Annotated in this window: 58 protein-coding genes and 2 pseudogenes (2 of these 60 cut by a window edge); 32 read left to right on the top strand and 28 right to left on the bottom strand. The window is 49.2% G+C overall.

Translation table 11 applies throughout. The features are described 5' to 3' along the window. The 3 genes from ACM5Q9_RS03040 to flhA form a co-directional block, all read left to right on the top strand. Positions 1-255, top strand: the end of a protein-coding gene (locus ACM5Q9_RS03040; protein ID WP_418143253.1) for a protein phosphatase CheZ. The gene continues 420 nt to the left of window position 1, outside the view; 255 of the gene's 675 nt are visible here — the last part of the coding sequence; the start codon falls outside the window, past its left edge; the stop codon is at positions 253-255. Between the two features lie 153 nt (positions 256-408). Continuing rightward, the gene (flhB, locus tag ACM5Q9_RS03045; protein WP_418143254.1) at positions 409-1578 is read left to right on the top strand and encodes a flagellar biosynthesis protein FlhB; all 1170 of its coding nucleotides are present in this window, start codon (positions 409-411) and stop codon (positions 1576-1578) included. Between the two features lie 36 nt (positions 1579-1614). After that, entirely contained in the window at positions 1615-3717 is a 2103-nt protein-coding gene (flhA, locus tag ACM5Q9_RS03050) for a flagellar biosynthesis protein FlhA (RefSeq protein ID WP_418143255.1), read from the top strand. 88 nt (positions 3718-3805) lie between these two features. Here flhA and flgN read toward each other — a convergent pair whose 3' ends face one another. The 3 genes from flgN to flgA all read right to left on the bottom strand — a co-directional run bounded on the left by flgN (position 3806) and on the right by flgA (position 5490). Beyond that, positions 3806-4318, bottom strand: coding sequence for a flagellar export chaperone FlgN (flgN, locus tag ACM5Q9_RS03055; RefSeq protein WP_418143256.1), 513 nt, complete (start codon positions 4316-4318; stop codon positions 3806-3808). 13 nt (positions 4319-4331) lie between these two features. Beyond that, entirely contained in the window at positions 4332-4625 is a 294-nt protein-coding gene (flgM, locus tag ACM5Q9_RS03060; protein WP_418143257.1) for a flagellar biosynthesis anti-sigma factor FlgM, read from the bottom strand. Positions 4626-4782: 157 nt separating this feature from the next. After that, positions 4783-5490 (bottom strand): flagellar basal body P-ring formation chaperone FlgA, encoded by a 708-nt coding sequence (flgA, locus tag ACM5Q9_RS03065; protein ID WP_418143629.1) that lies wholly within the window; start codon positions 5488-5490, stop codon positions 4783-4785. Positions 5491-5628: 138 nt separating this feature from the next. Here flgA and flgB point away from each other — a divergent pair, with 138 nt between their 5' ends. The 12 genes from flgB (at position 5629) to ACM5Q9_RS03125 (ending at position 17723) form a co-directional block, all read left to right on the top strand. Beyond that, positions 5629-6078 (top strand): flagellar basal body rod protein FlgB, encoded by a 450-nt coding sequence (gene flgB, locus ACM5Q9_RS03070; RefSeq protein ID WP_418143258.1) that lies wholly within the window; start codon positions 5629-5631, stop codon positions 6076-6078. A 15-nt stretch (positions 6079-6093) separates the two neighbouring features. Further along, positions 6094-6513, top strand: coding sequence for a flagellar basal body rod protein FlgC (gene flgC / locus ACM5Q9_RS03075; RefSeq protein WP_418143259.1), 420 nt, complete (start codon positions 6094-6096; stop codon positions 6511-6513). Between the two features lie 16 nt (positions 6514-6529). Continuing rightward, complete coding sequence (locus ACM5Q9_RS03080; protein ID WP_418143630.1) at positions 6530-7204, top strand: flagellar hook capping FlgD N-terminal domain-containing protein; 675 nt, start codon at positions 6530-6532, stop codon at positions 7202-7204. Between the two features lie 30 nt (positions 7205-7234). Next, positions 7235-8689 (top strand): flagellar hook protein FlgE, encoded by a 1455-nt coding sequence (locus ACM5Q9_RS03085; RefSeq protein WP_418143260.1) that lies wholly within the window; start codon positions 7235-7237, stop codon positions 8687-8689. An 18-nt stretch (positions 8690-8707) separates the two neighbouring features. Then, positions 8708-9478, top strand: a complete 771-nt coding sequence (locus ACM5Q9_RS03090) for a flagellar basal body rod protein FlgF (RefSeq protein WP_418143261.1) — start codon at positions 8708-8710, stop codon at positions 9476-9478. A 55-nt stretch (positions 9479-9533) separates the two neighbouring features. Beyond that, on the top strand, positions 9534-10319 hold the full coding sequence (gene flgG, locus ACM5Q9_RS03095; RefSeq protein WP_418143262.1) for a flagellar basal-body rod protein FlgG: 786 nt from the start codon (positions 9534-9536) through the stop codon (positions 10317-10319). Between the two features lie 34 nt (positions 10320-10353). Further along, entirely contained in the window at positions 10354-11046 is a 693-nt protein-coding gene (locus ACM5Q9_RS03100) for a flagellar basal body L-ring protein FlgH (protein WP_418143631.1), read from the top strand. A gap of 40 nt (positions 11047-11086) precedes the next feature. Beyond that, complete coding sequence (locus tag ACM5Q9_RS03105) at positions 11087-12202, top strand: flagellar basal body P-ring protein FlgI (RefSeq protein WP_418143263.1); 1116 nt, start codon at positions 11087-11089, stop codon at positions 12200-12202. A gap of 15 nt (positions 12203-12217) precedes the next feature. Continuing rightward, positions 12218-13273 carry a flagellar assembly peptidoglycan hydrolase FlgJ gene (gene flgJ / locus ACM5Q9_RS03110; RefSeq protein WP_418143264.1) on the top strand — a complete coding sequence of 352 codons (1056 nt, stop codon included), beginning with the start codon at positions 12218-12220 and terminating at the stop codon, positions 13271-13273. Positions 13274-13370: 97 nt separating this feature from the next. Beyond that, positions 13371-15023, top strand: a complete 1653-nt coding sequence (gene flgK, locus ACM5Q9_RS03115; RefSeq protein ID WP_418143265.1) for a flagellar hook-associated protein FlgK — start codon at positions 13371-13373, stop codon at positions 15021-15023. Positions 15024-15034: 11 nt separating this feature from the next. Then, positions 15035-16270, top strand: coding sequence for a flagellar hook-associated protein FlgL (gene flgL / locus ACM5Q9_RS03120; protein ID WP_418143266.1), 1236 nt, complete (start codon positions 15035-15037; stop codon positions 16268-16270). A gap of 16 nt (positions 16271-16286) precedes the next feature. After that, positions 16287-17723 (top strand): methyl-accepting chemotaxis protein, encoded by a 1437-nt coding sequence (locus ACM5Q9_RS03125; protein ID WP_418143267.1) that lies wholly within the window; start codon positions 16287-16289, stop codon positions 17721-17723. Here the strand turns inward: ACM5Q9_RS03125 and fliR are convergent, their stop codons facing one another. The 12 genes from fliR to fliF all read right to left on the bottom strand — a co-directional run bounded on the left by fliR (position 17724) and on the right by fliF (position 28952). Then, entirely contained in the window at positions 17724-18503 is a 780-nt protein-coding gene (gene fliR / locus ACM5Q9_RS03130) for a flagellar biosynthetic protein FliR (RefSeq protein WP_418143268.1), read from the bottom strand. Positions 18504-18542: 39 nt separating this feature from the next. Further along, complete coding sequence (fliQ, locus tag ACM5Q9_RS03135; RefSeq protein WP_418143269.1) at positions 18543-18812, bottom strand: flagellar biosynthesis protein FliQ; 270 nt, start codon at positions 18810-18812, stop codon at positions 18543-18545. Between the two features lie 33 nt (positions 18813-18845). Continuing rightward, positions 18846-19973 (bottom strand): flagellar type III secretion system pore protein FliP, encoded by a 1128-nt coding sequence (fliP, locus tag ACM5Q9_RS03140; RefSeq protein WP_418143270.1) that lies wholly within the window; start codon positions 19971-19973, stop codon positions 18846-18848. A 30-nt stretch (positions 19974-20003) separates the two neighbouring features. Then, a complete protein-coding gene (fliN, locus tag ACM5Q9_RS03145; RefSeq protein ID WP_418143271.1) occupies positions 20004-20435 on the bottom strand; it encodes a flagellar motor switch protein FliN in 432 nt (143 codons plus the stop codon). A 13-nt stretch (positions 20436-20448) separates the two neighbouring features. After that, complete coding sequence (gene fliM / locus ACM5Q9_RS03150; protein ID WP_418143272.1) at positions 20449-21552, bottom strand: flagellar motor switch protein FliM; 1104 nt, start codon at positions 21550-21552, stop codon at positions 20449-20451. 2 nt (positions 21553-21554) lie between these two features. Continuing rightward, a complete protein-coding gene (locus tag ACM5Q9_RS03155; protein ID WP_418143273.1) occupies positions 21555-22064 on the bottom strand; it encodes a flagellar basal body-associated FliL family protein in 510 nt (169 codons plus the stop codon). 144 nt (positions 22065-22208) lie between these two features. Beyond that, positions 22209-23618 carry a flagellar hook-length control protein FliK gene (locus ACM5Q9_RS03160; protein WP_418143274.1) on the bottom strand — a complete coding sequence of 470 codons (1410 nt, stop codon included), beginning with the start codon at positions 23616-23618 and terminating at the stop codon, positions 22209-22211. A gap of 32 nt (positions 23619-23650) precedes the next feature. Continuing rightward, the gene (fliJ, locus tag ACM5Q9_RS03165; RefSeq protein WP_418143275.1) at positions 23651-24097 is read right to left on the bottom strand and encodes a flagellar export protein FliJ; all 447 of its coding nucleotides are present in this window, start codon (positions 24095-24097) and stop codon (positions 23651-23653) included. Next, entirely contained in the window at positions 24094-25551 is a 1458-nt protein-coding gene (gene fliI, locus ACM5Q9_RS03170; protein ID WP_418143276.1) for a flagellar protein export ATPase FliI, read from the bottom strand. The genes fliJ and fliI overlap by 4 nt, the downstream gene beginning before the upstream one ends. 3 nt (positions 25552-25554) lie before the next feature. Further along, positions 25555-26346: a flagellar assembly protein FliH gene (locus ACM5Q9_RS03175; protein WP_418143277.1), complete on the bottom strand. Its 792-nt coding sequence runs from the start codon at positions 26344-26346 to the stop codon at positions 25555-25557. Continuing rightward, positions 26333-27316, bottom strand: a complete 984-nt coding sequence (fliG, locus tag ACM5Q9_RS03180) for a flagellar motor switch protein FliG (RefSeq protein ID WP_418143278.1) — start codon at positions 27314-27316, stop codon at positions 26333-26335. Before fliG ends, ACM5Q9_RS03175 begins: the two co-directional genes overlap by 14 nt. A gap of 1 nt (position 27317) precedes the next feature. Further along, entirely contained in the window at positions 27318-28952 is a 1635-nt protein-coding gene (gene fliF, locus ACM5Q9_RS03185) for a flagellar basal-body MS-ring/collar protein FliF (protein ID WP_418143279.1), read from the bottom strand. Between the two features lie 275 nt (positions 28953-29227). Between fliF and fliE the strand changes: the two genes are divergently transcribed. Next, positions 29228-29599 carry a flagellar hook-basal body complex protein FliE gene (fliE, locus tag ACM5Q9_RS03190; protein ID WP_418143280.1) on the top strand — a complete coding sequence of 124 codons (372 nt, stop codon included), beginning with the start codon at positions 29228-29230 and terminating at the stop codon, positions 29597-29599. Positions 29600-29703: 104 nt separating this feature from the next. Here the strand turns inward: fliE and ACM5Q9_RS03195 are convergent, their stop codons facing one another. From ACM5Q9_RS03195 to fliD, 5 genes are read right to left on the bottom strand one after another with little or no spacing between them, the layout of a single operon-like run. Next, positions 29704-29988, bottom strand: a complete 285-nt coding sequence (locus ACM5Q9_RS03195) for an EscU/YscU/HrcU family type III secretion system export apparatus switch protein (protein ID WP_418143281.1) — start codon at positions 29986-29988, stop codon at positions 29704-29706. Positions 29989-30033: 45 nt separating this feature from the next. Then, a complete protein-coding gene (locus ACM5Q9_RS03200) occupies positions 30034-31380 on the bottom strand; it encodes a flagellar hook-length control protein FliK (protein ID WP_418143282.1) in 1347 nt (448 codons plus the stop codon). Positions 31381-31389: 9 nt separating this feature from the next. Further along, entirely contained in the window at positions 31390-31794 is a 405-nt protein-coding gene (locus ACM5Q9_RS03205) for a flagellar protein FliT (protein ID WP_418143283.1), read from the bottom strand. 38 nt (positions 31795-31832) lie between these two features. Further along, positions 31833-32246, bottom strand: a complete 414-nt coding sequence (gene fliS, locus ACM5Q9_RS03210) for a flagellar export chaperone FliS (RefSeq protein ID WP_418143284.1) — start codon at positions 32244-32246, stop codon at positions 31833-31835. Positions 32247-32276: 30 nt separating this feature from the next. Then, entirely contained in the window at positions 32277-33641 is a 1365-nt protein-coding gene (gene fliD / locus ACM5Q9_RS03215) for a flagellar filament capping protein FliD (protein WP_418143285.1), read from the bottom strand. 375 nt (positions 33642-34016) lie between these two features. Here fliD and ACM5Q9_RS03220 point away from each other — a divergent pair, with 375 nt between their 5' ends. From ACM5Q9_RS03220 to ACM5Q9_RS03240, 5 genes and pseudogenes are all read left to right on the top strand, one after another. Beyond that, on the top strand, positions 34017-34775 hold the full coding sequence (locus ACM5Q9_RS03220; RefSeq protein ID WP_418143286.1) for an RNA polymerase sigma factor FliA: 759 nt from the start codon (positions 34017-34019) through the stop codon (positions 34773-34775). A gap of 144 nt (positions 34776-34919) precedes the next feature. Beyond that, complete coding sequence (locus ACM5Q9_RS03225; protein ID WP_418143287.1) at positions 34920-36206, top strand: FliC/FljB family flagellin; 1287 nt, start codon at positions 34920-34922, stop codon at positions 36204-36206. Between the two features lie 113 nt (positions 36207-36319). Next, the gene (locus tag ACM5Q9_RS03230) at positions 36320-37474 is read left to right on the top strand and encodes an HNH endonuclease (protein ID WP_418143288.1); all 1155 of its coding nucleotides are present in this window, start codon (positions 36320-36322) and stop codon (positions 37472-37474) included. Between the two features lie 360 nt (positions 37475-37834). Next, positions 37835-38086 (top strand): annotated as a pseudogene (locus ACM5Q9_RS03235) (transposase); the annotation flags it as partial. Between the two features lie 201 nt (positions 38087-38287). After that, positions 38288-38428 (top strand): integrase core domain-containing protein, encoded by a 141-nt coding sequence (locus tag ACM5Q9_RS03240; protein ID WP_418143632.1) that lies wholly within the window; start codon positions 38288-38290, stop codon positions 38426-38428. Between the two features lie 171 nt (positions 38429-38599). On the opposite strand, the gene ACM5Q9_RS03245 is transcribed toward ACM5Q9_RS03240, so the two are convergent. Both ACM5Q9_RS03245 and ACM5Q9_RS03250 read right to left on the bottom strand, forming a co-directional pair. After that, positions 38600-39211, bottom strand: coding sequence for a hypothetical protein (locus ACM5Q9_RS03245; RefSeq protein ID WP_418143289.1), 612 nt, complete (start codon positions 39209-39211; stop codon positions 38600-38602). 5 nt (positions 39212-39216) lie between these two features. Further along, a complete protein-coding gene (locus tag ACM5Q9_RS03250; protein ID WP_418143290.1) occupies positions 39217-39528 on the bottom strand; it encodes an HNH endonuclease in 312 nt (103 codons plus the stop codon). 663 nt (positions 39529-40191) lie between these two features. Between ACM5Q9_RS03250 and ACM5Q9_RS03255 the strand changes: the two genes are divergently transcribed. Both ACM5Q9_RS03255 and ACM5Q9_RS03260 read left to right on the top strand, forming a co-directional pair. Next, complete coding sequence (locus tag ACM5Q9_RS03255; RefSeq protein WP_418143291.1) at positions 40192-41877, top strand: hypothetical protein; 1686 nt, start codon at positions 40192-40194, stop codon at positions 41875-41877. After that, positions 41874-43382 (top strand): hypothetical protein, encoded by a 1509-nt coding sequence (locus ACM5Q9_RS03260; RefSeq protein ID WP_418143292.1) that lies wholly within the window; start codon positions 41874-41876, stop codon positions 43380-43382. Before ACM5Q9_RS03255 ends, ACM5Q9_RS03260 begins: the two co-directional genes overlap by 4 nt. A gap of 121 nt (positions 43383-43503) precedes the next feature. Here the strand turns inward: ACM5Q9_RS03260 and ACM5Q9_RS03265 are convergent, their stop codons facing one another. Continuing rightward, the gene (locus tag ACM5Q9_RS03265; protein WP_418143293.1) at positions 43504-43836 is read right to left on the bottom strand and encodes a helix-turn-helix domain-containing protein; all 333 of its coding nucleotides are present in this window, start codon (positions 43834-43836) and stop codon (positions 43504-43506) included. A gap of 154 nt (positions 43837-43990) precedes the next feature. Here ACM5Q9_RS03265 and ACM5Q9_RS03270 point away from each other — a divergent pair, with 154 nt between their 5' ends. The 7 genes and pseudogenes from ACM5Q9_RS03270 (at position 43991) to ACM5Q9_RS03300 (ending at position 47775) form a co-directional block, all read left to right on the top strand. Continuing rightward, on the top strand, positions 43991-44215 hold the full coding sequence (locus tag ACM5Q9_RS03270; RefSeq protein WP_418143294.1) for a hypothetical protein: 225 nt from the start codon (positions 43991-43993) through the stop codon (positions 44213-44215). Positions 44216-44442: 227 nt separating this feature from the next. Next, complete coding sequence (locus ACM5Q9_RS03275) at positions 44443-44904, top strand: hypothetical protein (RefSeq protein ID WP_418143295.1); 462 nt, start codon at positions 44443-44445, stop codon at positions 44902-44904. A 68-nt stretch (positions 44905-44972) separates the two neighbouring features. Then, the gene (locus ACM5Q9_RS03280; protein ID WP_418143296.1) at positions 44973-45440 is read left to right on the top strand and encodes an IrmA family protein; all 468 of its coding nucleotides are present in this window, start codon (positions 44973-44975) and stop codon (positions 45438-45440) included. Between the two features lie 14 nt (positions 45441-45454). Beyond that, positions 45455-45676: pseudogene (locus ACM5Q9_RS03285) on the top strand (IS3 family transposase); the annotation flags it as partial. A 245-nt stretch (positions 45677-45921) separates the two neighbouring features. After that, on the top strand, positions 45922-46197 hold the full coding sequence (locus ACM5Q9_RS03290) for a YkgJ family cysteine cluster protein (protein WP_418143297.1): 276 nt from the start codon (positions 45922-45924) through the stop codon (positions 46195-46197). Positions 46198-46352: 155 nt separating this feature from the next. Then, positions 46353-46982, top strand: a complete 630-nt coding sequence (locus ACM5Q9_RS03295) for a transferase hexapeptide repeat family protein (protein ID WP_418143298.1) — start codon at positions 46353-46355, stop codon at positions 46980-46982. Between the two features lie 382 nt (positions 46983-47364). Further along, entirely contained in the window at positions 47365-47775 is a 411-nt protein-coding gene (locus ACM5Q9_RS03300; RefSeq protein ID WP_418143299.1) for a hypothetical protein, read from the top strand. Positions 47776-47795: 20 nt separating this feature from the next. Here the strand turns inward: ACM5Q9_RS03300 and ACM5Q9_RS03305 are convergent, their stop codons facing one another. Continuing rightward, entirely contained in the window at positions 47796-47927 is a 132-nt protein-coding gene (locus ACM5Q9_RS03305) for a hypothetical protein (protein ID WP_418143300.1), read from the bottom strand. 122 nt (positions 47928-48049) lie between these two features. Between ACM5Q9_RS03305 and ACM5Q9_RS03310 the strand changes: the two genes are divergently transcribed. After that, on the top strand, positions 48050-51535 hold the full coding sequence (locus tag ACM5Q9_RS03310) for a TM0106 family RecB-like putative nuclease (RefSeq protein ID WP_418143301.1): 3486 nt from the start codon (positions 48050-48052) through the stop codon (positions 51533-51535). On the opposite strand, the gene ACM5Q9_RS03315 is transcribed toward ACM5Q9_RS03310, so the two are convergent. Beyond that, on the bottom strand, positions 51486-52676 hold the full coding sequence (locus ACM5Q9_RS03315; protein ID WP_418143302.1) for a 3-hydroxybenzoate 6-monooxygenase: 1191 nt from the start codon (positions 52674-52676) through the stop codon (positions 51486-51488). The genes ACM5Q9_RS03310 and ACM5Q9_RS03315 overlap by 50 nt on opposite strands. Continuing rightward, entirely contained in the window at positions 52673-53539 is an 867-nt protein-coding gene (locus tag ACM5Q9_RS03320; RefSeq protein WP_418143303.1) for a fumarylacetoacetate hydrolase family protein, read from the bottom strand. The genes ACM5Q9_RS03315 and ACM5Q9_RS03320 overlap by 4 nt, the downstream gene beginning before the upstream one ends. A 142-nt stretch (positions 53540-53681) precedes the next feature. Between ACM5Q9_RS03320 and ACM5Q9_RS03325 the strand changes: the two genes are divergently transcribed. Beyond that, positions 53682-54578: a LysR family transcriptional regulator gene (locus ACM5Q9_RS03325; protein WP_418143304.1), complete on the top strand. Its 897-nt coding sequence runs from the start codon at positions 53682-53684 to the stop codon at positions 54576-54578. Between the two features lie 77 nt (positions 54579-54655). Here ACM5Q9_RS03325 and ACM5Q9_RS03330 read toward each other — a convergent pair whose 3' ends face one another. Together ACM5Q9_RS03330 and ACM5Q9_RS03335 are read right to left on the bottom strand one after the other, a co-directional pair. Further along, positions 54656-55654, bottom strand: a complete 999-nt coding sequence (locus ACM5Q9_RS03330) for a Bug family tripartite tricarboxylate transporter substrate binding protein (RefSeq protein ID WP_418143305.1) — start codon at positions 55652-55654, stop codon at positions 54656-54658. A 58-nt stretch (positions 55655-55712) separates the two neighbouring features. Then, positions 55713-56447, bottom strand: partial view of a cupin domain-containing protein gene (locus ACM5Q9_RS03335; RefSeq protein ID WP_418143306.1) — the 3' portion only. Its footprint extends 300 nt past the window's final position; the window shows 735 of its 1035 coding nt (coding positions 301-1035); its start codon lies off the right edge, out of view; its stop codon occupies positions 55713-55715.

Here is a 56447-nt window from a genome sequence, read left to right on the forward strand (position 1 = left end):
ATTACCGCACAGGCCTTTCAGGACCTGACAGGGCAGGTTGCCAGCAAGCTGACAGTACTGCTGGATCGCATCGAGCATGAATTGGTGCAGGTGCTGATTGAATATATGCCCGAAAAATACAGCCAGGAAATGGAAAAGGACACCGAGGCTGAAAACGCCCTGCTAAATGGTCCGGTTGTGGAGCATAAGGAAAGCGGTGGAACCGTACAAAACCAGCAACAGGTAGATGATTTGCTGGCTCAATTGGGTTTTTAAGTGTCAATGTTGTAAATTTCCCTGTCATAACAGGCGTTAAGGCAGGCTTTTCATCCCTTACTCACCCAATTGCCTTGCTGGCAAAATAGGTAAACTGATGGCAGTTTAGAATGCGCTCATTCCGGATAGCGCCATTTAACCCTACATCACAGCATGGCAGAAGATAGCGATCTCGAAAAAACCGAAGCCGCTTCCCCGCAACGATTGACCAAGGCGCGGGAAGAGGGGCAGGTTGCGCGCTCGCGAGAGCTGAATACTTGCCTTCTTTTGCTGGGTGGCGCCATAACCCTTTGGGCTAGTGGCGGTTTTTTATATGACCGCCTGGTTTATGTCATGCGCACCACCATGCATTTTGACTGGGAACCCAAGAGTGCTGTTGAAACCCTTGCGCCGGGTATGCTGGACAACTTTCTGCATGTCCTGGTGGGTTTGTCCCCGCTGTTTGTCATATTGGTGCTTATTGCCATTGGTTCTTCGGTTGCCTTGGGAGGGCTGGTTTTTTCTAGCAAGGCCCTGAGTCCCAATTTCGGGCGCATGAATTTGCTCAAGGGACTGGGACGCATGGTTAGCGCCTCAACCTGGGTTGAGTTACTAAAAACCCTGCTAAAAGCGGCCGTCATTGGTGGCGTTGGCGTGCTGGTCATCAAATCGTATTTGCCACAAATGCTGGCCCTTTCACATTTGTCTTTGCCAAGGGCCTTGGCGCAGGGCATGGAAATGGTCATGTTTTGCTGTGCGACCATTATTGCCTCCCTATTGCTGATTGCCCTTATCGATGTGCCCTGGCAGCTGTTTTCCCATTATAAAAAGCTGCGCATGAGTAAGGAAGAAGTCAAGCGTGAGCACAAGGAAAATGAAGGTGATCCGCATATCAAAGGACGGATTCGCCAGCAGCAGCGTGAAATGGCACGTCATCGCATGATGAGCAGTATTCCAGATGCCGATGTGGTGATTACCAACCCTACCCATTATGCCGTCGCACTTAAATATGAACAGGACGGAGACCGTGCCCCGTTGGTGATTGCCAAGGGAACAGGGGAAATTGCCCGTAAAATTCGTGAAATTGCGGCCGAGCACCGGGTAATACAACTGGAAGCGCCTGCCTTGGCCCGGGCCCTGTATGCTAACGTCGAGCTGGACCAGCCCATTCCTGAAGCCCTGTTTACCGCGGTTGCCCAGGTGCTTGCCTGGGTTTACCAGTTGCAGCAATACCAGCAGGGTGTTGCCGAAGAGCCGAACCGTCCCGTTAATTTACCGGTGCCTCCCGAGCTTGATCCATTATCACGGGAAGACAAGGGGTCTGCGCCGGGGCAAAACGTTTGATTCTGCATGGCTTGAATTACATAAATAAATGAGTATATGAACAGTTTTTTTTCTTCACTGAAATTGCATGCGGCAGACTCCAGGATGCTGGCCGGTCCTGTGCTGATCATTATGGTGCTTGCCATGATGATCTTGCCCTTGCCGCCGTTTTTGCTGGACCTGTTTTTTACCTTTAATATCGCCTTGTCCATCATGATTTTGCTGGTGGCCATGTTTACTAAAAAACCATTGGATTTTGCCGCGTTTCCATCAGTGCTGCTGTTTGCCACGCTACTGCGCCTGTCTCTTAACGTGGCCTCAACCCGTGTGGTTTTGCTGCATGGCCATACCGGGCCTGATGCGGCTGGACAGGTAATTGAGGCATTTGGCCACTTTCTGGTGGGCGGCAATTTTGCCGTGGGTATCGTGGTTTTTGCTATTTTGGTTTTGATTAACTTTGTGGTCATTACCAAAGGTGCTGGCAGGATTGCCGAAGTGGGGGCCCGTTTTACCCTGGACGCCATGCCGGGCAAGCAAATGGCGATTGATGCAGACCTGAATGCGGGCCTGATTGCCGAAGATGAGGCACGTAAACGAAGGGGGGAAGTGGCCCAGGAAGCAGAGTTTTACGGTGCCATGGACGGTGCCAGTAAATTCGTGCGGGGTGACGCGGTTGCTGGCCTGATTATCATGGTGGTTAGTATTGTGGGCGGCTTGCTGGTGGGTGTGTTGCAGCATGACCTTAGTTTTGCCGAGGCGGGCCAGGTTTATACCTTGTTGACAATTGGTGACGGCCTGGTCGGTCAAATTCCGGCCCTGATCATTTCCACTGCAGCGGGTGTGGTCGTGTCGCGCGTGGCCAATAACCAGGATGTTGGCCAGCAGATGATGGGCCAGTTGTTTTCCAACCCAATGGTGCTTTATATCACGGCTGCGATTATTGGCATTATGGGCCTGATTCCCAATATGCCGCATATTGCCTTTTTATCCCTGGCCGGTTTTTTTGCTTATCTGGGATATCGGATCCAGAAAAAAAATGAAGCGCTTGCTTTGCAAGGGCCGGTTCAGGAAGCCGATACCACTCCGGCTGAAACGTCTTCCAAAGAAGCCCGCTGGGATGATGTTTCCCTGGTAGAGCCTTTTGCCATGGAAGTGGGCTATCGCCTGATTAGCCTGGTGGACCAGGAGCAGGGGGCGGAATTGATTTCCCGTATCCGCAGCCTGCGTAAACAGTTTGCCCAGAATATGGGTTTTTTGCCTCCGGTGGTGCACATTCGTGACAATCTGGAGTTGCATCCAAGTGAATATCGTATTTTGTTGTCAGGTGTGGAAATTGGCAAAGGCCAGGTCCAGCCCGGCAAATGGCTGGCGATAGATCCGGGCGGGGTTGAGTTTGAATTGACTGAAGGTGAAAAAACCACTGATCCGACCTTTGGCCTGACCGCTTACTGGGTCACTGAAGATGTGCGTGAGCGGGCCCAGGTCATGGGGTATACCGTGGTGGATGCCAGTACGGTTATTGCCACCCATATTAACCATTTGCTAACCCGGCACGCGGCACATTTGTTGGGACGCCAGGAAGTGCAGCAATTGCTTGAGCATATCGGCCGGGAAGAACCAAAGTTGGTGGAAGATTTGGTGCCCAAAGCCGTTTCCCTGACGACCTTGCATAATGTCTTGCGTGGCCTGCTGACCGAAGGCGTTTCTATTCGGGACATGCGTACGATTGTTGAAGTCTTGACCGAGTGGGGGCCTATTCTGAGTGGCCAGGTTCAGCCTGGCATGATGATCAATATTGAAGAGCTGATTGCGCGGGTGCGTACGGCCCTGGGCAGGGCAATTACCCAGCAATGTTTTGGTGATGCGGTTGAGTGCAATGTGATTGGCCTGGCGCCACAATTAACCCAAGTGTTAACGCAGGCGCTAACCACCAGCGGTTCACTGGAGCCTGGCCTGGCAGATAACCTGCATACTGAAACCGAACTGGCCTTGCAAAAACAAACGGTCCTGAATTTGCCAACGGTCCTGGTGGTGCCTCCGGTATTGCGCGGCTCATTGGCACGGTTGTTCAGGTACGGGTTTCCCCAATTAACCGTATTGTCCAATACGGAAATTCCTGAAGAACGGTATTTGAAAGTAACGTCGGTAATTGGTGGCTAGGGCAGACCAGATTCTGGCCAGTGTGAAAATTTAAACGCTGGCCATGAAATTGGTTTTTAAAAATGCCGGCTTAGCCGGCGTTTGACATTTAGGCGCTGGCGAGGGGTTTTCCGGTATTGACTGGTTTGCGCATGCCCTTGCCATCGTAGGTATGTTGTACACCTGCTGCCCGGTTAAGGGAATCAAGTGCATCCTGATTGTATTTCAGGTAGCTGTGAACCATGATGGCATTGTTTTCGTTCAGGCTTTTTGCCTGCGTCACAAGCCCGTTATAGTGTTCCCATTGTTTGGCAAGATTGCCCTCTTGCTGGGGGTCAAGCTGTTCAATGATATCGGTCAGGCTGTTTGGTGTGTCGGATGCCGGAAAGCGTAAGTGCACCAACTGCATTCTTTCTTTATAGGCGGCTTCCAGTTGCTGGCCAATTTGCCATTTTTTCTTTGCCAGCTCACCCAGGGCTTCGGGTGAGGTAAATTCCATAAGCACGGCGGATTCATCATTCAAGACTTGCAAGAACTGTTTTGCAATTTCAGTTTCCAGGACAAGTTGATCCAGGATCTGGCTGGACAGGGATGCAGTCGATGAATGGTTGGTTGCGCTCATGGGTAAAAATTCATTAGTTCAGTATGTCGACGGCATCTTGCAAAATGCCCTCGGCAATACGGGTGGGGTTAATGTTAAGGGTGCCGTCGGCCAGCGCCTGGCGAATAGCCTGAACGCGTTCCATGTTGACATCATTTTCAGGGCTGGTAAGGTCGCGGGCTACGCTGCTTAAATCTACTTTGGTGCTGCTGCCTGGCTGTGCCGTGACAGCTGGGTTGGCAGCCGCAGGCGTACCATTTCGGGAGGCGGGCTTGGTAGAAACCGCCGTTGTATGATAAAGCGAAGCGGAAGAAATTTTTATCGTCATGATCTTTGTGACTGCGGCACGGGATAAACCCGCCTGGACAGTGCGAAAACAGTTGGCTTACTGCTATTAACGGATAAACAATTAAAAACTTTAGCCCAAAGCCAAAATTTTATGCTGTTGGTGCGCCAATTATAAGCCAAAGCGGTCATCTTGCCGCTTAAAAAAGAACATTAACCGTGTTGGCATTAATGACCGTGCCCATAATGACTTTGCCGGAACTGGTTTTGACCTGGATGCTGCCACCCACGTCTGCCGTGGTAAGGGCTTCTCCTTGTTGGGTAACGGTTAGGGCGCCCTGCCTTACCTGAAGTCGCACGGGCTGGCCTTTGCTGATCGATTGCGGGCTGCGGATCATGTTCAGTTTGATGGGGCGGCCTGCCGGAATGCGGCTATTGGCAATATGTCCCAGCAACTGGTCGGGCGTTGTACGGGCATTTGCCTGCAGCTTTAGCAAGTCACCTTCTTTTTCTTCCAGATGGCCGGGCATGATGGTTTGCCCCATTTCAATGGTTTGGGCGGCAACGTAATAATTGCCGGTGATTGAAAGTGATGCACGCAGGTATTCGGTTTTGCCCGAATCCATGCAGCGTATGCCTACTGACATGGAAGAGCGAAGCGTGCCTTTATTGGGCAGGAAATACACCCGGTCATGGCAGTTTTCAAAGGATTGCGCCTTGGGCACGCTGACATTGATGGTAGGCGTGCCGTCAAGTGTGGCGGCCTGCTCGGCAAGATAATCTTCGGTTTCTTGCATGATGGCCTGCTGCAGCCCGGAGATGTCATTGGCATTAGCCGGGCTGAAAAAAATTGCCAGGCAAAGCAGGGCCATACTTGGCACTTTAAGGCCAAGACCGGTAAATTTCATGCGAGTCAAAGAAAATATCCTGTTCATAAGATTAATTTTACCTAAGGGCGGCCATTCCGATTGGCGTGAATAAAGCAGGAAAACCCCCGTTGACCTTTCCTTTGTATTGGCTCTGTGTGACTTAACATATTGACTGTAATGGCTAAATTGTATGTTGCGTATGCGGCAGGAACAGGCACGATGGACAGGATAGGTAACGAATTCAAATTTTTGCAAACCGCAGTTGGGTTGCGACAGCAACGGATGGAATTGCTTTCAACCAATATTGCCAACGCGGATACCCCGAACTACAAGGCACGTGACTTCAGTTTCAAGGAAGTGCTTGCGCAGGCAAGCGGTGAACAAAAGGGTTTGGCTGACACGCAGCTTGCCCTGACTTCGGCACGGCATATTCCGGCAGCGGCAATGGGGCCACTGCATTTTTCACCGCAGTATCGCTTGCCTACGCAAAACAGCCTGGACGGCAATACGGTGGAAATGGATGTGGAGCGGGTGGCTTTTGCCGACAACACCATGCAATACCAAGCCGCTTTGACGTTGATGAACGGCAAGATCAAATCCATGCTGTCAGCCCTGCAGCCTAACTAATGAGAAGGAAACAGAATGTCTGACATGATGAGTATTTTCAGTATTTCCGGTTCGGCCTTGAATGCGGGCTCACAGCGCATGAACGTAACGGCCAGCAATATTGCCAATGCCGACAGCGTTGCCGGGCCTGATGGGCAGCCTTACAAAGCCAAGCAGGTGGTTTTTAAAATGGCACCGCTTGGCAATGCCTTCAATCAGTACCCCATTGGGGGTGTGCAAGTAAGCAATGTGGTTGAAAGCCAGGCGCCCATGCGCATGCAATACGACCCGCAAAGTCCTTATGCGGACAACAATGGCTACGTTACGCTGCCCAATGTTGATGTGGTGGGTGAAACGGTCAACATGATTGCGGCTGCCCGTTCTTACCAGGCCAACGTAGAGGTTATTAATACGGCCAAGTCAATCATGATGAAAACGCTTACGCTGGGCCAGTAAAAAACAAAGGTAGATGATGACAACGATTAACCCGACCAGCAGCACCAGTTCTCTTGCCGGAAGCGCAAGCAGTCTTGGCTCGACCAGTATTGCGGAAACCCAGGAGCAGTTCCTGACTTTGCTGGTGACCCAGCTCCGGAACCAGGACCCGCTCAATCCCATGGATAATGCGGGCATTACCTCGCAGCTGGCACAGCTGTCGACCGTTAGTGGTATAGAAAAACTCAACCAGACTGTTCTTGCACTGACCGGACAGCTGGATGTCTCCCAGTCCATGCAGGCCTCCAACCTGATTGGCAAAAATGTATTGGTGCCCGGAGACACCATCAAGCTGGGTGAAAGCGGAATGGCAACGCCTTTCGGTGTTGACCTGATGGGCGCGGCTGCCAGCATGAAAGTGGAAATTATTGATGCGGCCGGTAACCCGGTGCGTACCTTTGACATGGGTCCTCAGAACGTTGACGTGATTTCCATGCAATGGGACGGTCTTGGCGATAACGGCACCCAGGCACCGGCAGGAAAGTATACGGTTCGGGTCACTGCGCTGGATGCGGCCAATAGTGCTGTGCCAGCAGAGGCATTGCAATATGGGCAGGTACAAAGCATTTCTTACAGTACCGAAGGCATGAAAATGGACCTGGGGCTGACCGGTCGTTATGCGCTGACTGATCTGCGCAAAGTAATGAACTGAAGATTAATTTTTTATAAGTGATTTTTTATCATGGCATTTGGACAAGGTTTATCAGGCTTGAACGCCTCGGCACAGAATCTGGACGTGATTGGGAACAACATTGCCAACTCAGCCACAGTAGGTTTCAAGGCATCATCGGTGGCATTTGCCGATGTTTATGCTTCATCCAGGGTTGGTATGGGTGTGCAGGTTGCGGCCATCAACCAACGCTTTACCCTTGGTACGGTTTCGTCTACCGGTAATTCGCTGGATTTGGCGATTGACGGTGAAAAAGGCCTGTTCCGTTTGGTTGATACCAGCGGAAACGTATCTTATACGCGCAATGGCCAGTTTCAGGCAGACCGCGACAACTATATCGTGAATAACAGCGGGCAACGCCTTACCGGTTACATTGGCGAGAACAGTACTTTGTTGCAGGAATTGAAAATCCCGGTGGGCAATATTCCCCCCAAAGCAACGCAAAATTCAGGACTGGTGACCAATCTGGATGCCAATGCGCCCATTATTTCGATTACCGGATCACCTGAGGTGCTGGGCGAGGTTGCCCTGGAGTCAGGCGGCACGACCACTAACTACAATTTCCGGGTCAGCAGCACAGGTGGCCTGACCTGGACCGATGCCAGCGGTGCCAGTGTACCGGCACCGCCAGACGGCACTTATAACAGCGGTTCTTCAACGGTAACCTTGGCTGGTGGCCAGGTGGTAAGCGGTGCCCTGGAGCCTACGGTTCAATACGCGGCGGCACAGCAGGCAAGGCCGTTTTCACCCGCTGATCCGGCCAGCTATACCCACTCGCTGAACATGAACGTGTATGATTCGTTGGGCAATTCACATGAGTTGACTCAATACTTCGTCAAGCGTGCCGGCACAAGCGGCACCGAGAGCCAGTGGGATGTTTACTACTACCTTGACGGTGCTTCGGTGGATTCGCCAGCCGGTGGTGGCCCGTTACCCATGACTTTTGACAGCATTGGCCGTTTGACCAGCAGCAATAATTTAACCGTAACCGTTAACCAGCCCGGCACAGCAGGTGCGCCGGCCGAAGCGCTGGTCATAAGGATGGATTATACCGGCAGTACCCAGTTCGCCGGCGCTTTCACGCCTAATTTTGTGCAGGATGGCTACTCTACCGGCGAATATTCTGGTTTGTCGATTTCTTCCGATGGTGCGATTGTAGCCAATTACACCAATGGAGAAATGCAGGTCATGGGTTATGTGGCACTGGCCAACTTCAATAACCTGAATGGTTTGCAGCCCATCGGTGGCAATGCCTGGCAGGAAACTCGTGATTCTGGCCAGCCCATTATAGGCAAGCCAGGCACTAACAGCCTGGCACGGCTTAAAGGGCAGGCGGTTGAAGAGTCCAACGTGGACATGAGTGCTGAATTGGTGAACATGATTATTGCACAGCGCAATTACCAGGCCAATGCCCAGACCATCAAAACCCAGGACCAGATCCTGCAAACCCTGATCTCATTGCGTTAATCGGCAGGAATGAAATAAATGGATCGCGCAATATATACCGCCAGCAACGGGGCAGCCAGAATCCTTGAGCAGCAGTCGGTCCTGTCCAATAACATGGCCAATGTGAATACCCCGGGCTTTCGGGCACAAATGTCGCAATACCGTTCAACTCCGGTGGTCAGTCCGCTGATCAACGGCACAGACACTACCCGGGTGCTCACGGTAGCCACAACGGCAGACAGCAATATGGAGCAGGGGGCTTTCATGACGACAGGCCGCGATCTGGATGCGGCCATTCAGGGTGAGGGCTGGTTTGCCGTCCGCGCGCTTGACGGTTCTGAAGGCTATACCCGCAGCGGCAATTTCCAGCGTAATGCCGACGGCTTGCTGGTAACGTCGGGTGGCCTGATGGTGTTGTCTGAAGATGGTCAGCCGATTGAAATTCCCGATGCCGCGGCGATAGGCATTGAGCGTTCTGGCGGGATTAACGTTCTGGCCAATGGTGATGCCGCCACTGAAGTGCAGCGAGTAGCCAAACTGAAAATTGGTGATCCTGCTAATGCCCGCATGGTGCGCAATGATGACGGCTTGTTTCGTGCCGTCAATGAACAGGGACAGCCTGTTGAATTGCCCGATACCGCGCTGGCAACGGTGATGAGTGGCGCCCTGGAGGGCAGTAATGTGAGTGCCGCAGGCAATATGGTGGGGCTCATCCAGAATGCTCGCCGTTTTGAAATGCAAATGAAGATTATCCAGGAACTCAGCAGTAAGGAACAAAATGCCAATAGCCTGCTTTCTTCAGCGGGTTAATGGCATTTTGCATGAATTTGTACCTAATTTATATTTGATTTAACCGGAAAATAATATGATACGCTCGCTGTGGATTGCCAAGACAGGCCTGGAGGCCCAGCAAACCAATATGGATGTAATTTCCAATAATATTGCCAACGTCAATACGGATGGTTTCAAGCGCAACCGCGCCATTTTCGAAGACCTGATGTACCAGACCGTGCGCCAGCCCGGTGCCCAGGTGGGTGATGCCAACCAGTTGCCCACTGGCCTGCAATTGGGCATGGGTGTGCGTACCGTAGCCACCGAGCGCATTCACACGCAAGGCAACCTGAAAAACACCGGTAACTCGCTTGATATAGCCATTGATGGTAAGGGCTTTTTGCAGGTTGAAATGCCGGATGGCACTTTTGCCTATACCCGTAGCGGTTCTTTGCAGCTGGACCAGAACGGTCAGTTGGTTACTGCTGGCGGTTACCCGATTCAACCCGCCATTACCATTCCCGATAATGCCTTGACGATTGAAATTGGCCGTGATGGTACGGTTTCGGTGACCCAGCCGGGTGCGGCCGGGCAGAGTATTCAGGTTGGCCAGCTGGAATTGACGACTTTTGTCAATCCGGCCGGTTTGCTTAGCCTGGGTGAAAACCTGTATGCGCAAACCGATGCTTCGGGTGCGGAAACCGTTTCAACACCGGGTCTTGATGGCACTGGCCGGATTTTGCACAAATATACCGAAACCTCTAATGTGAACGTGGCCGAAGAGCTGGTTAACATGATTGCCACCCAGCGGGCCTATGAAATGAACAGCAAGGCCATTACCACTTCTGACCAGATGCTGGCCCGTTTAACCCAGATCTGATTGTCTGACTAACTTTGTGATAGTGCCCATGAATATGTCTTTGCGTTCGATTCGTTTGTTTGTTATTGGCTTGATCATTGCCCTGGCAAGTGGCTGTGCCATGGTGCCGCATCCAAAAATAGTGGATGGCCCCTTGACCGCCGTGCCAACACCGGCAGTGCCGAATATAAATCAAGAGCCGGACGGTTCTATTTACCAGGCCGGGCGGGCAGGCAGTTTTCCGCTGTTTGAAGACCGTCGGCCCCGTAATGTGGGCGATATCGTGACCGTGGTCATTGAAGAGAAAACCAATGCTTCAAAACGTGTCGCAACCAGTACCGATCGTCAAAGTGGCATGGATATTGGCGTTACTGCGGCACCCGACTGGATGCCTGGTGCGCTAGAGGCTGATAATCGGTTTACCGCTGATGGCAGCAATGACATGGAAGGTAAGGGCAGCAGTTCTGCCAATAACATGTTTACGGGCAACATCACCACGACCGTCATCGATGTGCTTGCCAACGGCAACCTGAGGATTGCTGGCGAGAAAGCGATTGCGATCAATCAGGGTAGCGAGCACCTGCGTTTTTCCGGGGTGGTTGATCCGCGTTCGATTACCGGTACCAACACCGTGTCTTCTACCCAAGTGGCCGATGCCCGCATCGAGTTTCGCAGCAAGGGTGTGATGGATGAAGTGCAAACCATGGGCTGGTTGCAACGCTTTTTCCTGAATATTGCGCCGTTCTAAGCCTTAAATATTACTCAATGATGGGAGTTGCAGTTTGACCATGAAATCCGGAATCCTGAAAAGCATCATGGCAGTTGCCTTATGGCTGGGTCTGGCGCAGGGGGTTGCCCTGGCCGAACCGTTACGCGACCTGGCATCTATCCAGGGTGTGCGGGATAACCAGCTGATAGGCTATGGCCTGGTAGTAGGGCTGGATGGGAGCGGCGACCAGGTACGCCAGTCGCCCTTTACCCAGCAAAGCCTTACCAACATGCTGGCCCAACTGGGGGTGACGGTGCCTGCCGGCGTCAATATGCAGGTAAAAAACGTGGCGGCTGTCATGGTAACCGCGACCTTGCCCTCGTTTGCCCAGCCCGGCCAGTCCATTGATGTGAACGTATCTTCGATGGGGAATGCCAAAAGCCTGCGTGGTGGCACCTTGCTCATGACTCCCCTGAAGGGTGCCGATAACCAGGTATACGCCATTGCCCAGGGTAATATCGTGGTAGGCGGTGCCGGGGCCCAAGCCGGTGGCAGTTCGGTGCAGGTGAACCAGTTGAACGGAGGCATGATTACCGGGGGTGCTTTAGTGGAGCGCACCGTGCCAACCCGCTTTAGCAAAGACGGCATGGTACGCATAGAAATGCATGATACTGATTTTGGCACGACGGAAAATGCAGTGGCGGCCATTAACAAAATCATGGGTGCCGGTGCGGCCCGGGCCTTGAATGGACGCGTAATTGAAGTTCGTGGCCCGATGGCAGAATCAGCCCAGGCTGCGTTCCTTGCGCGTTTGCAGGGTATCAATGTTAACAGAGCGGCAGCGCGTGCCAAGGTTATTGTTAATGCCCGCACCGGTACGGTAGTCATGAACCAGACGGTGACCATCGATCAGGCCGCAGTTGCCTTTGGCAGTCTGGCGGTGGTCATTGACCAAGGCCTGGATGTTAACCAGCCTGATACCCCGTTTGGCGGTGGTCAAACCGTTATCACACCCAATACCAATATCCAGCTTGAGCAGCAACAGGGAAAACTGCAAATGATACGCAGAAGTGTTCGCCTGACTGATGTGGTCCGCGCACTAAATGCCCTGGGCGCCAGCCCGCAAGACCTGATTTCCATATTGCAGGCCCTGAAAAGCGCCGGTGCCTTAAGGGCTGAGCTGGAAATCATTTAGCAAACAGGAATCACCATGACAATTACCAGTTATACTCCTCGTCCCGGCGTGGGCCGCTCGGCTCCGCAGTTTGTAATGGACATTAATTCACTGCACCAGCTCAAGCGCCAGGTGGCCGGACAAATGAATACCACGCTGGAAGAGATAGAAAAAGGTGAAAAAGAAGTTGCCCAGCAATTTGAAGCCTTGTTTATTCAAACCCTCATGAAGCAGGCACGCTCTACCCGCTTGGGTGATGGCCTGTTTGAAAGCGACCAGACACGCCTGGTGCAATCCATGGCGGATGAGCAAATGGCCTTGCATCTGGCCTCGGGTAAAGGAATCGGATTGGCAGAATCCTTGCTGGCGCAGATTCGGTCTAGCGGTTCGGCCGCCATGGCCAATGCTGGCGTAGCTGCTGGAGCAGGTTCTGCATCTGCCGTAATGAATGCAACTTCAGCACCAGGTTCAAGTTCTTTGGAAAACAGGGACGCGATTGGTGAACTGATTTCTTCCCTGGGCAACCGGGTACGAAACTTTGCAAAAAACATGGCTTCGGTCATTGATGCGGTTGATGACGCACCGGAGCGGGTTAGCAGTTTTGTTGACAAAATGGGGCCGGCTGCCAGTGCCGCAGCCGCCAGTTCAGGCATTCCGGCTTCGCTTATTTTAAGCCAGGCTGCGCTTGAGTCGGGCTGGGGCCGTCGTGAAATTTTGCATGAAAATGGCCAGACCAGTTATAACCTGTTTGGGATTAAGGCAACCGGTGGTTGGACAGGAAAAGTGGTTAACGTAATGACCACCGAATATGTCGATGGGGTGGCAAAGAAAATGAAGCAAGCTTTCAGGGCCTATGATTCGTATGAGGAATCCTTTGCCGATTATGCTCGCCTGATCAGTCAGAACGAACGTTACCAGGACGTACTGACGGCAGAGAATGCCCATGAAGCAGCCCGAGAGATCCAGAAAGCAGGTTATGCCACCGATCCCAAGTACGCCAGTAAATTGATCAATATTATGGGTTATTTTGATGAGCGTTCGTTAGCCGGCAATACGGCATCAACCGTAAAAAACCGGATCGCCAGCATTTAAGCCGGCCGGCTCACATTTTTTGGTGTTCAGGCTAAATAATTGGATTTTTCTGCCGTAAACCTATAGAAAGACAAGCAATATTTATTGACGGAAATTTATGAATTTGGCCAAACTTGGGTTAACCGCCCTAAATACGGCGCAGGCTCGCCTGACAACAACCAGCCATAATATTAATAACTATGATACCGCCGGGTATACCCGGCAGGAAACCCTGATCTCAACCGCAGGGGCTTCTTCTACCGGTAACGGCTTTTTTGGCCGGGGTGTCGCGGTGGATACCGTTCGTCGTGCTTACAATTCTTTTTTAAACAGCCAGTTGGTTAATAACGAAAGCAAAGGGGCCTTGCTGGCTGCCTACGGCGGCCAGATTACGCAAATCAATAATGTCCTGGCAGACCGTACTGTGGGTATCGGGCCGTCAATCCAGTCATTTTTTGATGGTGTCAATGCGGTAGCCAGTAATCCGGCTGATCCCGCTTCCCGCCAGGAATTGCTGGGCCGGACCCAGACTGTCGTTACCCAATTCAATGAGCTGGGCCATTTTCTGGATCAGCAACGGGGTGAAATCAACAGCCAGATTGATAACTCGGTCACTTCGATTAACGCCCACCTTAGCCGCATTTCACAGCTAAACCAGCAAATCGTATATGCCAAGGGTGTGAATCCCAATCATGAGCCCAATGATTTGCTGGACCAGCGTGATTATGAAATCTCACAACTTAACCAGATTGTGAACGTGAACGTGGTTGAGCAGGACAATCAGGTCACCATCTCGGTGGGCAACGGTCAGCAATTGCTGAGCCAAAACAAGGTTTATCCCTTAAAGACCGGCCCTGCCGCAGACAACCCAAAAAATACCGTGGTGTATGCCACCATTCCGGTAGGCAAGCAAGGTGAAGTAGTTGAAGTTGCGCTGGATGAAGCAAAAATAACGGGTGGATCGCTGGGCGGTTTGTTGAAATACCGTCGCGAAAGTCTGGAAGTAGAGCAGCGTGAAGTTGGCCAGCTGGCAACCGCTTTTGCCCTGTCCATGAATGAGGCCAATGCCAAGGGCCTGGACCTGAAGGGTGAACCGGGCAAGGCATTTTTTAATGTGCCGGCCCCCATTGCCACTGCCAATTCCCAAAATGTGGGTAATGTAAACGTAACGGCCAGTTTCCAGTCTGATGCCGCAGGCAAAATACAGGCTTCAGATTATGCCATTTATTTTGATGGCAATAACTATACGGTAACACGTGATAGCGATAATGCCATTATTCATACGGGTGCCACACTTGATGGCGTTGCCGTTGATGGCATGCAATTGAAAATGGATGGCGGTATTGCCTCGGCGGGTGACCGCTGGGTTCTGTCAGCGGTTGCGCACAGTTCGGTGCAAATCAGTGTGGCCATGACCAGTGCCGAGCAGATTGCCGCCGCCGATGCTGACGGGGGCGTGGCTAACGGCAATAATGCCCTGGAAATGGCAAAGCTGCAAAGCAGCAAAGTGTTGGGTGGCGTGAAAACCTTTAATGAAAGTTTTTCACAAATCGTTAACCGGGTAGGGGTTCAGGCCCAACAAAATGAATTCATGATCGCTTCTCAGAATGCCCTGACCAAACAAAGCTATTCAGCACAACAGGCTTTGTCGGGGGTTAACCTGAATGAAGAATACATCAACCTTGAAGCCGCCCAGGAAATGTTCATGGCAGCTTCACGTATTATTGAAGTCAGCTCTGTGCTGATGGATACCATTTTATCTTTGAAGTAAGGATGTAAGGCATGCGCATCAGTACCAGCCAGTTTTATAAAACAGGACTCAACACGATCAATACCCAGCAAGCCAAACAACTGGATATTTTCACGCAAATCGGTACCGGCAAGAAAATTGTTTCTCCTAAGGATGATCCATTAGGTGCTGCCCGTGCATTGAATTTATCCAATAATATGGGCATTAATGACCGCTTTGCCGAGAACCGTTCTATTGCCACGCAAAACCTGGCTTTTGAAGAAAGTATCCTGAATGAAGTGGCGACTACACTGGTTGCGATCAAAACCAGAATTGTGGAAGCCGGCAATGGCACCATGGCTGATGCTGACCGTGCCACCTTGTCGGAAGTGGTCAGCAGCCTGCGCAATCAGGTATTGGGCCTGGCTAACAGTACCGATGGTAACGGGCAACATATTTTTTCCGGCAACCATTCGGATCGTGCCGCTTTTGCCCCTGATGCCAACGGCAAGATAAACTGGCAGGGTGACTCGGGTAACCGCGCCATTCAGGTTAGTTCTTCACGCCAGATAAGCTCTGCCGATACCGGTTATGCGGTTTTTACCCGTGCGGTTTCTGGTGAAAATACCTATTTGACTTCAGCCGCCAGCACCAATACGGGAACTGGACAAATCAGCACACCCAATATCAGTGATCCGAAAGGCGCCAATGTGGGCAATGATTTCAGTATTGCATTCAGTGGTACACCACTGTCTTATACCGTTGAAACCCGCAATGCAGACGGTGTCGTGCTGGGTACCGATGGGCCCAATATTTATGATGCCAGCAAACAGCGGCTTGAATTGCCCGGTGGCGTGGATGTGGTGTTGTCAGGCACCCCGGCTGATGGCGACTCGTTCAGCGTCAATCATGTCCAGAATGAAGATATTAATATTTTCGATACCCTGGATGCCTTGGCATCAGCCCTTAATACGTCTACCAGCAATGACCCGCAAGCGGCTGCCAGGTTGCGTAATGTGATGTCATCAGCAATCCAGCGCATTGATGCCAATTACAATACGGTGCTCACTACCCGTGCTTCGATTGGTACCAGAATGAATGAAATCGAGGCATTGGACGCCAGCGGTGAACAACGCCGGCTTGATTTCAAAAGTGAAATTTCCGCTATTGAAGATGTTGATTTCTATGAGGCAAGTACCGAGCTGACCATGCGCGGCCTGGCGCTTGAGGCGGCATCCCTGGCATTCAAGAAAATCCAGGGCCTTAGCCTTTTCAAGACTTTAGGTTGATATTGGAGTAGGTACAATGAATTTATCCACGATACAAATTAAATCCAGCTTGCGTATTTTGGTGGCCATTATTATTTTGGGCACTTTCGCAGTATTGGCAATGGCCGTTGTCAGTAATTTCCAAAGCACGGCTTCCATCCAGACATTAAGCCAGGCACTTGCACAGTATGCTCCTGCCGATATTGCATTGGAAAACACGAAACTGCTTGAGCAGTCTGAAGAAAACACCCGCTATGTGATTTTGTTTTCGGTCCTAATCGCGCTGTTTACCCTGTTTTTTGCTTTTTTTGTGCATCGCCTGTTAACCGCGGTTATTGTCAAGCCGTTTGCCCGGGTAGAAGACTACTTTAGCCGAATGGCCAAAGGTGAGCTGAACCAGGATATCAAGGTGGTCGGCAATAATGAAGTGGCGCGTATCATGCGTGGCCTGGTCGATATGCAAGACAAGCTGGGCAGCATTGTTGACCAAGTGCGTGGTAGTCTGAATATCATTAATGAAAATGGTGACAAGCTCGGTGAAGACAACCTTAATTTAAGTGCCCGTACCGAACAGCAATCAGCCGCCTTGCAGGAAACCGCTGCCAGCATGGAAGAGTTGTCCAGTACCGTCAAGCAAAACGCTGAAAATGCCCGTCAAGCCAACCAGTTGGCGGTTCAGGCATCCCATGTGGCTGAAGAAGGCGGGGAGGTCATGCGCAAAGTGGTTAGCACCATGGAAGAAATTTCCGACGGTTCCAACAAAATTGCGGATATTGTCAGCATGATTGACAGCATTGCCTTCCAGACCAATATCCTGGCCATTAATGCCGCGGTTGAAGCGGCCCGTGCCGGCGAGCAGGGCAATGGTTTTGCGGTGGTGGCTTCCGAGGTTCGTGCACTGTCACAGCGTAGTGCCGAGGCCGCCAAAGAAATCAAACAGCTGATTGATGCTTCGGTGGACAAAGTCGGTGATGGCGCCAAACTGGTTGGCCAGGCCGGACAAACCATGCGCAACATCGTGACTTCAATTTCTGAAGTAACCACCATTATGGGTGAAATCTCTTCGGCAACTGAAGAACAGGCGAGTGGTATTGACCAGATTAACCGTGCAGTGATTCAGATGGATAATGTGACGCACCAAAACTCGGAGCTGGTCGAGCGCCTGGCCGCCTCTACCGGATTCCTCAACGAGAAAATTGATGAAGCCATGAATACGATGGCCCTGTTTGTGACCAAAGGACATCGCTCATTTGTGGATGAGGCGATTTATCAGTCTAAAAAGTCAGACATTAAAAAATCATCCCCTGTGCTTGCCAGTGCCAAAAAAGAGGTCCCTTCGCTCTCTTTGAAAGAGGCATGGAGCCAGCGTATGGAGTTTGGCGAGCAGGACGTTCCGCTGTTGACTGAAAAGCCTGATGCGTTGCGTTCTCCGCTAAGATCCCATAAAAAGCAGGATGACTGGGTATCTTTCTAGTTAAAACCCGTTCATGATACGCCCCATCTGTTCAAATCCATTGAAGAAAAAACGTTCCAGGAATTGATTCAGATAGGGCAGCACGATCATCAATAGCATCATACTGAATGTCAGGGTAATCGGAAATCCTACCGCGAATACCGATAATTGCTGGGCCGTACGGTTAAGAATACCCATTGCCAGGTTAATGGTAAGTAAAGAAATAATCAGAGGCATGGCAATTAGCATGCCGGCAATAAAAATCTGTGCGCTCCATTCAATCAGCAGCCCAATGCCATTAAGCTGCAACGAGGCATCGCTGATGGGAATAATTTCAAAAGATCGTGCAAGGCCCGAGATCAGGATGAGATGCCCATTACCGGCTACAAAAATAAGCATGGCCAAGGCATTAAGCAGGCGTGACATCACGCTGGTATTGCCACCACTGGCCGGATCAAAAAACGAGGCAAAAGAAAGGCCCATTTGCAGGCCAATCAATTCACCTGCCATATTGACGGCGGCAAATACGATCCGCATGGTAAAACCCATCGCCATGCCAATGATAATCTGCTTGGCCATCATAACCATTGCTGCCCAGGAGTCGGGTGGAATGGTTTCAAAGGGACCAATAAATGGAGAAATGGCGACCGTTAAAATCACGGAAATGCCAATCTTGACCATGACTGGCACGGTAGATTCGCCCAGCACTGGGGAACTGCCTACAAAAGCCGCGATGCGACACATTGGCCACAGAAACAGGCCAATCCAAGTATACAGTTGATCCAGGGTGAAGGTAATCATATCAAGAAAAACAAGCAGGTTGCGGGCAAACGCTGCTGTTTATTGTGCCAGGCTTGGAATGGTAATAAACAGTTCCCGGATATAATCGGTGAGGGAACCAATCATCCATGGGCCTAATAGCACCAGGACGGCACCCACAGCAAGGATTTTGGGAATGAATGACAGGGTCATTTCATTGATTTGCGTGGCAGCCTGGAAAATGGCAATCACCAGGCCTACCACCAAGGTGGTAATCAGCAAGGGGGCTGCCAGTGAAAAAGCCAGGCGTAACGCAATGTACGTCATTGACATGATGCTTTCAGAGGTCATGCAGGTTCCTTGTAAACAAATAGTAGCCGACGGTTATTGGTAAAAACTGCGTGCCAGTGAACCCAGCAGCAAATGCCAGCCATCCGCCAGCACAAACAGCATAAGCTTGAACGGCAGGGAAATGGTAACCGGTGGTACCATCATCATCCCTAATGACATTAAAACACTGGCAATGACCAAGTCAATAATCAAAAAAGGGATAAAAATCGTAAAGCCGATCTGGAAAGCGGTTTTAAGTTCGCTGGTCACGAAGGCCGGAATCAATACCCGCATGGGGACGGCTTCGGGGCTTTCAAATTCGCTTATGTTGGCCATATCACCAAACAGGGCAAGATCGCTTTCCCTGGTTTGTCCAATCATGAAGGCGTGAATCGGCTTGGCGGCCCGTTCAACCGCCTGTTCGAAGGTGATTTGGCCTTCGTTAAGAGGGGTATATGCCTCTTGGGCAATCTGGTCAAGCACCGGTGACATGACAAAAAAAGTCAGGAACAGGGACAAGCCGATAATCACGCTATTGGGTGGCGAGGCACCGGTACCCAGGGCGTTGCGCAGCAGTCCCAGCACAATCACGATGCGCGTAAAACCGGTCATCATCAGGATGACAGCAGGCAAAAAGCTTAAGCCGGTTAGCAGCAGCAGGGTTTGCATGCTGAGTGAATAGGTTTGCGAACCATCGGGATTGATGGCGCTGGTCAGTGCCGGCATGTTTACCTGGGCAAAAGCCGGATCTCCGATTAACCATAAAGCAGGCAATAGGCAGGCCAGCAGCATTTTGATCGGCAAATGACGTTTTAGTGCTTCCTGAAAAGACATTTTTCCAGTGGTGCCGGTGGTTGATACCGTTGCACCTGCACTTTCTGTATTTGGAAGGGTGTTATTACCGCTCGGCTCGTCTTCAGGTGGCGTTTCAGGGGCAGGTAAGATATGCAGCAGATTGATTTGCTGGGCGGTTACGCCCAGCACCAGTTGTTCCTTGCCGGCCTGTACCACTACCAATTCGGTCCGTGGGCCCAACGGAGTGCGGGAAATAATCGGCAAGGCGGGGTTGCGCCTGATTTTGCCCAATAGCCCGGTTTTACGGGCTGCCATGCCAAACAGGATAATACAGAACAGTACCAGCCCGAGCGCGGCAAAAACCCGAATAATGGCCAGTTGATCCATGGTTACCCCTTGTGGTTGGCAACGGCCATCTTAACGACGGTTGAAAGGGCGGTTCAGGCGGTTCAGGCGTTCGGCCGGGGTAATAATATCGGTCAGGCGTACGCCATAATTGCCATTCACGCTTACGATTTCACCCTGTGCAATCAGCATGCCGTTAATCAGGACATCCATGGGTTCGCCTGCCTGCGCGTTAAGCTCAACAATCGAACCTTGTCCCAGCTTCAGAATGTCCTTGATGGGCAGGCGTGCACGGCCCAGTTCCACGCTAAGCTGAACCGGAATGTCCTTGATGAATGAAAAGTCGGGGTGGACTTCGGCAGCTGGTGGTTCGGGATCAAAAGACTCGAAAATGGATGCAGCGGTTGGTTCTGCCGAGGCAGTGGCCTGTTCGGCCATGGCCTTTTCCCATTCACTGGCCAGGTCGTCCTGGTTGATATCTTCAGATGGAGTAGTATTGCTCATGGTTGTTTTTAGCTTAAATAGGTTTTTTAGGGTTTATGCGACCGTGGCTCAGGTCATTCTCATCAAGTGAAATCTCATCATCAATGGTGCTTTCTTCCACTATCACTTTTGGCTGCTCTTCGGGCGTATCAAAATACGGGATTTCCAGACGCTTGATGACGCTTAGTGCATAATTCTTTTTGAAGGTGCCGTATTTGGCACTGACTACCGGAATGCCATCCACCGTTGCCACTACTTCACTGGGCAGCTCTATGGGCAGAACACTGCCTTCCTTGAGTGCCATTAACTCTTCCAGGGTGCACTCGGTGGTCGTGAAATTGGCCACCAGCTCCACCTCGGTTTCGGGCACCTGGCCCGAGAGTTGGCGCAGCCATTTGTTTTCATTGCCCTTGACGCTTTCATCCTGAAACGGTTCGGTCAGTAAGTCCCGCAGGGGTTCAATCATGGAATAGGGCAGGCAGACATTCAGCAAGCCGCCAATGGTGCCGAATTCAATGCGGATGGGTGTAACGACCACCACCTCGTTACCACCGGCAATATTGGCAAACTTGGTATGCATTTCAGAGCGCAGGTAGTGGTATTTAATGGGGTGAACCGGTTTCCAGGCGTGAATGTAGCATTCAAGAGTATGCATTAGCAGGCGGTTGATAATGCGTTGTTCGGTCGCGGTAAAGTCGCGGCCTTCAACCCGGGTGTTTTGCTTGATTTGCCCGCCAAACAGGGTTTCGATAATCAGGAAAACCAGGGTGGGGTCAAAGCAGAACAGGGCCAGTCCACGTAGCGGTTCAAGCCTGACCATATTCAGGTTGCTGGGCACCGGCAGGTTACGTTCAAATTCGGCAAAAGTCTGGATTTTAATCGGCAAGACCGAAATATCGGCATTGCGTCGCATGAAACTAAGCAAAACGGCCCGCAGGTTGCGGGCAAATCGTTCATTAATGAGCTCGAAGGTTTGCATGCGCTTGCGAATGACCCGCTCGGGCGAGGACAGGTCATAAGGGCGTACGCCATCGGGGTACACCGGCTCTTCGACTTCAATCTTGGGCGTGGGTGTACCTTCTATTTCTGCAAAAAGGGAATCTACCTCGTTTTGAGATAAAAACGTATCATAGGCCATTTTTATTGCACAACAAAATTGGTAAACAGAACATCGGTAATGTGCTGGGTGTATGGCTCTGGATAAAACGCAGGCAGCAATACACGTTTGACCGCATCTTTGATCAGGTCGGGAGTTGCTTTGTCATGAATGGTTTCGGGGTTCAGCGAGGACAGCTCTATCAGGATGCGGCTGCGGGCTTCTGGCAGATACTTGGTGACCCGCTCCATGCTGGCCTGGTCTTCGAAACGCAAGGTAAAGCCCACATACAGGACGCGGGAAAAACCGTTACGGTTTAGGGTAATGGTAAAGGGATCCAGTTCCAAGAAAATCGGGTTGGCACTAACCATAGGAACAGGCGTAGCGTTAGCCGGCTGGACGGCTTGCTGGGCTTGTGCCGGTTGCATGGCTTGCATCTTACCCATGTAATACCACATGCCACCGCCACCTATGCCAAGGCATAAAATGATAATTATCAGTGTCTTGAAAAAGGAACCCGATTTTTGGGTCGTGTTATTTGTCTCTTTGCTCATGAAGGGCTATTACCAAATCTAAAAAAACACCAGGATCAGCCTGTATTTTCGTCTATAAACAGGAAAGCCATTGCCTGGAATAAAGGGGGTTTTCTCCCTTTATAGGCCATTCAACGGAATATGCCAAAAAAAGTAGCGGATTTATCAGGCAAAAGTATTGATCATTCCGTCATGCTGGCGTGATTTGGTGGTAACAGGCCCGGCGGTATCGGCAATTGTCCCAAGGCTGTCTTCAGTTGGTGCAACGGTTCGGGAAGCCTGGTTGTCTTCCATGAAGAAGCCATCTTGCCGGTCTTGTTGCTCGACATGGGCCTGGCCCAAGGAAAGTCCTTTTTCCTGCAAGGCCTGATGCAGATCGGCCAGGGAGTTTTCAAGCGCCTGGCGAACGGCGGCGTTACTGGCGACAAATGCGGCCTGGGCTACGCCATCCTGTATGCTTAACGAAACTTTAATGGGGCCCAGTTCGGGCGGGTCTAGTCGCATTTGGGCAATATGTGTGCCATTGGCCTGTTGCCTGAAAAACAGGCTGGCCTGGGTGGCCAGTTGCTGGGCCATGGCCTGTGACCATCCAGGGTGATAAAAAGATGTGCCAATTGAAATCAGGGGACTGGCGGGGGCCTGTGCCTGATTGTTGGTGACCGAGCCGCTGGAGGCGGTGGCAGCATTAGCGGCAGCCGTAGCGTCAAGCAGGGTGTTTGCCATCTGGTCAGCCCCTGTCACTGCATTGGTTCCTGGCTGGTAAGATGTTTTCAGGTTCAAGCTTCGTGGATCTGTTGGGTCAGCGCTAACAGAATCGGTTGAGAAGCGGCCCAGCAAGGAATCACGAAGTCTATCAAGCGCCTCTTCATTGGCAGTCAGGTTGATTGCCCGGCCGGCACTGGTTGGCAGGTCAAGTTCGGCCAGTTGGCTGGCAGTAAGTTGGCCATTGTTGGTATTTAGTACGGTATCCGTGTTGGCCTTGGCAGAACCTGCCAGCGCATCTTTAACGAACTGAGGTAAGGTACCTGCAGCGGTTTGTGCTTCCAAATCAGCTGAATTTTTGCCTGACAGGCGACTTGCCAGGTTTCTTTGCGGTTCGATCAGTTGGCTTAAGAGGGTGTTTTCAAACGCTGGTTTGCCTTTGTTTTCCGTATTGATGCCCGCTTCCAGTTTGGCCTGCTGAAGCAGTGCCGGTTCTGCCAACAAATTGGCCTGTTGGGCTTCATTCGTAGTTTGGGCTGCGTTCAGCTCTTCTTCTGACAAGGTTGATTGATTGGCATCTATGTCGGAATTTTCCTTGCCTGTAAGCGGGTCTGCCTGTGTCACCCCATCATTGGGTGAGGTTTGGTTTTTAGTCGCGGCATGGCCATTTTCTGCCTTGCCCGCAGAATGACTGCTCTCGGTGGCTTTTTGGGTTGAAAGGCTTGAGGAAGATGGTTTGTTTTGTGCCTGGGCAGGTGCCTGCATGGCAAGAATGCTTGAAAATCCGTTATCGGTACTGGCAGCAGGGTTGCTGCCTGCTGCTTCGGTTTTCAGGAAATTGTTGGCATTCAGGTTGTTGCTGATTGTTGTCATTGTCATACCCATAAATTTTAACCACCAGACTGTTACCGCCTGCTGGCGAAATAGGCGCGAGCGGCAAACTCGTCATTCATTTTCTGTTCTTGCCGGTTGGCAATCTTTAATTCTTGCTGCATTCTGCGATCAATAAGGGCCTGCATCGAGTTTACCTCTCGGCGGGCTTCAAACCAGGCTTCGCGTTCTTTTTCCACCTGCTTGCCGAGCTGGGCAATAATCGCGCGCTGCTGTCCCAGCGCTTCTTCCAGGGTGGAAATGAATTTCTGGAAATTAACGCATTGGGCCGAACTCATGCCTTCCTGCAAGCGGGCCTGTAAACGGGCAATATAGTCCAGCCGGTACTCGGCCAACATATCAAGCTGTTTGTTGGCTTGCGTAATATTTGCTTCGGTCTGGGCCACCACGCGAGCCCTGTCTTCCATTTTCTGGACAGCCAGCTGGTGCAGGGTCTCAAAAGAATCGCCATTCTTGCTCATAATGTTAGTCCTGCAAACAGACGGCCAAGTTCCCGGGTAGCTTGTTCCATATCAACCTTTTCCTCAATATCCTGCATCAGGTACTTGCGCAGGAAAGGGTAACGGTCGATCGCCATGTCAATTTCGGGGTCATTGCCTTTTTTATAGGCACCCACCGCCAAAAGGTCACGGTTACGTTGGTACATGGAATACATTTGCTTGAATTTGCGGGACATGGCCAAATGTTCTTTGCCCACCACGGCCGTCATTACCCGTGAAATGGATGCTTCGATATCAATAGCCGGATAATGGCCGGTTTCTGCCAGTGCGCGTGACAGGACCACGTGCCCGTCAAGAATCGCCCGGGAGGAGTCGGCAATCGGGTCTTGCTGGTCATCGCCTTCAGTAAGCACGGTATAAAAAGCGGTAATTGATCCGCTAGTCTTACCATTGATGCTTTTGCCGTTGCCAGCCCGTTCGACCAGCGCTGGCAAACGGGCAAATACGGATGGTGGATAGCCCTTGGTAGCCGGTGGTTCGCCAATCGCCAGGGCGATTTCCCGCAATGCCATGGCATAACGGGTAAGTGAATCCATAATCAGCAAGACATGCTTGCCCTGGTCCCGAAAAAACTCGGCCAGCCGGGTGGCATACACACAACCCTGAATGCGCAACAGGGGTGACACATCTGCCGGTGCGGCAACCACCACGGCTCGTCGCATGCCATCGGCCCCCAGGTTCTGCTCGATAAACTCTTTGACTTCGCGGCCCCGTTCGCCAATCAGGCCAACCACAATGACATCGGCCTTGGTAAAACGGGCCATCATCCCCAGCAATACCGATTTACCTACCCCTGAACCGGCAAACAGGCCCATGCGCTGACCACGGCCAACCGTCAGCATTCCGTTGATGGCGCGAACGCCTACATCCAGTGGGGTGTCAATGGGCGCGCGGTCAAGCGGGTTGATATAAGTGGCGGCCAGTGGTGCCGACCAGGCATTTTCAAAAGGGCCAAGGCCGTCTAGCGGTTTGCCGGCGCCATCAACAACCCGGCCCAGCAAAGAAAAGCCAACGGGCAGGGCATGTCCGCCCTGGTTGCTTAAGTTGGCGTAAGCGTCATCCGATGCTTGCAAGGGGACAGGCGGTGGCAGGGTGGCTTCAATGGCCTCAACCCGTGCATTGGGGGGCAAGCCTGAGATATTGCCATAAGGCATCAGGAATAGGGTTTGCCCCTGAAAACCAACCACTTCGGCATCAACCCACTTGTTGCCCGCCATTTGGATGCGGCAGGCCGCGCCTAGTGGCAAGGCCAGGCCGCTGGCTTCCAGTACCATGCCGGTGGCACGGATGATGCGGCCTGCGCTGGTGTGTGCCGGGCTGCTTTCGATACGGTTGGCGGCACGTTTAAGCTGGTCCTGCCAGGTGGCAACACGGTTGATGAGGGGTGTTTGGGTAACGGTTACGGGCTTGGGCAAGGTTTACTCCTTGTCCTGTGCTGGGTTGGGGGCGGTTATGCCAAGGCTGGCAATCGCTTGTGCCCAGCGGGTTTGCAAGGTCGCGTTAACTTCACCATAGGCGGTTTGGATATACCAGCCACCTCGTTCAACGTCCGCGTCTGCTTTAAGGCGAATATGTTCGGGTAGCGGTAGTTGGCCACTTTCTGCAATCAGTTCAAGGTCTTCGGGATTCAGCTGCACTTCCATGGCCTGGCTTACGCCCGGTGGCTGGCTAATGGCCTGTTTTACCAATGGAATAATATGTTCGGGGTGTTGCTTAAGTTCTTGCCCAATTACATGGCGCGCAATCGTGGTGGCCAGTTCAATCAGGGCCTGCCCCATGCTGGCATCCAGGTGTGCATATTGTTGTTGGGCCTGATCGGCCAAAGCCAGCAAGCGTGCCTGATGGGAAGCGGTCAGTTCGGCAGCGGCTGCCAGTCCTTCGTTGTAGCCTTGCTCATAGCCGGCATCGTAACCTTCCTTGTTGCCGGCTGCCAATCCTTCGGCATGGCCGGTCGCGTAGCCGTGTTCCTGCGCTTTTTGCAAAGTGCTGGCACGTTCCTGTTCCAGCTGTTGCTGGCGCAGCTGTTCCGGGTCGGGCTCGGCCTTACGTTTTTCCTGCTGTTTTTTTAGTGTTTCCGGATCGATGATCCGGTCCATTTTCCAGGGAGACCAGGCGTTACCGTTTGTGGCCTGCTTAGCGGTGTTTTTACTAAACACCGGGTCGGCAACCACCTGCAATCCAGAAAAATTTTGGGGCTTAGACGTAGTCATCGTCTTCTGTTCTGGTTAACGAGATCTGGCCGGTATCGGCAAGGCGGCGGGCAATCGAAATAATCGCGCGTTGTTCTGCCTGAACCACTGATGCCCGAACCCGGTTCATGTCCTGAATCTCATCACGCAACATTTGGGCTGCACGGTTGGACATATTTTTGAAGAAACGTTCACGGACAGCTTCACTGGCGCCTTTCAGTGCAAGCACCAGCATATTGTTGTCGGTAATTTCGGCCATGATGGTTTGCAAGGTAACATCGTCAAGATCAGCCAGGTTCTCGAAGGTAAACATTTCTTCCTGAACACGTTGCGCAAGCTCGGGATCACGCTCTTGCAGGTGTGTAATCAAGGATGATTCCATACCGGCATTCATGGTGTTAAGGATCTCGGCAGCAGCACGAATACCCCCCATTTTGCTGCGCTTGGCGGTTTGGCCGGAAAGCACATTGTTGAGGACTTCTGTCAGCTCGCGCAGGGCGGTTGGCTGTACGCCACCAAAGGTGGCAATACGGATAATCACATCGTTGCGCACCCGCTCGGTCAGTAGCGCCAGGGTATCGGCTGCTAGGTCGCGATCCAGGTGGACCAGAATAGTGGCGATAATCTGCGGGTGTTCCCCGGCAATCAACTCGGCAATATTGGCTGGTTCCAGCTGGTTAAGGGCCTCAATGCCATTTTCATGTTTGGTGTTATCAAGAATGTCTTCCAGAATACCGGCGGCACGATCGGTGCCCAGCGCCTTATTCAGAATAGTACGGATATATTCTTCAGAGCCCATATTGACCGACAGGAATTGATCGGCGTCCTTGCGAAACTGTTCAAGCACGGCATTCACATTATTACGCGTCATGTTTTTCATGCCGATCATGGCGGTGCCCAGTTCCTGAACCTCTTGGGCATTCATGTACCGTAGTACTTCGGCCGCGGCTTCTTCACCAACTGACATCAACAGGATAGCGCAACGTTCCATTTTATTTTCTGCTGTCATCATTGTTTTGATTCATCCAGGTTCTAAGTACCATTGCCACGGCACGCGGGTCTTCAGCGGCAATTTTCTTGACTACGTTAAGATTGTCTTCGTAATGATCATGCTTGACAGGGATTTCGGCCTTGGCCTGGCGCTCGGTCTCTGCCTGGCGTAATGCTGCCTGTTTCTCGGCCTGTTCCATGTTTTTGCGATCTTCCAGTGCACGGATAAGCGGTTTGAAGGCCTTGAACCAGATGAGCATGACGGCGATCAACAGGAGCAGATATTGTCCCAGGATTTTGGCCAGGGTATGTATTTCCGGATCTTTCCATACGGGAGTTTCGGGCTCTGATGAAGAGAATTCGCTGTTGACGACATTCAGGCTGTCACCACGGTCTTCAGAGAAACCCACGGCTTCTTTGACCAGGGCATTGATTTGCTGCATGGTTTCGGGTGGAAGGGGAGCCACTTCACCGTTTTCGTTTTCCCGGAAATTAACCACAACGGCTACTGACAGGCGCTTGATGGCGCCGACCGAATCCTTGACATGGCTGATGGTGCGGTCCAGCTCATAGTTGATGGTGGCGTTATTGGTTTGGCTGCTTGGGTTTAGCACCGTCGTGGCGGTATTAGCCGTGGCATTGGTGCCGGGCGGGTTTTGTATGGGGGCGGTTGCAGGGCCAGGCGGCTCATTAGATAGTGCACCGGGTATGCCCATGGGCTGGCCAATGCCGGCCTGGGCCGTGCGGTTGGTTTGCTCGCTGCGGATCGCGGCTTCGTCGGGTTTTTGGTTGGGGCGATAAACTTCGGAGGTTTGTTCGCGCTGGGCAAAATCCAGACTGGCACTGACTTGTGCATGGACATTGCCACGGCCCACGACTGGCACCAGAATGGAAATAATGCGGGCAGTCAGGCGTTGTTCCAGTTCATCGGTAAATTTAAGATGGGTCTGGTTGGCGCCAATGCCGTCAAGGCCGGCGCTGGAAGACAGCAAACGGCCATTTTGGTCAACAATGGAAACGTTGTCGGCTGTCAGGCCTGGAATGCTGGAGGCAACCAGCCAGGCAATTGCGGCAATTTGGCCATCGCCCAGGCTACGGCCAGGACTCAGGTTAAGAAATACCGAGGCTGTTGGCAGCTTGCGGTCACGCACAAACAGGGTTTGCTTGGGAATGGCCAGGTGAACCCGGGCGCTTTCCACCGAATTCATGGCCTCGATGGTGCGGGCCAGCTCACCTTCAACGGCACGCTGGTAAGTAACCTGCTCGGCAAACTGACTGGCCCCAAACTGCGGGTTGTCCATCAGCTCAAAACCCACGCCGCCACCTTGGGGCAGACCCTGCTCGGCCAGCATCATACGGGTTTCATGCACCGTGTCGGCAGGCACCAGGATGGCAGAGCCGTTTTCATTGAACTGGTAAGGTACATTCAGCTTTTCAAGGGCAGTAACAATGGCGCCACCATCCTTGTCTTGCAGGTTGGAAAACAGCACCTTGTATTCGGGCCCGCGCATCCATAGCAGGCTGACAACAATCAAGGCAACCAGGCCCGCTGCAGCACCCATTAAGACCGGGCGTGGCAACACAAGCAGGCGTTCCACCGCAGGGAAACGGGCAGCAAGTTTTTCCATGACGCTCATGCCTGTCTTCCTTTAAACCAGAAGGCAGCAGGAATCATGCAAAGGGTAAGGAATGCCATGAATAAGGAAGCTAAGGCGGTGGGTTCAATAATGGCCATGGGAAACAACAAAAGACACTTATCCAGTTAAACTTTTTCAGACACGTATTATCACCCACCCGGCGGTAAGGCAATCAGGGGTTAAAGCGGGGTTTTTTGGCTTGTTCGCGCTATTGAAATGGATTGGCAGGCGCTAAGATGCGTTTATTTGCAAATTAGTATAGTCAGGATATTCTCATGCAGCCCATATCTCCCCTTGCCATTTCCGGCATGAACACCTTGCAGCAACAGTTAAAGGAAATGGCCAATGGAGCCAAAGCCGGCGCGGTTTCAACGCCATTGGGGGGCATCCAGCCGATTGGCGTTCAGCCGCTGGAAAGCACAAAAACCTCATTTGCCAGCGAACTGGACGCGGCTATCAAAAGCATCTCGGCCACCCAGCAGGCTGCCAGTACCCAAGCAGAACAGTTCCTTTTGGGTAAACCGGGGATTTCATTGAATGACGTCATGATCGACATGCAAAAAGCCAGCATTGGCTTTCAAAGTGCCATTCAGGTAAGGAATAAACTGGTTCAGGCCTATCAGACGATTGCTAGCATGCCGATATAATTCCCCTCCTCCGGAGGGGTGGCGCAAAGCGCCGGGGTGGTTCTAAAACAACCAAGGTACCCATCGAAGTCCCAAGTTGGTTCTAAAGCAACCAACGCACCGACTCAGTTTCTTTCCAGCCCCGCTTCCAGCGAATAAATCCAGGCCAGCAATTCAGCCACCACCGTATACAGTTCGGGTGGGATTTGCTGGTCCAGGTCCACCTGCAGCAGCATGGCCACCAGCTCTGGTGATTCATGCACGGGTACGTTGTGCTGTTTGGCCAGTTCAATAATGCTTTGCGCAATATTACCCATGCCTTTGGCCACCACCTTGGGGGCGGGGTCTGTGGCGTGGTAGGCCAATGTGACGGCTGTTTTGCGCGTTTCAGGTGAACCGGGCTTATTCATGGCATATCCTCTTATTGTGCGGTTCTTTTAAAACAGACCAGTTCATCACACTTCCTTTCGCCCCTGTTCATTAGCCTGCAGTTGCCCCTGTTTGTCAGCCTGCAATTGCCCCGGGTCGGTGAATACTTCGAAGGAATGGGTTTGCAGGCCCAATGCTTGCAAACGGTTGGTGAATTCGGGCATACGTTGTAACAGTAACGATGCGGTGCTTTGATTATCCTTCAGTTTGGGGTTGTCGATAACCTGATACTGTGCCTGCACGTGACTGTTAATAATTTGAATCATAATGCGTATTTTTCCCAGCAAGGGCAGGCTTAATGTTAGCGTGGTTGACCAAGGAGTATTGGCCTCGCTCTCTTCACGACGTGCAGATTCGCTGCCGGTCTTATTCTGTTCATCTTCGGACCGGTTGGCGGGGTGCTGGGCGGCAAAGGCTTGCGGGTTGTCCTTCTGGATTTCCCAGGTCATGGCGGCACCTTGCCAGGCTTCGCCTTGCCATACAATTCGTTGTTGCTGGTGCATTTCCAGCTGCTGCTGAACCAGACTGGCCAGGGCGCCAGACAATGGTGGCGGGGCAGGGGCTGCTTCTGCCTTGCCTTGGGTAAGGGCCGATAATATTGATATTTGCCGGCTAACTTGCTGTTCTGCTTGTTGTTCTTTTAACAGTAGTGCTTTGGGGTGGTTGGCCAGTTCTTGTAAATTGCCATTGCTACGTAAAATGCGCCATAAAGTGGCTTCATAAGACAGGCCTGGCCGGGCAATTTCACGGCTTAAGGTTTCGCGAATAATTGACGCAAACAGGCTGGAACCCAGTGCCCGCAATGCCTCGTCTTTTAAGGGTATGCCAGCGCCGGCTGCCAGCGAAGCCGCGGCGCCTGAAGAAGAACCAGCAGCCGAAGCCGCCTGTTCGGCCGGACGCGACAGAAACGACAATAATTCTTTGGGGTTTTTGGGGATAATAGGAGCGTGGTTGGGATTGCCTAATGGCGCTGCCTGTTCGGGTATTTGCCCTAGCAGGGTCACTACACTTTTTGCGGCATTGCTCCAACGGGTAGACGTTGACTCTACCGGGTTGCGGGTCGTGGTTTCTGCTGTCTTGCTGCCTGCCTGGCTAACTGCCTGCTGGCTGCCGGTATTGCTGATAGGCATACCCTGTAAAGCAGTGCGATGCCCCAGCGTTGCCTGCACACTTTGCGCCACCGCCTGGAAATTGCCTGTTTGCAAATGCGCCTTGGTGGCGTTTTCAAGCGCCTCGGGTCGTGCTGTTGAACCGGTTGGTAAAACCGATTGCCGGCTACGCGCCGACTGCAGCTGCCCCTGGGCGGAAAGGGTTACACCCAGCGCGGTTTCCAGTCGTTGTACAAGAAGAGTGCTTAAGCTGCTTGATGACATAAGGCATGCCTACCCCGCCAGCTTAATACCAGTATAAGCCTTGACCATTTTCTTTTGCTGGTTACGCATATGCAGCAATTGCGACAGCCGTTTCATTTGAGGGGAAATCGCATCACGCACCGCGGCGTCATGCATAAGCACCTGGCGCAGCAAATGGGAGCAAAGCTCCTTTTCAGCCTTGTTGCCCGGCTGAAAATTAGCCTTGTTGCGAAGCACTTCCACTTCATGCACATAACTTTGACCCAGTGCAAGCGTGGCCTCCCAGTTTTCCTGCCGGGCAGCCTCTTCCATTTGCTGGGTAATGCTGACCAGCTGCTGGTAGGCTTCCACAACACAGCTATTGCACTCTGGGGGGAAAGGTCCCGTGGCATTGGCCGGGTAAGCCTTGTTGCATTCTGAAGGATAATAAGTCATTTTAATATCTTCTGGTCTAATAGTAGTAAACCAAATCCCTATTTACGGGGCTTATTAGCGGTGGCTGTTTTCCAGGCATCGGTAATATCGGACAACATTTTTTCAACGGTATCCAGGTGTGATGCCTCTTGGTTCACACTGGCCAACAACAGCTGCTGCGACATTAATCTGAAACTGAGAATCATGTTCTTGGCCACCTCGCCGGCAGATTCATCAATACCCGGAATAAGGCCTGAATCAATAATGCTGATGGCCTTGGAAATGTTTTCACCACGTTTGGCAATATCGCCATTCTGGAAATAAAGCTTGGCCTTCATAACGCAAGACTGGGTAGCTTCCAGCATGATGGTGATCAGTTCCTCGGGGGAAGCGCTAAGCACTTGTGTTTCAAGCCCTATTTTTGCGTAGGCCTTGGCGGGATCCTGGTTTTTGGCAATGGTAGTTGTATTCATGGTATGAAAAAAAGCCTTAAAAATCAATCGTTATTTCTTGCTGTCACTATTCCAGGCAGAAAGTTGCTGGGTTAAGTAGGCAGAGGTACTGTTCATTTGTGCAACCAGAGAATCCAGCGCGGTAAATTGGGCCCGGTAGCGTTCCATCGTGGCTTCAATTTGCGTTTGTTTGCGTTCATATTGCGAATCCAGTTCTTTAATTCGCGATTTGGTACCGTTGCTGGCAGAGGTAACAATACCAGTGGTACTGCTGATCAAGCCTGTGGTTACGTTTTGTGTATACGTGGCGATGCCATTGGTTTTGTCCTGGAACAGCTTGGTAATGTCGTCACGGTTTTCTGCCAGGGCTTTATCAAACTTGGCTTCGTCCAGCTTAATAGTGCCATCGGCCTGGGTGCGAATGCCCAGGTCTGACAGTGTTTTAAACGCACCGCCATTGCTGCTTTGGAAATTCATAATGCCGCTTAAGCGGGTTTGTGCCGTTCGGGCTGTGTTGTCGCCATTCAGTACACTGCCGCCCGCACCTTCGGTATAGGCTGTGCTGCTTTTAATGAACTTCTGGACATTGTTATAGGCCGTAATAAACTCGTTGATGGCGGCTTTGGTTTTGTCATCGTTGCGTGTGACCGTTAGCGTTTGTGCTTCGGTGTCTACCTTGTTTAAATTCAGGGTTACGCCCTGAATCACATCTTCCAGCTTGTTGGTGGCCTGGGTAACATTAATTCCGTTAACCTCAATGACAGCATCGGTGGCGGCCTGTTCAGTCATGCCGGTTTTGTTCAGCAATGTGCCCAGCTCAGCGTTACCTTCTACGGTAATATCATTAATGGCGGCCTGCGTGCCGGTGGCGGTGGTGCTTATCATCAGCCGGTAAGGCGTGCCAGAACCGTCATTCATGATGCTGGCGCTAAGCCCAAGCTCTTTGTCGGCATTAATCGCTTTGGCAATATCCTGAAGAGAGGTGCTTTTGCCGGTAAGGTCCAGCGTTTTTACTTCGCCGCTTTCCAGCTTAAATGAAACCACGCCACCCGTGCCATTTGCAGCGGCTTTGTCGGCCACGCCATTGGCAATGAGCGTTTGGGTAGATGCCAAAGATTCCACTTTAATACGGTAACTGCCAGCCACCGCAGAGATGCTGGCACTGGCTTTAAAGCTTTCCCCTGTTTGGCTGGCCGTGTATTGGCCAAAAGTGGTGTCGCCTTCAAACGCCTTGGCCGCGGTTTGCAGCTTTTCTATGGCGCTGGATAGCTGGCCATAGGCAGACAGGCGCGCGTTTTCAGTGCTTTTACGCTGGGTAATCGTGCTTAATACGGATTCTTCGCTGGTACGCAGGCCGTCTAGCAAGGTAGATAAATCTAAACCTGAACCAACGCCAATGCTGGAAATATTAGCCATAATATAAATTGTGTCGTAACGTTGAGGATTATTTCCTGAAAAGGCAAAAGGTAACGCTGTAATAAAAGTAATATTGGCCTGAATATACAAATAACCTGATGCCAGCCTGGTGAACAGACAGATAAATAACCATAATTAGCTGTTTCTACAGAAGTTAACGGCAGGGTTTTGCCATTCTTTAATGGCATCTTGTGTTTACCTTAACCCTGTATATATAGAAACGGCAGAATCATTAACAAGACTACCAGACATCATGTCAGATAGACACGGTTTGCAAAGCAACAATTACCCGTCAAACCCGGCCTAGTTCTGGCCATTGAATGCAAGCAAAATCGTTAATAATGACAAAATGTATACCAACCACATTCATCGTGCATGAGCAAGGCTACGTTACCAACACCCTCTATAGAGCAGATATTGCGCGAACACGCACCCATGGTGCGTAGCATTGCCCTTAAAATGATGGCCCGGCTGCCAGCTAATATAGAACTGGATGACCTGATCCAGGCCGGCATGATTGGTCTGCTGGACGCCGCTCAACGTTTTGAAAACACCGGCGCCGCGCAATTTACCAGCTATGCCAATACAAGAATACGGGGCGCCATCACCGACGAACTGCGCCGTCAGGACTGGTTGCCACGTACCCTGCGCAGCAAAAACAGCAAAATCCAGAAAGCCATTAGCCAGGCTGAAAAAAAGCTGGGCTATGAACCTGGCGACGAAGAAATTGCCGAAGAACTGGGTATTTCCGTAGATGCCTATCGCGAACAGTTGAGTGATGTGGGCACGGTACATGTAGTGCATTACGAAGACTTCAGGTTTAACAGCGACGAAGATGAGCGGGAAAATAACCAGCTTGATAAGTTGATAGGGGGTACCGATGAATACAACCCACAAGCAGCCTTGTTAAATGAAGAATTCAAACAGACCCTGGTTGAGTGCATTGGCAAACTGCCTGAAAGGGAACAGCTGGTGCTGTCTTTAATATTTGAGCAGGCCTTGAACCTGAAAGAAATAGCTGCTGTGCTGGAGCTGACCGAGGGCAGGGTATCGCAACTGCGTTCGCAAGCCGTGTTAAGACTGCGTGGTATGTTGAAAGAAGCCTATTGGGACCAGTTACCGGAAAATTTTTAATAAAAAAATAAAAAATAATTAAAAAATATTAAAGAAAAAAAAACAGGGGCCGTTAATAACACTATAAACCAGCAGTAAGCCTTCAAGACAAAGGTGAAATGACTTGGTTTTTCTTGAAGTGATCTTATTTTTTCGGAGTGTTCCATGTCTGTAATTAATACCAACTACCTGGCTCTTGTTTCTCAGAATAACCTGACAAAATCCCAAAATGCATTGGGTTCTGCGATTGAGCGTTTGTCTTCCGGCTTGCGCATTAACAGCGCCAAAGACGACGCTGCTGGCCAGGCAATTGCCAACCGTTTCACTGCTAACATCAAGGGTTTGACTCAAGCTGCCCGTAACGCCAACGACGGTATTTCTATTGCACAAACCACCGAAGGCGCGTTGAACGAAATCAACAACAACCTGCAGCGTGTTCGTGAACTGACTGTACAAGCAGCCAACGAATCCAACTCTCCTGATGACTTGGCATCAATCCAGAAAGAGATTACACAGCGTTTGGATGAAATCCAGCGTGTGTCTGACCAAACCGAGTTTAACGGTGTTAAGGTTCTGAAAGAAGGAGTTGAGGGTCTGAAAATTCAGGTAGGTGCCCGTGACGACCAAGTAATTGACTTGGAGTTGAAAGCAATCAACCCCGAAAAACTGGGCCTGAAAGGATTTACAGTTGTTGAGGGTCTTGATATTACTAAAGTGGGCGGTAGCGCACCAAATGTAGTTACTGGATCTGTAGCTGCTGTTACCACAGGTATGACTAAGCCTACTGTTGACGTTGGAACTGGTGGTTCGTTCGGCGCACTTCAAGTCAATGCTGATGGTGAGTATTTTGCTGAGTACACCGGTGGTACTGATAGTGCTGGTGACCCTGCTGGTAATGGTTGGTATAAAGTTACTGTCGCTGATGATGGTACTTTAACCGCGGCGACAACTGCAGAAACAGGTATTCCAACAGGTTTGCAAGCAGCTCCTACCGTTCCAACTAAAGGAGCAGCTTCTGGTGTTGATGCTGCAAACCTGCGTGCATATACTGGTACCGCAAATGATCCTGAATATGTAATTGTTGAAGGCACAGGTGCTGATGCTAAATATTATGCAGCAAACGTTGATGCTACTGGTGCGGTTACCCGTGGTGCTGAACTTGCAGTTGGAGAGAAAACAGCAGATCCTTTGGCTGCTCTGGACAAAGCTTTGCAAAACGTTGATGATTTGCGTAGTGATCTTGGTGCGATTCAAAACCGTTTCCAATCTACAATCACCAACCTGAACAACACAGTCACCAACCTGTCTGCAGCCCGTTCACGTATTGAAGATGCTGACTATGCAGTTGAAGTTTCCAACATGACTCGTGCACAGATTCTGCAACAAGCCGGTACTTCTGTTCTGGCCAAAGCCAACCAGGTGCCACAGGGCGTTCTGTCTCTGTTGCAATAAGCCTGAAAAGTCCAACAGGTGGGTGTGCCTGCCTGTTGGTTTGGTCTTATGCAAAAATCGTCAGTTCTGTATGTTCAGGGCTGGCGATTTTTATTTTTTTATTAGGAGCCTCAATGTCAAAGTATGTGAATCTGTATGAGCACCTTCAACAATCAGAGCAAAGCAGTTTAAAAATGTCATTTGCGGACATAGAAAAATTAATAGGAATTACGCTACCAGAAAGTGCTTATAAATATAGAACTTGGTGGAGTCCTTCTGAAACTCATACAGCAGCTCGTGGATGGGTGAAATTGGGCTGGAAAGCATCCGTTAATATGAGTACTGAGTCAGTGGTTTTTTTTAAAACAAGTGGCTCGGTTGATCATCGTTCATTCTGGTGGGTGAATAGTGGGGTTTCACATAAAGACCAGGTTTCTGGCGGATATATCTCTTGCCCTATTGTGAGAGAAAATGATATTCAAAGGCCAACATGGATAAATATTAAGTATGTTCAAAAAAATGATGTGATATTTTCTTATGCGCAGCAAGAAATTAAAGCTATAGGCATAACACAAACAGATTGCTATGAAGCTAATATACCTAAAGAGTATCAAAAAATTCATGGAGAGCGATGGGAGGTTAAAGTTGAGTGGTTTGAATTGGAAAATGGCTTTAAACCTAAAGATTTTATTGAGCAGATATTGCCATTATTACCTGAAAAAAATTCCCCATTAAGAACGCACGCAGATGACCCATCAAAAATAGGTAATGGGAATCAAGTTTATTTATGTAGCATATCGCCAGATTTGGCTTCTCTTTTGTATAAATTAGCTTATCACGAAGATGCAGGTGTCATTGAAGAGATAGTAGCCAGTGAAATTGAAAAAGAAAAAATTTCAAATACAGAGAAAGAGTCTTTAATTAAATCTCGTTTAGGTCAAGGCAAATACCGCTCTGAATTATTGGCAATCGAATCAAAATGCAGGGTTACAGGTATTGCTGATGAGCGTTTTTTGATTGCCAGTCATATAAAACCTTGGGCGGTAGCTTCGAATTCCGAACGTTTGGATCCAAATAATGGTTTGATGTTGGCTCCACATATAGATGCCTTATTTGATAAGGGTTTGATTTCTTTTTCAGATAACGGAAAAATGCTTGTCAAGGATCAGTCTGTTCAAAGTGTATTATTAAGTTGGGGAGTTGATTATAAAAAGAAATTTGGCAGGTTTAGTCAGGAACAAGCGCATTATCTTGATTATCATCGACGAGAGTTGTTTGGTTTTTCATGAAATCAAGTATTTGGGACTTGAAAACTATAGCAAAAGTGTCTGTTCTGTGTGATCAATTGCAAAGGCGTGATATCCATACTCATTCCCATGCTCCGAGTGGGAATGCATTCCAGCCGCTGCCATTTGTTAAGACAGATTGGCGCTGTACATATTCTCAACAGTCAATATGTTTTGTGAATAAAATTAAATTATAAAAAATCAATAAAGCATCATCTAAAAAATGTAATTTTTTATTAATTTATTTATTAAATATTAAAGATTCAACCAGATAGGTCGTTAACAAACAGCGTAAACTTACCCTAAAAAGGCACAAGCCAAAACAAGAGATTTCTGCCATTATCATCTTTGATGGAGGAAATCATGAAACGATCCAAATTTACAGAAGCCCGGATTGTGGCTATTTTGAAGTTGGCTGAGCAAGGCATGAAAGTGACGGATATTTGTCGCGAGCATGGCATCAACAACGCGACTTATTACTAGTGGAAAAACAAGTACGGTGGCTTGGAGGCATCAGATTTGAAACGATTGCGGGACATCGAGGTAGAAAATGTTCGTCTAAAGAAAATGTATGCAGAATTGGCTTTGGAGAACGCAGCGATCAAAGATTTGCTGGGAACCCGAGTTCGACAGTTTGCCTCTAACCATTTGATTTAAATGAAAAAATAAAATTCCACTACATTTTTAGATGTCTTGACTGAACTCTAGAAACAATTCACAATAGAAGTATATTCAAAGAAGATAACAGAAAATCGATAAAAAATTGATTTGTAGTGGAGCGTTTTTAAAGCGATTCATTAAAAATCAATCACTTACATTTCTAACTGTCGAACTCGGAGGGCCTGGATGTTAAGTTATAACGAGGAACGACCCCATGAGGCGTTGGGAAACTTACCACCCAGTGAATTTAAACGACAGTTGGCAGCAGAAGTCTCTAGTTATGAACTGTGCGCTTGACGGTAAGCTTACGGTGTGTAGAGCTTAAAAAAATATTTTCTTTAATAAAGTTAAATGTAATGGAATTGTAAAAAACAAACCAACAAAAAGAGCAACAAAAGCTATTAAGTGAATGTATAGAAAAACAAAATTAAAAATAATAAAAAAAGTAAACTTAAAAATTTTATTCATTTATGGCAAACTGGATGTATTTAAAATTAATTCAAAAACATCATTAATTGATTCAAGATCGAGATGCTTGTAAAAAGTTTCTGACGTTTGACCTGAAATTAATTGAATTCTATCATTTGATATTGATGGATCTAAACAATATAAAAAAATTTGACCTAAATTATCATAAAAGTATTTTGTGCCATCAGAATCTTGACCAAAAAGAGTAATAAGATTGATATTCAGTGGTTTTTTTACACCATTAACTATGCACTTCTCGGAATAGTCAGATTTAATAAAATCAAGCTCTTCTTGTATCATTTCATTGGTCATAAAAAGATACTGGATGTTTTCAAAAATACCTGGATTGAGAACCTCTACGATAACACCTAATTCTTTAATGAAAGTACTATGCTGAGTATTAAAAAAATCGATTGAGTGAGATGTATCAACAACTTTTGTTATAAATAAAGGTTTATTCGATCTATAGCAAATATTAAAAAATCCTTCAGAAGAAGAAAATCTTAAAACAGTTATCAAATCAGGCTCGCCAAAATCTAGATCAAAAAATTTCTTAATGCTTATGGTTTTTTTATCATTAAAATCTTGTCCATTATAAAATATACTTTTCATATAAGTCACCCAAATATTTTCTTAATTTCGCGAACTAAGGCTGTGCCAGAGTATTTTACAGAAAGCTCATTTATTTTAGCTCTCTTATAATTATTGCAGGGACCACACATTGCCTGAAGGTTTGTAATTGCATTGCTTCCTCCAAATTTTTGTGGAATAATGTGATCTATCTGTATTTTACTTTTAGGAAATATTGAATCACATCCTGCACATTTAAAATCATCTTGAGGGTATCTTGAAAAATATATTTCTCTATAATTTGAACCAACTAAACTATTAACAGTTTTTTGGGCATGCTTCAAAAAAAAATCCAACATATTTATTCCTACTTGTTTTTAGTTATGACTTTAAGTCAAAAATATAGTAGGACACAATATATCATCAATCACTTAAATTGTCGTTCCTAATTTATCCATTTTGGCTGGAAATGCCCCCCTTTGGCAGGATAGTTGTCACCCTCCCATTTCAACCAGACAGGTGGTAAAGGACACTCCTCATGGTTCGTTATTCACATGAACACAAACTAACCGTCTTAAAAAATTATTGCCTCCCTATAAACTGACCGTTGCCAAACTGCCCCGTCAGGAAAGTAGTAACGCTCAGCCCAGTATCGTATTGACAGATTGACGCTTGTTTTTTACAGCCGCACTCGCTAGGGCAATAGCTTGTCCATTCGAATAACTGGATAATAAGCAATCACCGATATCACATGATGGAGTTACAAGCTTTCCTTTCGGTGGAGTTATTGTTAAGGCTATCTGCATTTAAATCCTTAATGAAAAGACGGCGAGACAAACGCTAGATGGCGTAGTGCGTATGTACGTTTTACATCGGAGGTATTTGCTCGAAACGCTTCAATGGTCTACTATTCTACGCTATGAATAATTAACCGCAAAACGCACTTACACTTAATGTAAGCGTTTATGTGAGTTATTTTAATATTTAAAAGCACCGCCAGCTACTCCCTAAAAGGATGCAGAATGACTAATGTAAACGTTTACCTTCGTGAAAATCTCGGCTCTATTTCCCGTAACTTATCCGTTGCTCCAAATATAAATGAAAAGAAACTCAATAATGCAGTGAAAGCCTTGGGGTTTACTGGAAACCCCTCCACAGTAGTGGCTTTTTATGACAACACCCTGTTTGGGAGTGCTAAAGAGGGGATTTTATTCACAGGTGAGCAACTTATCTTTCGACTAAGTAGTGTTGGTACGTTCAGAGTGCCCTTTGCTTCCATTGAGACTGTTGAGTATGTTGAGACAGTTAGCGGAAGCAAAGGTGAGAAGATTGAAAGGTCATTACTTATCCGACGTAAAGATGATGCTGACATTTCTATTACTGGCTTGTTGAATTGTGATTACCGTAAGTTGTCAGAGGTTCTTCAAACATGTGCTCAGGATTTCACTGAGTTTAAAGAAGAACGTCAGCTCATCCCAATCGATGAATTAGAAGAGCTTCTAAAAATAGCTTATGTCCAAATTGTCATCAATGCAGCCTATGACAATGACCAGGTAATCGATGACAAGGAGTTCGCCGAAATCCTGCAATTAATGACACGACTGAACTTAAGTTCTGATACTCGTTTCACATTACGAGCCTATATGTCTTCCAGCGAAGAGCATATCCCCTTGGAAAAATTGCTTGAGCACCTAAACACTCACAGTCCTGTCGGACAAATAAAGGCATTGCATATTTCCTTAGTCAAAGATTTGATCAACCTTTATTACAGCACAGATGAGCGTGATATCACTCAATTTGGGTTTTTGCAAAAAAATCGAACATTGTTGAAGGTCAGCGATGAGGAAATCGATCTGGCTGTGATGGCAATCAATAACGATTACGATATGCTCAAAGATGACATTACAGATGACCAAATTGTCTCCGCTCTCAAACTGCTCTCAGCAAAAGCGGTGGCAGTTGGGACACCGCTGGCAGCAGTGTATCTATCAGGATCAGTCGTGGGAATGTCTGCTGCCGGATTAACCTCCGGCCTGGCAAGCTTGGGGATGGGTGGGTTGTTCGGTATGTCCGGTATGGTAACAGGTATTGGCGTTGCGGTGTTGATAGGAGTAGGGGCATATGCCGGTGTCCGAAAAATGACTGGAGCCAATGAGCTCAGTCGTTTTAAGCGCCGCGAGCTCATGCTTAATGAAATAATTAAACAGACACAATTGACTATTTCTTTAACAATGAAAGATATTAATTTTGTTACCCTTAAACTCAACGAATACATTGAAGCTCACGGAGCACAAAGTTTAAAAATTAAGCAGTTAGCTAAACTGATCTCCAAAATGACAAGCGCAGGTACAGTCCTTACTGAAAAGACCAATTTAGCGCAGGCCAGCATTAACAAAATTAAATGTGCCCAGTATATGGATGAAAGAAAACTTCGCTCACTAACCCGAGAACCAACAAAAGCAGAATTATATGATTTTATTATGGGCTTCTACGAGGAACGCTCAGTAGTGATAAGTAAAGGCGATTCTGAAGAAGAAAAGGCTGAAATCAAGCTTTGTATCAAACATGGGTGTAGCGCCAAAGAGCTTGAAAGCTTAGGTCAGGCGTTTGAGGCTATTGGTTACTTTAACGTAGGTGATGTACTGCGAGGTACAGCCGCTGATGCAGTTGAGAAAGCTCGTGAAAAATTTGGTGGTATTTTTTCATGAGTAAAAAAGAGATGCTTTACGACCAGGCAAATTTGATGCGGGTCCAGAAACATCAGCTTGAGCAATCCAACATGCACTTGGACAGAATGGTTAGTGCCCTCGATACAATAAGTCATGATCAGAATATTGACAATGATTTACTTGATCGCTTATTGGCCCAAGCACAAAGCATTGTAGATTCACAAGAGGTTGTGTTTGTCGTTGAGGAGAGCGAAACGCCTTTTTACGATCACAGTCGGACGGAATCATCAGCTACGCATCAGCCTACACTGCAGCCATTCGAAATGCTCGACATTGTGGAGATTGACGCCAAGACGGATTTAGCGGGGTTGCTAGCTCAAATAGATAGTTACGCAGACCGTCAAGGAATTGCATGTAACAAAGACCCTTTTCGCGGTTTGATGACCGATAGTCAGCGCATTGCACTTGAAAAACGTATCAGGGATGATTTCACTCTCAAGACAGCTAACTGCGACAAGTATGATTATATGATCTCTGGTACTTGTGGCTTGATCGGTGGTCTGGTAGATATACTTTTTGTCGGTGTGCCAGGCAAGGGAGTGCTTGGAAAATGGGCTGATGAACAGACTGATAACGCCGTCAAGGGCTTTGCTAGGTTAAACGGTTGGAAAGGCCCGGCTGGTAGTGCTAACGAGACCGCAAGTGCTATTGGTTTTCTTGAGCGTAAGTTCAAGGTTAACTATGATCATGCCACTTCTTCTGCTACTGGTGGGGCAGTGAAGAATATGTCGATGAGTAACCACCACGTTAAAAGCTTGGGGCACTCGCCCGACTTGTTAGGTTTGTTTTTTTCAATTCTCGATCAGTTTAGTAATACCGCACACTTCGTTGATAAGGGTAGACTGATCAGCATTAATACTGAGAATTTTGAGCTGAGTGGCAGCAACTTGGTAGCCAAGGTTTTTGCTGGTTTTATGAATTGGTTAGGACACCTTTTCTCTGATATGGCGGGTTCTTCCGGTGGGCGCGGCAAAATAGATGCAGGTCGTGGGTCTGGCATACCCATTCCGTTTTACTCATTACTGCAGTTTATTAACGTCGGATCATTTGGTAAACATCGCCAGACTTTTTCAACAATTGCAGTAAAAGTGTTCGAGCAGGGCTACGACATGAGACATGGGTTGGCTATGGCAATACCAGTGCTAATCACCGAACTTATGACTCGGGCAATGTGGGTTGTAAAGCAGCGTTTCTATCACGAACAGGAGTGGCGCGATTGTATTCCTTCCGCTGGGAATCCCGAGCTGAGAAGAATGTTGCTGATTGGACATGGCACGTTATGCCTTGTGGATGGTACTGACGCCGCCTTACGCTCTGGGGGATTTGTCGTTGCGTTTCTGGTTCAAACCAACTTGATCGCCTGGGTTCGATTCGGTTCACTAGGATTAAAGGAGCTCAAGGCATACTATGCAAAAGGCTTTTTGGACATAGATGCCATTGATGAATATCTTGACAAGGAGTATGCCCGTATGCTTGGGAAATAAATTTGTGTGCGTTTCTTTATATGCCAGTTCAAGCTTGTATATACTCTGAACCCGGATACTTTGACCAATTATGAAAAGAATATTCTCCGTGTGGTGCCAGAGCAGGTTTACATCTCCCATGTCAGTACTGGTTCGGGCAAGTCCAATTCGATTGCCTGGCTGGCCTTGCCCGTTGCCGTAAAGGCGCCTGAAGTGCTTCCATTTGCGCAATACTGACAGGCTGGATTTTAAATAATGCCATGACTTCCTGCTCAAGTCGCAAGGCATAAACGACTTTCATGAAGTTAAGCATTGTGCCTTGGCCGGTACTTTCAAGCTTTTTAATGGCAGATTCAGACACGCCACTTCGCACCGCCAACTCTTTTTGCCGGATGTTTTGGCGCAGGCGATGTTCGCGTAAACGCTCGCCTAATTCAGCCAGTATTTCATGTTCAGTTAAAATCATAAGAGCCATATATACACCTCTTATTATATTATATCTCATATAAAAGGTTTATTTTAGCCTTTTATTTTGATAGATATTTTTCAGGATTGCGCCCACGCGGAGCATGGAAGCGAGAAAATGACAAGCGTAAACCTCATTCCCACGATCCCGCGCGGGCAGGCACATGCTTGCTGCTCATCAGGTGTGTAAGTTTTACACCTCATTCCCATGCTCCGCTTGGGAATGTCAGGGTGTTGATTTTATTTTTAGTAATAAATACTTTTTACCGGATGTATTTCACGGTGCTGGCGATGATTTTGATGCAATCAAGATTGCATTTACGCTAATGAATAATATAATAGGCGATAGATATTTGTTTTTAAATTTTAAATATTATTTCAAAATTTAGTAATGCTACATAAGGAAAACCATTGACACCAGCAGCATTTGAAACCCTATACGATTCTTACAGAAAATAATACCGCTTTTTTTAAAGTTGATGATGGCTAATGCGAACAGCCATGATTGGGGAAAGCCGTTTTATCCGTACATTCGGGAAAATGAATAAAACGCTGTAATAATCTATTTTTAATGTTTTAAGTTAAATTAATGTAAAAAAATAATCGGGTATTTATCGTGAAAAATCCATTTTTAAATGGCCTTGCCATACTTGCGCTTTTGTTTTCAGCCTCAGCCGCCAATGCCAGTAATGGCAATATTGTTTTTAGCTGCTTTACAAAAAACAAGAAAGAAATAAAAATAGTTCAAAAGGGTAATAAATTTACCTATTCCTTTGGGAAAATTAATCTTAAGCCCGATATTTCACTTACCCGGCATGAAAGCCAGCTTATGACTTATGCCTGGACAGGTGTTGGTAAAGATATGCCTTACGGTGTTACTTTCCAGAATGGCGAGTATTCATATACCGTTTACGAAACCATAGCAAGAGATTACGCTGAGGATGAAGTGCAGGTTGAATTGCTCAGGGGTGTTTATGTTGAAAAAAATGGCAAAAAAATCGCAGATATCCCATGTTTACACGGTGATGCCATTTACTCTGATTTACAAACAATCGCAGAGACTTATTCTTCAAATTAGGGCACTTGCGAAGGAATGGATAAAGACGCTTAATCAATAATTGAATATTTTTTATATAAAGAATGACAATGAATAAGATGAAAAAACTATTGGGTTTACTGGCAGTTGCGGCAATTTCTGCACCTGTGCATGCGCAGGCGATTGATTTTTGGCATTCAGACACTGTTTGGGCAGGTCAGGGCATGTGTGCCGCCTCTTTTACGTTTGATAGTGGTCCTTTGTCTGACCTAATACAAAACCTGCAAGTAACATTCAATGCGGTTGATGCCAAGAATAAGGCCGTAGATACGGTAACATTGGAAATAGATGCTTTGGGTGGAAGTGAAGCAAACCGTTATGCTTCTGCAGGTTGGGAAAGTGAGCATGCCTGTGATTCAGACTTGCGCCTGCAAGTTATTTCAGCCCATGCGCTTATTGATGGACAACAGCAGGATTTGTTGGCCAAAGGGGACATTGGCGCGCGGGCGTTCATTCCTTTTCAAATAACCATACCCGCCCCGCGTGCTCAACCCAATGCCAAAAGTACAATTGATTAGCTTCCGTATGGTGGGGAAACTGCCATGATAATGCCGTTGCCGAAAGTTTTTTTCAGCTGTTAACGCGTGAACGTATTAAACGAAAGATCTACAAAACACGAGAATTGGCACGGCAAGATATCTTTGGCTACATTGAAATGTTTTACAATCCAATCCGTCGACATAGTCATGCAGCGAATCTTTCGCCTGTGAACTACGAACGGCAATACTTTTCCGAAGCAACAAACTATCTATGAAAGCCTGGCCGATTCAAATGGTGCTTTTCCAATTATTAACACTACTTAACAGATAATCGCCATATTACTCACGAATCCCGTTGTTAAAACGCTTCAGAGTAAAACTAATTGCATTTTTTAGGCTTATCATTAAGACCACTAAATAAATCTTTGTTAATACAGCAGGTAGGTAAGTTCAAAGTTTGTTTCAAAACTATTTTTAATGAAATAATAATAAATTTTGAACTGTTTGTGGTGGAGTCAATATGAAGTATATCTACCCTTGTACTCGATGTGGCTTGTGCTGCCAGCATGTTGATCGCTTGGATGAAACGCAGTTTCTAAACCGTGGTGATGGCATATGCAAGCATTATCATGAGCTTGGCAGGCGTTGTGAAATTTATGACGAACGACCGGAAATTTGTAGGGTTGAGTCTGTATATAAAAAACACTATGCCAAATTCTATGACTGGGATCAATACGTAGAGATGAATATGAATGCTTGTCTTGGGTTACAGCTAGAAGAAAAAAGTAAGAAATAATGTGGTAATTTCACGTGTATAGGCACTGGTGGTTGAAGGGGGGTAGATCCTCATGTCTATGGCTGGATATATTAATATTGGCCGCTTACTGTTAAAGAATGGTTTTTGCAAAGAATTTCAACTTCATATTACCTGAAATCGGGAGTATTAATTTAATGGCTCGTATTTTTTCTTTTGATGATGTGATTCCTGTTGTTGATCCTTCAGCGTATGTGCATCCTTCTGCCATATTAATTGGCGATGTACTGATTGGGCCTGCCTGTTACGTTGGGCCAGGTGCCGTATTGCGCGGTGATTTTGGTCGCATTCAGTTATTGACAGGTGCAAATTTCCAGGATAACTGTATTGCACACAGTTTTCCTGATGCTGATGTTATTGTGGAAGAAGATGGCCATGTGGGTCATGGTGCCATTTTGCATGGTTGCAGGGTAGGGAAAAATGCGATGGTAGGTATGAACTCAGTCATTATGGACAGGGCTGAGATTGGTGAGAATGCTATTGTGGGGGCTATGTCTTTTGTGAAGGCTGCCATGAAAATCCCGGCAGGGCATTTGGCAATGGGGTCGCCAGCCAGTGTTGTTCGGCCATTAAAGCCTGAGGAAATTGCCTGGAAAAGCCGGGGTACCCAGGTTTACCAGCGGCTGGCACTTGAATCCAGACAAACCACCAAAGAGGTTGATGAGCCGTTAACTAGGGCTGAACCCGGACGCCGGCGAGTTCGGGCCCCTGAGTATGATCCTTTGCTGATTGCCCGGATGAAACAGAAAGTGGGTTTGCCTGAGTGATAGCATTTATGTTTTAGGCCGCGGGCAAGTTTATTTGCGCCAGCCGTACCATTATCCAATAATTCATTAACAATATTTCAGCGGCATTTGGAAAAAATGCCTTTGCCACCGCCCGCATTTTAAATTTGAATCACAATAACCACACTTCTTTCCGGCAACTTACAGTATAATCCTCGCCTTCGCAGGAGAGAGGGACCAGCCCGCTGCATGCCCCCTGTGTCAGGAGAATTGTCACTGTTTTCAAAGGCATTTTCTGGCTCGTTCCCATGCTCCGTGTCACTGCCATTAAGTTAAGCATTTTTTGAGATAATAAGCGGATTTGATTGATCGTTGAACATGGCTAAAAAAGCAGGCAATTGAAATTACCCAAGAGCGGCTTGAAGTGAATAGCTTCAAGCACCGTCACCGGCAGAGCGACAAAGCGTTCACGAGGGAGCGTCGCCTGTCCTTCGCGTTGCTGGTGGTGTTGATCATGAGGAATAGCGTGAAATCGTTACAAAACGTCGTCAATGAGGCGATGACGTGGCAGGAGCAGCCACCCGTGACCGCCAGCGCTTATTCGCAGGCGCGGTATAAACTGAAACACACCGCCTTTATCGAGCTTAACCAGGACGCCGTCGTGCAAACGCAGTACGGTGATGGTGATTACCTGCGCTTTTGGGGTTTCCGGGTACTGGCGATCGATGGTTCCAGGATCACCATCCCGGACAATCAAGCCATGCGCGAAGAATTCGGCACCATTGCCTGGGCGAACGGCCTTATGCCTAGGCCTCCGTGTTGTACGACGTACTGAACCGGGTCTGCCTAGAATCGCTACTGACTGACACGGCGCAGACCATGCGGGATACCAAATCCACGCAGTATCCGCAAACGGTGAACCGGGCGGGATCGTTCAACGCGATCAAAAACCGCGCCACCGTCATCTGCCCCGTAAAAAGCCATCATCAAGGAGACAGTCGAACTTTCATAAACGACAGAAAAAACATTGTTTTTAAATGGATTTTCCTTAACTTAATGGCAGTGACGCTCCCGCGTGGTAACGCCCTCCTTCAAGCAGGAGGCAACACATGTATCAATCCAACGGTAAACTCATCTATTCCCCCAGCGATTTAACCACGTATATGTCCAGTCCGTTTGCGTCATGGATGAACCGGTGGGCGCTGGTGTGTCCGGAAGAGGCCCCGCAGCCCGATGAAGAAGACGCTTTAAATACTATGTTTGCTGATAAAGGCTTGGCCCATGAAGCGGCCTTATTGACCCATTTTCAGCAGCAGGGTTTAAGCATCGTGGATATTGCCCAAGACAATACCGGTGCCCATAACAATATCGCCCGTAAACTGCAGGCTACCCAAACCGCCATGCAAAACGGGGTTGATGTCATTTACCAGGCGGTGTTGCAGCGCGATCCTTTCATTGGTTATGCCGATTTCCTGATGAAGGTGCCTGGCCAAAGCCGGCTGGGCAATTATCATTACGAGGTATGGGATACCAAGCTGGCGTCAGTCGTCAAGCCGTCGTTTGTGGTCCAGCTTTGCTGTTATGCCGATATGCTTGAGTCTTTGCAAGGGAGGCGTCCCGAACATATTGTCGTGGCCTTGGGCAATCAGGAACGTGAGCGGTTGAAAACCGATGATTATTACTATTATTACCTGGCCCTGAAATCCCGTTTTCTGGCCGAACAGGAAGCTTTCAACCCCAATGCCATGCCCGATCCGGCCGATTCAAAAAGCCATGGTCGCTGGTCTGGTTTTGCCGAACGGCTGTTACAAGACAATGACCACCTTTCGCTGGTGGCTAATATTACCCGTTCCCAAATCAAGAAGCTGAAACGGGCCGGTATTTCAACTTGTCAGCAACTGGCGCAGGCAAGTATTGCGCGTGTGCCAGGGTTAAGTGCCGAGGTCTTGGCCAGGTTGCAGGCACAGGCCAAAATTCAAAAAGCCAGCGATGGGGCCGAACGCCCCTTGTTTGAAGTATTGCAACCTGAAGATGCACAAAACCCGGCTGGCCTGATGCTGTTGCCACCGCATTCAGACCTGGATGTTTTCTTCGATATTGAAGGGTTTCCGCTGGATGAGGGCGGACTGGAGTATTTGTGGGGCTGTACGTATTTTGATGAAAACGGCCAGCGCCAGTTCAAGGATTTCTGGGCCCATAATAGGGAGCAGGAAAAGCAGGCTTTTGAAGGATTCATCACCTGGGTGTATGGGCGCTGGCAGCAAGATCCGCACATGCATATTTACCATTATGCCAATTATGAAATTGCCTCCTGTCGCAAGCTGATGGGCAGGTACGGGGTGTATGAACACGAAGTGGATCAGTTGCTGCGCAATGATGTCTTTGTGGATTTATACAAAATCGTGAAAGGCGGTTTGCGGGTGGGAGAACCGCGCTATTCCATCAAGAATATCGAGCATCTTTATCGTGGCAAACGCGATACGGCGGTTGGCAGTGGCGGCGATTCGGTGGTGGTGTACGAGCAGTGGCGCAATCTTAACAGGCTGGGGCAAGAGGGGGATACCTGGCAAAGCTCGGCTATTTTGAAAGATATCCGTGACTACAATATTGATGATTGCAATTCCACGCAAGAACTCACGGTATGGTTGCGTAATCAGCAGGAAAATCACGGCATCGTGTATGACGGCCAGCTTGAGCTGATAGAGCCCGATGTGAAAGAGGAAGTCACGCAACGCATTCAGCTGCGTGACCGTTTGCTGGCACGGGCCAAAACCGAACCGGAAGCGCAGGCCCGTATCACTGAAAACCTGGCCTGGATATTGGAGTTTCATCGTCGGGAAAGCAAGCCGGTTTTCTGGCGCTTGTTTGATCGCCTTGGCCTAAGCCATGATGAGCTTGAAGACGATATCGATTGCCTGGCTAATTGCCAGCGTACCGGTCGTGAGCCATTCAAGCCTGCAGAGCGTGCCCGTAACCTGGCTTATGAATATCATTTTAATGTGAATCAGGAATTCAAGATTCCGCGCAGTGACAGCATGTATCTGCTGGGGAATGAGAGACGCAAAGTCAAGATTTTGCCGGACGACTCTGATTTTAAAAATGGTCGGGTGGTGGTGCAGGCCGGTTTTGATCCGGGTGAGGTGATTTCCCTGATTCCCGATGAATTTGTCAACCCCAGCGTGATCCAGAAGGCGATTGATGAGGTGGTGGGTTGTTATGAAAAGGGCGAATTGGCTGACTCCGCCATTCTGGGGTTTTTACGGCGCGATATGCCCAATATCAAGGGGCACCGAAAGGGAGAGCCCATTGTGACGGACATCACGCCAGCGGGTCGCATGGCTCAGATAATCCAGGCTGTGTGCCAACTGGATAGCAGTTATTTAACCTTGCAGGGGCCGCCGGGGGCAGGCAAAACCTATACGGGCAAGCATATTATTGCCGAGCTGCTGAAACAGGGAAAACGTATTGGCATTGGCAGCAACAGCCACAAGGCCATTAATAATCTGTTGGTGGGGGTGGCCGGCTATTGCCGCTCGGAAGGTATTGAAGCGCGCTATTTTTGTACGAAAAATACCGGAGATGAAATTGAGAATAACGGTATCGAGGTGATCAAGAATGATGGAATTTCAGCGCATTTGCAGGCGCCCGCCTGCGTGGTAGGCACTACCGCCTGGGGATTTTGTCGGGATGACTTGGCCGGGCGCTTTGATTATTTGTTTATTGATGAAGCCGGCCAGGTCTCGGTGGCCAACCTGGTGGGCATGAGCCGTGCCGCCCAAAATATCATTTTAATGGGCGACCAGATGCAGCTGGGGCAGCCTTCGCAAGGGTCTCACCCGGAAGATAGCGGTTTGTCGATCCTGGATTACCTGTTGCATGATTCGCCCATTATTCCGCCTGGCATGGGGGTGTTTCTGGATACGACATTCCGCATGCATTCAGCCGTGAATGATTATATCAGCCATGCCATTTATGAGGGGCAGCTTAAAGCCGATGTGGCCAACGACCGGCAGCGCGTGATGGTGCCAGACAATGATGATGGTTCGTTAATGCCGCCGTTAACCCGGTTAAGTCTTGAAGCCGGCCTGGTGTTTGTGCCAATGGCACACGAAGGCAATACGCAGGCCAGCGAGGAAGAGGTGGAGGTTATCACACAGCTTGGCCATGCGTGTTTACAGCGACGGTTCAGGGCCAAGGATGGCAGTGAGCAGCAAATGGGCTGGGAAGATATCCTGTTTGTGGCGCCGTATAACCATCAGGTGAACAAGCTTCAGCAGGCACTGGGCCCGGCTGCGCGGGTGGGCAGTGTGGATAAATTCCAGGGGCAGGAAGCCCCCGTTGTTTTTTTCAGCCTGTGTACCAGCGATGCCACCGAATCACCCCGCGGGATTGATTTCCTGTTTGACATCCACCGCATTAACGTGGCCATTTCCCGCGCCCAGGCATTGGCGGTCGTGGTGGGCAATGCCAGCCTGTTAAGTACAGAGGTCACTGACATTGCGCAAATGAGCCAGGTGAATGTGCTGTCTCGTTTGGACAGTTACGCTAGGCCGGAATCTGATCTTTCTCATACATCCATGCCATGCCTTCCATGATCTGATCGGGTGTCCTTTCCTTAAGGAAGGCGTTTCGCAGGTCGCGGGTGGCTTTTGTGGCGTGGTAGGCTTGCCCATATAAGCGTGCGGTTTGCTGGATACGGGCGGTGCGCAAATAACGGGCTTTGGCGTATGAGTCAAACGCTTTGCTGAAGTCTCCACCTGAAGCCTGGACGTGTTTGGCCAGGCAAACCGCATCTTCCATGGCCATACAGGCGCCCTGTGCCAGGTATTGCAGCATCGGGTGTGCGGCATCACCCAGCAGGGTAACATTGTCTTTGGTCCAGTTGCCAACCGGGTCACGGTCACATAACACCCACATACGCCAGGATTCGATTTTTTCCAGCATGCCCATCACTTCCGGGCGGGCACCCTGAAAGCGTGCTCTCAGTTCTTCCGGATCTCCATAGGTATCCCAACCTTCGTCATACTTGTCGCTATGAAACACCGCGACCAGATTGAAGACATCCGATCCTCTTAACGGGTAGTGCACCAGATGAAAGCGGGGACCCATCCAGATCACCATGGCATGTTTCCGGTTGGCTTCGGGAACCTGGTCAATAGGTAAGACGGCCCGGTAAGCGATATGCCCTGAAACCCTTGGCTTGCCATCGTTAACAATACTTTGCCGTACGGTAGACCACAGGCCGTCGGCACCGATCAGGGCGGGTCCGGTATGTGTTTGGCCATCAGAGGTGGTGACGGTAACGCGCTTGCCATCTGAAACATGGCTTTCCACTTTACTGGATGCTGAAAGGGTGACTTTCCCGGTATCCCGACAGGCCTGCAAAAGAACGGCATGCAGATCTGCACGATGAATCAGGCCATAAGGTTTCCCAAAGCGCTCCGGATAGAGCTCACTGACGGGCAGGCGCAAGATTTCTTCACCACTAATGGCGTCCATGGCGATGATATCATCGGGAAAGACGGCAAGCTTATTGACTTCATCGCTAATGCCCAGCTCATCAAAGGTGTAGAAGGCGTTGGGGCCCAATTGGATACCGGCACCAATTTCCTTGATTTCATCGGCCTGTTCAAATACATGACTTTCTTTGCCAATGCGGGCCAGGGCCAGGGCTGCTGCTAAACCGCCAATGCCACCACCGGCAATTAAAATTTGATCGTTTGATGCTTGTTTCATACAGTCTCCATGGTTGTAACATTAACAGCGATTGCTCCTACACCTTCCAGTTCCATTTCTATGAGGTCTCCGGGTTCAACGGGACCAACCCCTTCTGGCGTGCCGGTAAAGATCAGGTCACCGGGATTGAGGGTGTAAAAAGAGGAAGCGAACTCGATAAGGTGAGGAATATCAATCACCAGATCTTTCGTGTTGGCGTTCTGGCGTTCTTCACCATTGACGGTCAGGCGAAACGCCAGTGATCCGGGGTCGGGGATTTCATCTGTCGTTACCAGCCATGGGCCCAGCACCGTGTAGGTGTCAATGGATTTGCGCATGCTGCGCTCTTCCGGACCACGGGTGGTCATGTCCAGACCGGCACAGTAGCCGGCAACGTATTGCAGGGCATCTTTGGCCGCAATATTGCGGCCCGTCTTGCCAATCACCACCACCACCTCGGCTTCGTGGTCGTTCCGGCGCTCCGGGTGGGCAAGTTCTACGGGTTGCGATACACCAATCAGTGAGCTGTTGGCTTTTAAAAACAGGCCCACCCGCTGAATTTCACCAATCTGGTTGGCGTGGTGTATTTCTTTATCAGCACGTGCTTCTTCCAGGTGTTTCAGGTAATTGACAGGGGCGGCAATAATTTTCCCCGGGTTGGCAACAGGAGTCAGCAATTGAACGCCCGTAAGCGCTTTCTTTGGCGCCGTTTCCATTAACTGCATGAGTTGTGGACGCAGGCTTTCCAGGTTGGCGATTAAAAGATCGTGGTCGGGAAAGGGGTAAGCGTGTTTGGGTAGCAGTGCCAGGGCGGCACTGACATCATAAATATCATTTCCCTGGACAACGCCCAGTTGATTGTTGTCAAAACGGCAAATTCGCATTTTTTATCGTCTCCTTAAAGAATGTTGTTAGTATTCATGAATTTAATTATTGGTTCAATAAATTGAAATTTATAGTTGGTATTGTATTTAACAATAATATGGGTAAAATTGGTGGGTGGATTTTGATACTATATAAAGGCTCATGAGTAATCTCGACATACGTGATCTTGCCCTGATTGACGCATTGACACGCACCTGCAATATATCGGCCGCCGCTGAAATACTGGGCTTAAGTCAGCCATCGGTCAGTATCCGTCTGGCCAAATTGCGCACGCATTTCAATGACGCGCTTTTTGTTCGTACCCGGACAGGTATGCAGCCGACCCCACGGGTTGCCGAGTTGTTGCCCGCCATTCGGTCTGCACTTGGCTTGCTGGCGGATATAGAAGAGGGAGCGGCCAGTTTTGATCCGCTTAGCTCCAACCGTATTTTTCGATTAAGCATGACCAGTACGGGGCAGGTGGTAGTGATTGCCCGGCTTAAAAATGTGTTGAACAGGCTGGCCCCCAAGGTCAGGATAGAGGTCATTGATTTTACGGAACAGACACCGCTTCAGCTTGAGCGTGGTGAGGTTGATATTGCCATGGGTTTTACCACCATCATGGGTCCGGGTTTTTACCAGCAGAAATTATTCCGGGAGCATTATGTGTGCCTGATCCGCCATAATCATTCGCGCATCAACCATGAACTGACGATTGAGCAATTCAAGGCCGAGGGGCATGTTGCGGTAAAAAGCAGCGGTACCGCGCATTGGTTGCTGGAAAAAGCGATTGATGATGCCGGTATCTCCAGGAATATTGAGCTGTGGGTGCCCTCGTTTCTTGGGCTGGCGGATATTGTCCGCACCACCGATTTGCTGGCTTTGGCACCCGTGCATTTGGCGCAGATCATATGTCGGGATAAAACCGTAAGACGTGTTGATGTACCCATTGAAATACCGTCTTATGATGTGAAGCAATATTGGCATGAGCGGTATCATCAGGAGCCCGGTAATCGATGGCTCAGGCAAGTTATTGCCGATGTCATCCAGGAAAACTGAAGGTCATGTTGTCATTGTAAAAAAGCATCGCAACCGGGCAGGTCGCGATGCTTTGTCAGTGGGTAGTCGTGAATGGATCAGTCCAGTCGAATATTTCCTTCACGAACCAGTTTTTCGTAAGTCTCACCTTTTAATTTGCTGACTCTTGTGATTTCCTGCGGGCTCCAGTCCAGGTGCTCAAAGGCAAAGGCCGCATAATTGTTTTTTACTTTTTCAGTTTGAACGGCCTTCAACACATCAGCATGGATTTTTTCAATAATTTTTGCATTGGTGCCTTTGGGTGCCATTAACACGGCAAATGAGTCTACCGTCAGTTGTTGCGGTCCCCCCGCTTCTGCCACAGTGGGTACGTCCGGCATGCGAGGGTGCCGGCTTTTGGCCGCAATGGCCAGGTACTTCAGGCTGCCTTTCTTATACAGGCTTTCACTGGAGCCGACACTGGCAAAGGCCCACTGGATTTCGTTACCCCCCAGATTGACATAAAGCTGTGCGGTTTCCTTATAGGGAATATGAAGCATTTTAGTGTGACTCATCTTTTCCAGCTGCAGGGCGCCCAGATGTCCCGGACTGCCAACGCCCCATGATCCATAACTGACAGAATCGGGGTTTGTTTGTGCGGCCTTGATGAGATCCCCCATGTTTTGCCAGGGAGAGTTGCTGGGAACGGCAATAAAAAATGGCGTCCTGAATAAGGCGGCTACCGGTTCAAAAATTTCCAATGGCGATATTTTTCTGGAAGGGTACAAGTAAGGCAGGGCACTGATCTGTTCACTGTCAAGCTGCAATAGCGTGTATCCATCGGGTTTGGCGCGTCGTGCCTGCTCGATGGCAATGAAGCCCGCACCCCCCGGGCGATTGTCGATAATGACGGTTTGGCCCCATTGTTTGGTCAGGCTTTCAGCCACCATTCTAAGGACGGCATCAGGTCCGCTGCCTGCTGAAAATGGGGTAATGATAGTTACCGGTCGATCGGGGAAGGCAGTGTCAGTCTGTGCTTGCGCGTTGGTGATGCCTGAAAGGGTGGCCAGCAAAACGACCAAGGCGGATCGGGCTGTCGCAAGAAAAAAATGTCTCATGAGGATGGTCTCCTGTTCTATGTGTTGTTGGTGGTTTTAGTATGTTTTATATGTTTTTTTACCGGGTTTCCAGTACACCCATTTTTCGGTGTAAAGGGCTTTCATCGGCAATGAAAATAAAGGCGGGGCGGATGGTGTCTTGATTATGCAGGTGAACGGGTGTGTAGCCAGGGGCACAACAGGTGTCTGCTTCATTCAGTTCAAATGTTTTACCGCTGATTTCTGCCTTTGTTTTTCCTTCAATCACATGAAACAGGCTGGCAGGAGAGCGCGCTGGCAAGTCAAGTGTCTGGCCGGGTTGGATCATCAAGGCATAAAATCCCAGAATATTCTGGGCGCTGTCACCGGTTTCCGGATTAATGTATTCAACCTGAACCGATTTTTCGTTTGGATGTGCTTCGGATAAGGCTACCAGGCTGGCCCGTACTTGTGACCATGGATAGCGCAACATGGGGTAAGGGTTGTGATGACGCGTGAAGACGGGGGCGGGGAGCACACCGCCATTGGCATAAATGCCATGGCCTTTGGTGGGGTTGACGGTTTGCCGGGTGCCAACGTTGTGATAGCTGGTTTCCATGAAGTAAATCAAGGGCAGGTCCAGCACGTCAAGCCAGACCACCGGGGCTTGGCCATCATGACTGTGTTCGTGCCAGAGCCCGGATGGTGTCAAAATAAGATCGCCACGGTTCATGGGGCATTTTTCCCCGTCTACCGTGGTGTAAGCACCGTCGCCCTCAATGATCATTCTGACGGCATTCGGTGTATGGCGATGACTGGGTGCCCATTCACCGGG

Origin of the sequence: Advenella sp. RU8 (assembly GCF_048381675.1) — a bacterium.
Lineage (GTDB): Bacteria > Pseudomonadota > Gammaproteobacteria > Burkholderiales > Burkholderiaceae_B > Advenella.

Bases quoted from the DNA above. Each gene is read 5' to 3' on its own strand.
- flhB (WP_418143254.1), top strand. From the start codon at position 409: ATGGCAGAAGATAGCGATCTCGAAAAAACCGAAGCCGCTTCCCCGCAA.
- flhA (WP_418143255.1), top strand. From the start codon at position 1,615: ATGAACAGTTTTTTTTCTTCACTGAAATTGCATGCGGCAGACTCCAGG.
- flgN (WP_418143256.1), bottom strand. From the start codon at position 4,318: ATGAGCGCAACCAACCATTCATCGACTGCATCCCTGTCCAGCCAGATC.
- flgM (WP_418143257.1), bottom strand. From the start codon at position 4,625: ATGACGATAAAAATTTCTTCCGCTTCGCTTTATCATACAACGGCGGTT.
- flgA (WP_418143629.1), bottom strand. From the start codon at position 5,490: ATGAAATTTACCGGTCTTGGCCTTAAAGTGCCAAGTATGGCCCTGCTT.
- flgB (WP_418143258.1), top strand. From the start codon at position 5,629: ATGGCTAAATTGTATGTTGCGTATGCGGCAGGAACAGGCACGATGGAC.
- flgC (WP_418143259.1), top strand. From the start codon at position 6,094: ATGTCTGACATGATGAGTATTTTCAGTATTTCCGGTTCGGCCTTGAAT.
- ACM5Q9_RS03080 (WP_418143630.1), top strand. From the start codon at position 6,530: ATGACAACGATTAACCCGACCAGCAGCACCAGTTCTCTTGCCGGAAGC.
- ACM5Q9_RS03085 (WP_418143260.1), top strand. From the start codon at position 7,235: ATGGCATTTGGACAAGGTTTATCAGGCTTGAACGCCTCGGCACAGAAT.
- ACM5Q9_RS03090 (WP_418143261.1), top strand. From the start codon at position 8,708: ATGGATCGCGCAATATATACCGCCAGCAACGGGGCAGCCAGAATCCTT.
- flgG (WP_418143262.1), top strand. From the start codon at position 9,534: ATGATACGCTCGCTGTGGATTGCCAAGACAGGCCTGGAGGCCCAGCAA.
- ACM5Q9_RS03100 (WP_418143631.1), top strand. From the start codon at position 10,354: ATGTCTTTGCGTTCGATTCGTTTGTTTGTTATTGGCTTGATCATTGCC.
- ACM5Q9_RS03105 (WP_418143263.1), top strand. From the start codon at position 11,087: ATGAAATCCGGAATCCTGAAAAGCATCATGGCAGTTGCCTTATGGCTG.
- flgJ (WP_418143264.1), top strand. From the start codon at position 12,218: ATGACAATTACCAGTTATACTCCTCGTCCCGGCGTGGGCCGCTCGGCT.
- flgK (WP_418143265.1), top strand. From the start codon at position 13,371: ATGAATTTGGCCAAACTTGGGTTAACCGCCCTAAATACGGCGCAGGCT.
- flgL (WP_418143266.1), top strand. From the start codon at position 15,035: ATGCGCATCAGTACCAGCCAGTTTTATAAAACAGGACTCAACACGATC.
- ACM5Q9_RS03125 (WP_418143267.1), top strand. From the start codon at position 16,287: ATGAATTTATCCACGATACAAATTAAATCCAGCTTGCGTATTTTGGTG.
- fliR (WP_418143268.1), bottom strand. From the start codon at position 18,503: ATGATTACCTTCACCCTGGATCAACTGTATACTTGGATTGGCCTGTTT.
- fliQ (WP_418143269.1), bottom strand. From the start codon at position 18,812: ATGACCTCTGAAAGCATCATGTCAATGACGTACATTGCGTTACGCCTG.
- fliP (WP_418143270.1), bottom strand. From the start codon at position 19,973: ATGGATCAACTGGCCATTATTCGGGTTTTTGCCGCGCTCGGGCTGGTA.
- fliN (WP_418143271.1), bottom strand. From the start codon at position 20,435: ATGAGCAATACTACTCCATCTGAAGATATCAACCAGGACGACCTGGCC.
- fliM (WP_418143272.1), bottom strand. From the start codon at position 21,552: ATGGCCTATGATACGTTTTTATCTCAAAACGAGGTAGATTCCCTTTTT.
- ACM5Q9_RS03155 (WP_418143273.1), bottom strand. From the start codon at position 22,064: ATGAGCAAAGAGACAAATAACACGACCCAAAAATCGGGTTCCTTTTTC.
- ACM5Q9_RS03160 (WP_418143274.1), bottom strand. From the start codon at position 23,618: ATGACAACAATCAGCAACAACCTGAATGCCAACAATTTCCTGAAAACC.
- fliJ (WP_418143275.1), bottom strand. From the start codon at position 24,097: ATGAGCAAGAATGGCGATTCTTTTGAGACCCTGCACCAGCTGGCTGTC.
- ACM5Q9_RS03175 (WP_418143277.1), bottom strand. From the start codon at position 26,346: ATGACTACGTCTAAGCCCCAAAATTTTTCTGGATTGCAGGTGGTTGCC.
- fliG (WP_418143278.1), bottom strand. From the start codon at position 27,316: ATGGAACGTTGCGCTATCCTGTTGATGTCAGTTGGTGAAGAAGCCGCG.
- fliF (WP_418143279.1), bottom strand. From the start codon at position 28,952: ATGAGCGTCATGGAAAAACTTGCTGCCCGTTTCCCTGCGGTGGAACGC.
- fliE (WP_418143280.1), top strand. From the start codon at position 29,228: ATGCAGCCCATATCTCCCCTTGCCATTTCCGGCATGAACACCTTGCAG.
- ACM5Q9_RS03195 (WP_418143281.1), bottom strand. From the start codon at position 29,988: ATGAATAAGCCCGGTTCACCTGAAACGCGCAAAACAGCCGTCACATTG.
- ACM5Q9_RS03200 (WP_418143282.1), bottom strand. From the start codon at position 31,380: ATGTCATCAAGCAGCTTAAGCACTCTTCTTGTACAACGACTGGAAACC.
- ACM5Q9_RS03205 (WP_418143283.1), bottom strand. From the start codon at position 31,794: ATGACTTATTATCCTTCAGAATGCAACAAGGCTTACCCGGCCAATGCC.
- fliS (WP_418143284.1), bottom strand. From the start codon at position 32,246: ATGAATACAACTACCATTGCCAAAAACCAGGATCCCGCCAAGGCCTAC.
- fliD (WP_418143285.1), bottom strand. From the start codon at position 33,641: ATGGCTAATATTTCCAGCATTGGCGTTGGTTCAGGTTTAGATTTATCT.
- ACM5Q9_RS03220 (WP_418143286.1), top strand. From the start codon at position 34,017: ATGAGCAAGGCTACGTTACCAACACCCTCTATAGAGCAGATATTGCGC.
- ACM5Q9_RS03225 (WP_418143287.1), top strand. From the start codon at position 34,920: ATGTCTGTAATTAATACCAACTACCTGGCTCTTGTTTCTCAGAATAAC.
- ACM5Q9_RS03230 (WP_418143288.1), top strand. From the start codon at position 36,320: ATGTCAAAGTATGTGAATCTGTATGAGCACCTTCAACAATCAGAGCAA.
- ACM5Q9_RS03245 (WP_418143289.1), bottom strand. From the start codon at position 39,211: ATGAAAAGTATATTTTATAATGGACAAGATTTTAATGATAAAAAAACC.
- ACM5Q9_RS03250 (WP_418143290.1), bottom strand. From the start codon at position 39,528: ATGTTGGATTTTTTTTTGAAGCATGCCCAAAAAACTGTTAATAGTTTA.
- ACM5Q9_RS03255 (WP_418143291.1), top strand. From the start codon at position 40,192: ATGACTAATGTAAACGTTTACCTTCGTGAAAATCTCGGCTCTATTTCC.
- ACM5Q9_RS03260 (WP_418143292.1), top strand. From the start codon at position 41,874: ATGAGTAAAAAAGAGATGCTTTACGACCAGGCAAATTTGATGCGGGTC.
- ACM5Q9_RS03265 (WP_418143293.1), bottom strand. From the start codon at position 43,836: ATGGCTCTTATGATTTTAACTGAACATGAAATACTGGCTGAATTAGGC.
- ACM5Q9_RS03270 (WP_418143294.1), top strand. From the start codon at position 43,991: ATGCTTGCTGCTCATCAGGTGTGTAAGTTTTACACCTCATTCCCATGC.
- ACM5Q9_RS03280 (WP_418143296.1), top strand. From the start codon at position 44,973: ATGAATAAGATGAAAAAACTATTGGGTTTACTGGCAGTTGCGGCAATT.
- ACM5Q9_RS03290 (WP_418143297.1), top strand. From the start codon at position 45,922: ATGAAGTATATCTACCCTTGTACTCGATGTGGCTTGTGCTGCCAGCAT.
- ACM5Q9_RS03295 (WP_418143298.1), top strand. From the start codon at position 46,353: ATGGCTCGTATTTTTTCTTTTGATGATGTGATTCCTGTTGTTGATCCT.
- ACM5Q9_RS03305 (WP_418143300.1), bottom strand. From the start codon at position 47,927: ATGATGGCTTTTTACGGGGCAGATGACGGTGGCGCGGTTTTTGATCGC.
- ACM5Q9_RS03310 (WP_418143301.1), top strand. From the start codon at position 48,050: ATGTATCAATCCAACGGTAAACTCATCTATTCCCCCAGCGATTTAACC.
- ACM5Q9_RS03315 (WP_418143302.1), bottom strand. From the start codon at position 52,676: ATGAAACAAGCATCAAACGATCAAATTTTAATTGCCGGTGGTGGCATT.
- ACM5Q9_RS03320 (WP_418143303.1), bottom strand. From the start codon at position 53,539: ATGCGAATTTGCCGTTTTGACAACAATCAACTGGGCGTTGTCCAGGGA.
- ACM5Q9_RS03325 (WP_418143304.1), top strand. From the start codon at position 53,682: ATGAGTAATCTCGACATACGTGATCTTGCCCTGATTGACGCATTGACA.
- ACM5Q9_RS03330 (WP_418143305.1), bottom strand. From the start codon at position 55,654: ATGAGACATTTTTTTCTTGCGACAGCCCGATCCGCCTTGGTCGTTTTG.